We start from the raw sequence: 56,585 nt of genomic DNA on the forward strand, positions 1-56,585 counted from the left end.
TAAGGGACTCAAGGTCGAATGGATGATATCGCGCCAGCTTCTCCGGTGTCATCCTGTTGTCAAGAGAATTCCGTTTTACGCGAGAAGACAGGCACTAGGCGGCCCGGACTTGAACATGGGCGAAGACATCTTGCCTCATTCGTTCTCCATCAAACGCTTGCTTCTTCGTGCAGATGGTAAACAACACCTTGAGCAGTTTGCCGCACAACACCACGATCGATTGTTTTTTGGACAGTGGATTCACCGCCCGGGTCGTGTAATACTTGTGCAACTCGCGAAACGCCTCATTATGGCGGATCAGGGGGATCATCGTCCGAAACAGAACCGAACGCAGCCGTTTTCGTCCCCGTTTCGAGATCCGTTTTTGCCCTTTGTGCTGGCCGGAGGAGTTCTCCTTGAGCGTCAGGCCCGCGAATTTGATCAGTTGCCGCGGGTCCCGGTAGTGGGCAAAGCTCCCGATCTCGGCCAACAGGTCAACGATCGTGGCATCTCCTAGGCCATCCACCGTTTTCAACCACTGATATTCCACGGTCGTTTGCGCCAATGCCGTCAGTTCCGCATCCAGCGCGGCGATTTCCTCCTCCAATTGGCGATATCGGCGGACGAGCGCGGCGATCTCAAAACGGGCCATCTGCTGTCCTTCCGTCACGCCAATGGAATGGCTCGCGGCCTCAAGCAGCTTCCGGATTTTCGGTTTCTGGGGCGCTTTCAGCCCTTCACTTTGCTGGTAGATCTCCACAAGCTCCTCCACGGTGCGGCCGGTGATCTCCTCCGGAAACGGGGTGAGTTCCAGCACGGCCAGCGCCATGTTCCCTAAGCTGGAGAAGACTGCAGAGAACTCAGGAACATACCGGTCGGTCCAACGGATCATCGCGTTGCGTACGGCTGTATGCTCTTTCATGAACTTCTCCCGCAGCGTGCTCCCGACGCGTAAATCCGCTTCGATGTCGCGAAGGAGCCGAGGGAAGCTAAACCGCCCGTCTTTCGCCAGTCTGGCAATGACCCGTGCGTCTTTGGCATCGTGTTTCGTCGGCAGATTGTCATCGAGCTCTTTCGATCGGCGCACATGCGCAGGATTGACCATGACCAACGGGATCCCTTTTTCCTCAAGGAAATAGGCCAGATTCAACCAGTAGTGCCCGGTCGGCTCGATCGCCACGATGACCTTGGTTTTCCCAAACTCGTTCATCGCTTGTCGAATGCGCTGATCCAGCTGCTCAAAGCCTGGTTTCGACTGGATGACGGGAAACGATTTCTGGAGCACGCGTCCCCGGGCATCAACGAAGCAGGCGTAGTGCTTTCGTTTGGCGATGTCCATCCCTACCACGAGTGTTTCATCCTTGACTTGATCGATCTTGTGATTTTGTGTACAATTCATCTGAAGTCCTCCTTGGCATGAATTCAGGGTCCATTGGTTGGTTGACACCCCTGCATCATACCAAGAGGGCTTTTTTTGTTCAAGTCCTCGGAAAAGCTTCTAACAGGAATGCTCCTAGAAGGCTGGTAAAAAACATTGGTTTCCTTTGGTCGATGAATAAAAGTGTGCAGTGTTGCAAGGCTTTTCTATTTGAGAAACGATGCTAGGAAGCGGTGTGCACGATTTCATCCCCCTCCTAGGTACACGCCCGAAATATGCCAAAATGCCTCTCGTCCCTTTGGTATCAAGGGATGAGAGGCATTTTGTTTGCCTAGTCACTGTCAAACTCGGGTAAATGGCACGGATTTGAATGCTCGTGATGTAGAAACTCCTTTGCTTTCCTTGGGTGTCAACGATTCATTCGACAATGGACACAAAAAATCCTCCCGATTTTTGCCGGAAGGGTGTGAAATGTGAGTAAAGCCCCAGCATCGAAGTACTGGGGCCAAAACACATGGATCCCCCGTTGCCGGGGTGAAATGGCCTGCGACGCGGCAGGCAACTTATCATTAGGTTTATGATGATCTTACTGATAATATGCAAAGAGAGGAACCATTTAGGTTCCTCTCTGTTGCAAAAACAAACGAATCCACGTTTTTTACGTGTGAAATGGTCTGTGACGAGACAGACAACTTATTTCGTATTCTAAGTATAGAAAAAACTTAGGTAAATGTCAATACATTGTAAATACGTTACAGGTCAAATACCCATTTTACACGGTTCATAATCTTATTTAAGTCGTTGTTATCTATATTGCCGATATGTTGCTTTAACCGCACTTTGTTGACGGTGGTTAATTCTTCCAATTTTACTGCTGAAGTCTGCGCTAAAAACGGATAGACTTCTTTTTTGAGAAAATAATGCGTCGCAAGCCTTGGCACTATCTTTGTTTTTCCTTTTCGATCCGTAATGATTTTGGTTTTTAATTTTGTAGTCAAAGGGGCCACTTTAACACTGCCGGATGTACGATTAATTCTGTCGTTGGAAATGATAAGAACTGGTCGTTCTCCGTTTTGCTCTGTACCGATATTTTCCCCAAGTTCGCAGATGAAAATGGCTCCTCGTATGATCGGGCGTTTCATTTGCGTTTGTTCATTCTCAATCCATTCGTTTGCTAAAGCAATCTTCTTTGGATGCCATTCATCTAGTTTTGCTTTTTTATCCACTTTTTTTAAGCGTAATCGCTCGCGTTGAATTGTATCCGATTCCATTTCCCCCCACCTCTCCCTCGTTTTATCCATCACGATCATGATTGTATCACATCATGTCTTAAAAGTTCAGCAACGGAGAATGGTCTTTAAGATCCGAGATGAGGGAAGTCTATGCCCCATTTAAATGAAACTGCCCCCAAAGGTCGGTTTAACCACCTTTTGGGGACAGCCTCTTCTGAATTTAAAACCACGGGAACCATTTCTCAAACCAGCTTTTCCCGTCTTCTTTTTTCTTCTTTTTCTTTTCTAGATGGTCGGTGCAATAGTCAGTCGGTTCGGTGCCGATGAGATAGTACGTTTTTCGCTTCACCGGACAAGCGTCGGTGGCCAGCTTGCCGTTTTGCGGGTCGATGTCGACGCCGATGACTCCTTTCGTAGGTTTGAATGACCGTTTTGGTTCATCGGCGAGCCCTTCTTCCATAAAGTGAACCCAGATTTGTTTGGCGTATTGTTTTTCGTCAAAGCGATCTAGTGGCTCGCCGCGGTCGTAGCCGGTCCAGACGCCGGCGACCAGTTGTGGGGCGAACCCGATCATCCAACTGTCCGTTTTTGTCGTTCCCGATTTGCCGGCGTAGGGTCGTGTAATGTCATCGGCGATCGACTGTCCAGTGACGGTGGTGTAGCCGTTTAACTTTGGATCGAACATCCCGGTCATTAAATGGGCCGTCACAAACGCCGCGTCGCGGTCGAGCACTTGCCGGCTTGCCGGCTGGTGCTCGTAGATCACGTTGCCGGCGCTGTCGACTACTTTTTTAATGAACACCGGGTCGTTTCGTTTGCCGTAGTTGGCGATGATGCTGTAGGCGGCGACCATGTCGATCACCTTCACTGGCGAAGTGCCGAGCGCCAATGACGGCACGGCTTTTAGCTTGCTCGTGATGCCGAGCGTCTTCGCTGTGTCAACGAGTTTGTCGGCTCCGATAAATTGCAGCGTCTTGACCGCAAAGACGTTGTCGGATACAGCGAGCGCCTGGGCGAGGGTAATTGGGCCGTTCGCATAATAGTCATTGTAGTTATGAGGCGTGTACCTCGCCCGGCCGTCATCAAACGTAAACGTCGTCAGTTCGCTGCGCAGCTGGGTCGATGGCGTAAATCCTTGCTCGATCGCCGCGTAATACAAAAATGGTTTGAACGTCGACCCCGGCTGGCGTTCCGCCTGCACCGCCCGGTTGAACGGGCTCTCTTGATAGTTTCGCCCGCCGATGAGCGCTTTTACTTCTCCGGTTCGCGGATCCATGGCGACCAGCGCCGCCTGAATGGCCGAGTTTGGGTTGATGATGCGCGCGATTTGCTCCTCGGCAATTCGTTGCAGACGCGGATCGAGCGTCGTATAGACGCGCAGCCCCCCAAGCTCGATCGTCCGCTCGTCAAGGCCAAGCTTCGTGCGCAGCTGCTGCTTGACGACATCTTGAAAATACGGGGCGATCGGCTGCTCGCGTTCATGATGCCGAACGTAGACGAGTTTGTCGCGGTAGGCCTGCTCCGCTTCTTGGCGGCTGATGTAGCCGGCTTCCGCCATGGAGAGAAGGACGATTTTTTGCCGCGCTTTCGCTCGCTGTTCATTGACGAACGGGGAGTAGTAATACGGCCCTTTCGGAATGCCGGCTAGCATGGCCGCTTCGCTGAGCGTCAGCTCGCTCGCGTGCTTGCCGAAATAGTAGCGGGCTGCTGCTTCGATGCCGTAAGCTCCGTGTCCGTAATAAATCGTATTTAAGTAGCCTTCCAAGATTTTGTCTTTGCTGTAGTTGGTTTCAAGGCGGATCGTATAAAGCGCCTCTTGGATTTTTCGCGACCACGTTTTTTCATGCGTCAAAAACAAGTTGCGCGCATACTGCTGTGTGATCGTGCTCGCGCCCTCGACTTTCGCCATCGCCCGCACGTTGGCGATGACAGCGGCGGCGATCCGTTTAAAGTCAAAGCCGTGGTGGCTGTAAAACTTTCGGTCTTCCACCGCGATCGTTGCTTCAATGGCGTGCGGCGAGATGTCATTGAGACGAACCCAGTAACGCTTCTGCCCGTGGTCGCTTTCCCCGATTTTGCTGCCGTCATCGGCATAAAACAATGTCGTCTGCGGCACAGCGACCGGCGGTGCTCCTGCCATTTTGGCAAACAAAATAAAGCCCCCGAGAGCAGCGAAAGCAAAAACGGCGAGGAACACGGTGATAAAGACGGCGGCGCGCACATATTTCCACGTGCCGCGAAAACGGCTGCTCGGGATCGGTTCCATTGCCCATCCCCCCAACGGTTTCAGCGGTGCTTGACGCAGGCGCCTGTTTGATAGGGAGGCGCTTTCCGCTTTTCTTACTAGTATGAAAAAAATTTTGTTATTTTAAACTCGTTCCCCTTGCATTTTTGCTAGATTGCTCTATACTTTTTCATGTTTAGTTTTTTGTTGGCAAGGGAAACTTGATAGTAAGCAAACGCTCGGAGAAAGGATGTTACCGAATGGAACTATGGTTTACGGAAAAACAGACGGAACATTTCGGCATCACGGCACGCATCATCCGCACTTTACATACAGAGCAAACGCCGTTTCAAAAGCTCGATATGGTCGAAACGGCGGAGTTTGGCAACATGCTCATTCTAGACGGCATGGTCATGACGACGCAAAAAGATGAATTTGTCTACCATGAGATGGTCGCCCATGTGCCGCTGTTTACCCACCCGCATCCGGAAAACGTGCTGGTCGTCGGCGGCGGCGACGGCGGCGTCATCCGTGAAGTGCTGAAGCATCCAAGCGTCAAAAAGGCGACGCTTGTTGAAATCGACGGCAAGGTGATCGAATGCTCGAAAAAATATTTGCCGGAAATCGCTGGCCAACTTGACGATCCGCGCGTCGAAGTGAAAGTCGATGACGGGTTTATGCATATCGCGAAAAGCGAAAATGAGTATGACGTCATTATGGTTGACTCGACAGAACCGGTCGGTCCGGCGGTCAACTTGTTCACAAAAGGGTTTTACGCTGGCATTGCCAAGGCATTGAAAGAAGACGGCATTTTCGTTGCCCAAACGGACAACCCGTGGTTTAAAGCGGATTTGATTCGCACCGTTTACCGTGATGTAAAGGAGATTTTCCCGGTTACGCGTCTATATACGGCGAACATTCCGACCTATCCGAGCGGGCTCTGGACGTTTACGCTCGGCTCGAAAAAATACGACCCGCTCGCGGTGAGCGATGACCGTTTCCATGACATTGAGACGAACTATTACACGAAAGAGCTGCACAAAGCGTGTTTTGTCTTGCCGAAATTTGTCGCCGATTTAACGAAGTAAGGGGGCGCAGGCGATGCGATTTGATGAAGCCTATTCGGGCAACGTGTTTATCGGCAGCCATCCGAATTTTGAAGAAAGCGAAGCCGTCATTTACGGGATGCCGATGGACTGGACGGTCAGCTACCGGCCCGGCTCGCGGTTCGGCCCGGCTCGCATCCGCGAAGTATCGATCGGGCTTGAGGAATACAGCCCGTATTTGGACCGTGAACTCAAGGACGTTCGCTACTTTGACGCCGGTGATATCCCGCTGCCGTTTGGCAATGCGGCGCGCAGTTTGGAGCTGATTGAACAGTTTGTCAGAAGAGTGCTCGATGCTGGAAAATTTCCGCTCGGCCTTGGCGGTGAACACCTTGTCTCTTGGCCGGTGATCAAAGCGGTGTACGACTATTATCCGGATGTCGCCGTCATTCATATGGACGCGCATACCGACCTGCGCGAACATTACGAAGGCGAGCCGCTGTCGCACGCGACGCCGATCCGCAAGGTCGCTGACTTGATCGGCCCGACGAATGTCTTTTCGTTCGGCATCCGTTCCGGCATGAAAGAAGAGTTTGAATGGGCGAAAGAAAACGGCATGTACATCGCCAAGTTTGAGGTGCTTGAACCGCTCCGTTCCGTGCTGCCGAAGCTCGCCGGCCGCCCGGTGTATGTGACGATCGACATCGATGTGCTTGATCCCGCTCATGCCCCAGGCACGGGAACGGTCGATGCCGGTGGGATTACATCGAAAGAACTATTAGCCGCCATCCACGAGATCGCCCGCTCCGACGTCCGCGTCGTCGGCGCCGATTTGGTGGAAGTCGCACCCATTTACGACCATTCGGAACAAACCGCCAATACAGCGAGCAAGCTTGTGCGGGAAATGCTGCTGGGTTGGGTGGCCAAGTGAATAGAGAAAAAAGCGCCTAAATCGCCAGCGGGCGAGGGCGCTTTTTTTGTGTGCAGGAGAAAGGTTGCTGGAATATGAGCGTTCCATATTGAATCAGGCGGGACAGTTCTTTATACTTATTGTTATGACTGGGTTCGCAAAGGTGTGTTCAGCAAATATGAACGAAACAAACCGGATTCCGGTGCGGCTTCGTCAAGTGGCCGTCATCCGCGACGGTGCGCACCAAGAGACGATCGCGCTTGAAGTGGACGGCATGTATTACATAAAGGGGACAACCGTGTATTTGCAGTTTGTCGAGGAAAACGAACTCGGACGGGTGAACAACATTGTGAAAATCGCGCCTGACGAAGTGACCGTTCTCCGTTCTGGGGCGGTTGAGATGCGGCAAACGTTCCGCTGCCAGCAGGAAATGCCGGGCCATTACCAAACGGTGTTTGGACGGTGGGGGCTGGCGACAAAAACGGAGGCGATCGAGTTCCGATATGACGAAAGACGGAAACAAGGGCAGCTCTTTCTCTCGTATGAGCTGATGCTAGAGCACGAGCGGAGCGGGCGCCATACGTTGACGCTAACATTTAAGGGGGTATAGGCCGATGAACATTGTCGGACAGATGAAAGACAAGCTGAAAGAGGAAATTCGCAAGGCGGCGGTCAAAGCCGGTCTGGCAGCTGCCGAAGAGCTGCCGGACGTGCTCTTGGAGGTGCCGCGCGACAAGGCGCATGGCGACTACTCAACGAACATCGCCATGCAGCTTGCGCGCATCGCGAAAAAGCCGCCGCGGGCGATCGCCGAAGCCATCGTCGGGCAGCTTGACCGCGAGCGGGTGTCGGTTGAGCGCATCGAGGTAGCAGGGCCGGGATTTATCAACTTTTATATGGACAACCGCTATTTGACGGCGGTCGTGCCAGCGATTTTGCAGGCGGGGCAAGCGTATGGGGAGTCGAACGTCGGCAACGGGGAAAAAGTGCAAGTCGAGTTCGTCTCCGCCAATCCGACCGGCGATTTGCATTTAGGCCATGCCCGCGGCGCGGCGGTCGGTGATTCGCTTTGTAACATTTTAGCGAAAGCCGGGTTCGATGTGACGCGCGAATATTACATCAATGACGGCGGCAAGCAAATTTACAACTTGGCGAAATCGGTCGAAGCCCGTTATTTTCAGGCGCTCGGTGTCGATATGCCGCTGCCGGAGGACGGCTATTACGGCGACGATATCGTCGAAATCGGCAAACAGCTTGCGGCTGAATACGGCGACCGGTTTGTCGAAGTGGGGGAAGACGAGCGGCTTGCCTTTTTCCGCGACTACGGGCTCCGCTATGAGCTTGAGAAAATCAAGAAAGACTTGGCCGACTTCCGCGTGCCGTTTGACGTTTGGTATTCGGAAACATCGCTTTATGAAAGCGGCAAAATCGACGAGGCGCTCGCCACGCTGCGTGAGCGCGGCTACATTTACGAACAGGACGGGGCGACATGGTTCCGTTCGACGGCGTTTGGGGACGACAAAGACCGCGTGTTGATTAAACAGGACGGTACGTATACGTACTTGCTCCCAGACATCGCCTACCATCAAGACAAGCTGCGGCGCGGGTTCCAAAAGCTCATCAACATTTGGGGAGCGGACCATCACGGCTACATTCCGCGCATGAAAGCGGCGATCGCCGCGCTCGGCTATGACCCGGAGGCGCTCGAAGTCGAAGTCATTCAAATGGTGAATCTATATCAAAACGGCGAGCGCGTCAAAATGAGCAAGCGCACCGGCAAGGCGGTGACGATGCGCGAGCTGATGGAAGAGGTCGGTGTCGATGCCGTTCGCTATTTCTTTGCCATGCGCTCGGGCGATACGCATTTGGATTTTGACATGGATTTGGCCGTGTCGCAGTCGAATGAAAACCCGGTTTACTACGTCCAATACGCGCACGCCCGCGTTTCCAGCATTCTTCGCCAAGCGGAGGAACAACACCTTTCCTACGATGGCGATGTAGCTCTTCATCATCTTGTTGGGACGGAAAAAGAGGTCGAGCTGCTCAAAGTGCTCGGAGATTTCCCCGATGTCGTCGCCGAGGCGGCGCTCAAGCGGATGCCGCACCGCGTCACCGCCTATGCGTTTGAGTTGGCATCGGCGCTTCACAGCTTTTACAATGCGGAGAAAGTGCTTGACCTAGATCATATCGAAAAAACGAAAGCCCGCCTCGCGCTTGTCAAGGCGGTGCAAATCACGCTGCAAAACGCGTTGACGCTGATCGGCGTTTCAGCGCCCGAGCAGATGTAATCATCGAGGGGGAGCGACTACCCCCTCTTTCGTTTGGGCATTCTAAGGAAAAATGACAGCGGAGGATGCAACCGATGAAAGAAATCGTATTATCGCTTGTCACTGGCATGGTGGTCGGGTTTTTGTTTACGCTGTTCCGTCTGCCGATTCCGGCTCCCCCAGCGTTGGCCGGCATCGCCGGCATCGTCGGGGTGTATCTCGGCATGCGGCTGTTTCAATGGCTGGCGATATTTTGGCGATTCTAACCGGACCATCGCCCCGTTCGGCGTGACATCAACGGCGTTATACGCCGGGCCGGATGGGGCGCATTCGTTTTGAGTGGATTACAGCCAAGCGGAGATCAGCTGGGAAATCGATTGTTTGCCGCGGTCAAGGAGCGAACGCCTTTCCAAAAAGGCGAGCGTCAGCGGTTCGGAGCGCGTCAAGTCGCGTTTGAACGCCTGTTTGACGAGATGAGTGAACGCCCGATCAAACACGTAGCAGTTGATTTCGCTGTTGAAAAACAAGCTGCGGCGGTCAAAATTGGCGGTGCCGATGTCGCACCATTCATCGTCAATGATAAGCGCTTTGGCGTGGTAAAATCCTTGGTAAAAACGGTAGACGTGCGCACCGGCCTCAAGCAGCCGGGCAAAGTACGGATAGGCGGCCTCCCTGACAAACAAATGATCGGCTTTCAGCGGTACGAGCACGGTGACGCGCACCCCGCGCTCGAGCGCCTTCATCAGCTCGTGAAACAGCGGCCGGCTTGGAATGAAGTACGGGCTGCCGATCATAATTTCCTTCTTGGCGCGGCGGATGGCCTCGATGTATTGTTCTTCGAGCGCCGAGCCATCGGTGGCGATCAATTGGTGGCGAACGGCGCCGGCAGGAAGTGCCGGGAAATAGCGGCTGTTGTCAGGGACCGTTCGGCCCGTCGCTTCTTCCCAGTCGTGCAAAAACTGCTTTTGCAAGTCGCAAACCCCTTCGCCGCTCATTTTGATGTGATAGTCCCGCCATTCGCCGAAGTTGGCGTCTTTCCCGCTATATTCGCGCCCGATGTTAAAGCCGCCGATATAGCCGACCCGTCCGTCGATGATAGTGATTTTGCGGTGGTTGCGGCGGTTGAGGCGATAAATGAGAAACGGAAAGCACGGCGGGCGCGCGTAGGCAAACTCCACTCCGCTTTTGGCAAGCGAACGAACGAGCGCCCTTGGAAGCCCAAGGCCACCGACCCAGTCGACCAGCACCCGCACTTTCACTCCTTCAGCCGCTTTTTTCTTCAAAAGTTGGAAAAACGGCGCGGTCATTTCGTCGTTTTTGATGATGTAAAACAAGATGTGAATATGGTCGCGGGCGCGGCCCAGCTCGGCAAAATAATCGGAAAATAAATGGTTTCCGTTGACAAACAGCGAAAGATCGCTTCGTCGCTGCGGATAGACGACGTTTTTGCGCCTGTTTCGAAAGACGAGTTGTCCGAGCTTGTCATCGAGGTAGATGAGAGCGAATAAAATAACGATGAAACTAGCGATGACGGTAATGACGTCCATGATGTCTCCTCCTGTGGCCCTTCAGTATTTATTAATGTGCCCGGAAAAACGTCAAAATAGCAAAGGGGAACGATGGAATGGCGCGAGCGCCCGTCCAAGCGGCTTCGGCTCCCGCCGCCCGCTATTCATCGAGGGAAGTCGGCTTTGAAAAACGCAAAAAATCTATTGACTGAATGCTCATTCATTATGTACAATAGACGTAAAGCAAATTCTGAAAATTTCCTTTGTTATGGAAAACACAATGGAAGCGGGGGAAGGGGAGAAAAGATGAACGCTTTGTCGTTGGTGAACTGGCTCGCGTTTTTGTTTGTAACCGCTTACGCCATCTATTTGTTCGCCTATGTCGTCAAAACGCGGGCGATGTACATTCAGCTTGGCAAAAAAGTCGAGTTTGACCAAAAGGTGAACGAGCGGCTGCGCAACATTTGGATCAACGTGTTCGGTCAGAAAAAGCTGCTCAAGGACAAGAAAAGCGGACTCATTCACGTCGTCTTTTTCTACGGCTTTATTCTCGTCCAGTTTGGCGCGATCGATTTTATCATCAAAGGGCTCGCGCCCGGAGCGCATTTGCCGCTCGGGCCGCTGTATCCGGGGTTTACGTTTTTCCAAGAAATCGTCACGTTGCTCATTTTAATCGCCGTGCTCGCTGCCTTTTACCGCCGCTACATTGAAAAGCTCGTCCGCTTAAAGCGCGATTTTAAAGCCGGACTTGTGCTTCTTTTTATCGGGGGACTCATGTTGTCCGTTTTGTTCGGCAACGGGATGAGCATGATTTGGCACGGGGAAGAGGCGACATGGAGCGAGCCGGTTGCCTCGCTCATTGCCGGTGCGTTTTCCTGGGTCGGCGAAACGGGGGCCGCGGTGCTGTTTTTTGTTGCTTGGTGGGTGCATTTGTTGATTTTGCTGACGTTCCTCGTGTACGTCCCGCAATCAAAGCACGCCCATTTGATCGCGGCGCCTATCAACGTCTTTTTCAGCCGGCTGACGCGACCGAAGCTTTCGCCGATCAACTTTGAAGACGAAAGTCAGGAATCGTTTGGCGTCGGCAAAATTGAAGATTTTACGCAAAAGCAGTTGATCGACTTGTACGCCTGTGTCGAGTGCGGCCGCTGCACGAGCATGTGTCCGGCGACCGGCACCGGGAAAATGTTGTCGCCGATGGATTTGATTTTGAAGTTGCGCGACCATTTGACGGAAAAAGGAGCGGTCGTCACGTCGCGGGCGCCGTGGGTGCCGACGTTCGCTTTCAAAAACACAAGAGGCAACCAGCTCGCGTTCGCCGCTGCGTCGGAGCAGGCCGCTACGATCGAAATGCCGAGCTTGATCGGCGATGTCATCACCGAGGAAGAAATTTGGGCCTGTACGACGTGCCGCAACTGTGAAGACCAATGCCCGGTCATGAACGAACACGTCGACAAAATCATCGATTTGCGCCGCTACCTTGTCTTGACGGAAGGGCGGATGAATCCGGATGCGCAGCGGGCGATGACGAACATTGAGCGCCAAGGCAATCCGTGGGGCTTGAACCGAAAAGAGCGGGAAAACTGGCGCGAGCTGCGCGATGATGTGCATGCGCCGACCGTCAAAGAAGCGGCGAAAGCGGGAGAGGAAATCGAGTACTTGTTCTGGGTCGGCTCGATGGGGTCGTATGACAGCCGGAGCCAAAAAATCGCCCTCGCTTTTGCCAAACTGCTGAACGAAGCGGGCGTCAAGTTTGCGATTTTAGGCAACAAGGAGAAAAACTCGGGCGATACGCCGCGCCGGTTAGGGAATGAATTTTTGTTCCAAGAGCTGGCAACCAACAATATCGCCGAGTTTGAAAAAGCGGGCGTCAAGAAAATCGTGACGATCGACCCGCACGCCTACAATACGTTCAAAAACGAATATCCGGATTTCGGGCTTGAGGCGGAAGTGTACCACCATACCGAACTGCTCGCCAAGCTCATCGAAGAAGGCCGCCTTGTGCCGAAATATCCGGTGAATGAACGCATTACGTTCCATGACTCGTGCTACTTAGGGCGCTACAATGACGTCTATGACGCACCGCGGAAAATTTTGCGCGCCATTCCGGGCGTCGAGCTTGTTGAGATGGAGCGCAACCGCGAGCGCGGCATGTGCTGCGGCGCCGGCGGCGGCCTCATGTGGATGGAGGAGACGACCGGCAACCGGATCAACGTCGCCCGCACGGAGCAAGCGCTCGCTGTCAACCCGACCGTCATCAGCTCCGGCTGTCCGTACTGCTTGACGATGCTGTCGGACGGCACGAAGGCGAAAGAAGTCGAAGACCGCGTCTTTACGTACGATGTCGCTGAACTGTTGGCGAAATCGGTGTTCGGCGAGGAAAAAGAAGAAGTCGCGTCATAAAAATAGTTGCCAAGACAATTTCTATTTTTTAAAATAGTAAGTATAATGAAAGAGGAGGTGTCGGTGACGCACCTTCTCTTTTGCGCCGCTATCGAGCGAGCGTTCAGTCTGCATTTTTGTAATCGCTTTCTTACTTGATCAAAGGGGGAGAGGAATGATGGGAAGAACCGTGATTGTTAGCGGGGTGCGCACCCCGTTTGGAAAGTTGGGCGGCGCGCTTCAGGCGCTGTCAGCCCCGGAGCTTGGCGGCATTGCTGTGAAAGAAGCGCTGGCTCGCGCCAACGTGAGCGCGGAACAAGTGGATCACGTCATTTTGGGCACGGTTTTGCAAGGGGGGCAAGGACAGCTCCCGTCGCGGCAGGCGATGCGTCATGCCGGCATCCCGTGGCACGTGCGCACCGAGACGGTGAACAAAGTGTGCGCGTCCGGCATGCGCGCCGTCACGCTCGCCGATCAGTTCATCCGCTTAGGCGATGCCGATGTTGTCGTCGCCGGCGGGATGGAGTCGATGAGCAACGCGCCGTACGTGTTGCCGAAAGCGCGCTGGGGGCTGCGGATGGGCGACAGCACGGTCAAAGATTTGATGGTATACGATGGCCTCACATGCAGCTTCACCGGCGTCCATATGGGCGTCTACGGCGGGAATACGGCGCGTGAGCTCGGCATCACCAGAGAGGCGCAAGACGAGTGGGCGTACCGCAGCCATAGGCGCGCCATCGCTGCCATCGAAGCCGGTCGGCTTGGGGAAGAAATCGTTCCGGTGACGATTCCGCAGCGCAAAGGGGAGCCGCTTGTCGTCGAACGCGACGAGGCGCCGCGCAAGGATACATCGCTAGAAGCATTGGCGAAACTGCCGCCGGTGTTTGACCCACAAGGAACTATCACCGCCGGCAACGCCCCGGGCGTCAACGACGGCGCCGCCGCGCTCGTGTTGATGAGCGAAGAGCGCGCTGTCCGCGAGGGGCTCGAGCCGCTGGCGATGGTCGTTGCCCACACCGCCATCGCCGTTGAAGCGAAAGATTTCCCGAAGACGCCGGGGCTTGTGATCAACGAGCTGCTCCGCAAAACAGGAAAAACGGTCGATGACATCGCCTTGTTTGAAGTGAACGAAGCGTTTGCCGCTGTCGCATTGGCGGCCATTCAAATCGCCGGTCTTGACCCGGAAAAGGTGAACGTCAACGGCGGCGCGGTTGCCCTTGGCCATCCGATCGGCGCGAGCGGTGCGCGCATCATCCTCACGCTCATTCATGAGCTGAAACGCCGCGGCGGCGGCCTCGGCATTGCGGCCATCTGCAGCGGCGGCGGCCAAGGCGATGCCATCTTGGTTGAGGTATAAGAGGAGTCAAGGGCGCGTCTTACCTGTAGCCTTGCGGGGGCATGGCTGTCGCTGCCTGTCCTCGCACGACAGCCCGCCGCCAAGACGCGTGTCGCCGGCTGTCGCCAAGATGCAGGAAGTGACTTGTTGCGATCCTGTCCCTTGGTGACGCGGCGCGAAACGGAACGTGTCGCCGCCCCGCCCTTGGGCGATGGCGCCAAAACGGCGGAGAACGCGGCATGGTGCCGGCCGCGCGTCCATGAACCGGAGCGGTCTCCAGAACAACGTCACGGCGCAAGATGGAGCCGTGCACCCCGTCGAGCCGCTGCGGGAAGGAATCGGTGTGCCGGCGCGATGCTTCTCGCTGCCGGCCCCGCCTCATTGGCGACGCGAAGCTGGCGGATGTGATGCGCGTTCATTTTTCGGAAACGTTCCGTGGACAGCACATGATCTTCCCTCCAACCGGGGATGAAAATGACAGCTTGGTGACGGGGTTTTCAAAGAAACGTTCCATGGGCAACGGTTTCTCCTCCACCCGAGGATGAAAGTCTCGCGTCAGTTCGGCATTTTCACGAAATACACATAGACAGGGGGATAGGAACATGGACGTCAAAACGATCATGGTCGTCGGCGCCGGACAGATGGGCTCGGGCATCGCCCAAGTGTGCGCCGTCGCCGGTTATGAGGTGCTGCTCTATGATATTAGCAGCGCTCAATTGGATAAAGGAATGGCCAATATTCAAAAACTCCTTGCCCGTCAAGTGGAAAAAGGGAAAATGGCCGCCGAGGACAAGGACGCAGCGCTTTCCCGGCTTGTCCGCTCGACGGATCTGCATGACGCTGAGAAGGCGGATCTCGTCATTGAAGCAGTCGTTGAAAACATGGACGTGAAAACGAAGCTGTTTGCCGAACTCGATGCAATCGCCCGCCCGGAAACGATTTTGGCGTCGAACACGTCGTCGCTGCCGATTACGGAAATCGCCGCCGCGACGAAGCGGCCGGAGAAAGTGATTGGCATGCACTTTATGAACCCGGTGCCGGTGATGAAGCTCGTCGAAATTATCCGCGGCTTGGCGACGGCCGATGACGTGTATGAGACGATTGAAGCGGTCACCCGGACGCTCGGCAAAGTGCCGGTCGAAGTGAACGACTTCCCCGGCTTTATTTCCAACCGCGTCCTCATGCCGATGATCAACGAAGCGATTTACGCCTTGTACGAAGGGGTGGCGACCAAAGAGGCGATCGACGAAGTGATGAAACTGGGCATGAACCATCCGATGGGGCCGCTCACGCTCGCTGATTTTATCGGATTGGATACGTGCTTATACATTATGGAAACGCTGCATGAAGGGTTCGGCGATGACAAGTACCGCCCGTGCCCGCTGCTGCGCAAATACGTCAAGGCGGGTTGGCTGGGCCGCAAAACGGGCCGCGGATTTTACACGTACGAGTAAGCAGCTCGGGGCAACGGTGACGAGCAATATGACAAAGGGGGATGTCCCGTGCAATTTCGGTTGACGGAAGAACAAGAAATGATGCGGCAAATGGTGCGCGAGTTCGCGGCGGCAGAGATCGCCCCGTTTGTCGAGCGCATGGAACAAGGGGAGTTTCCGCGCCCGATTTTATCGAAAATGGCCGAACTCGGCCTGATGGGCATCACTGTCCCGGAGCAGTATGGCGGCGCGGGCATGGATTTTATTTCGTACATCATCGCCATTCATGAAATTTCCAAAGTGAGCCCGACGGTCGGTGTCATTTTATCGGTGCACACGTCAGTCGGCACAAACCCGATTTTGTATTTCGGCACGGAAGACCAGAAACGAAAATACGTGACGAAACTGGCTCGCGGCGACTATTTAGGGGCGTTTTGTCTCACCGAACCGAGCGCCGGCTCGGATGCGAAAAGCGTAAAAACGAGAGCGGTGCGCCGCGGCGATCATTATATCCTGAACGGTTCAAAAATATTTATCACCAATGGGGGGGAGGCGGACACATACATCGTGTTCGCCCGCACGAATCCGGAGGAAAGCGGCAGCCGCGGCATTTCCGCGTTTATCGTTGAAAAAGGAACGCCGGGGATGGCGATCGGCAAAGATGAAAAGAAAATGGGGCTGCACGGCTCGCGGACGGTAACCATCACGTTTGAAGACGCTGAAGTGCCGGCGGAAAACTTGCTCGGTCAAGAAGGGGAAGGATTTACAATCGCGATGGCCAACCTTGATGTCGGCCGGATCGGCATCGCCGCCCAAGCGCTCGGCATCGCGGAAGCCGCGATCGAACATGCGGCGGAGTACGCAAAAGGACGAATCCAATTCGGCAAACCGATCGCCGAGCAGCAAGGCATTGCCTTTAAGCTTGCCGATATGGCGACGGCGGCGGAAGCGGCGAAATGGCTCGTCTACCGCGCCGCTTGGCTGCGCGCCCAAGGCTTGCCGTGCGGAAAAGAGGCGGCGATGGCGAAGCTTTTCGCTTCACAAACGGCGATGGACAATGCCATCGAGGCGGTGCAAATTTTCGGCGGCAACGGCTACACGAAAGACTATCCCGTCGAGCGGCTGTTCCGCGATGCGAAAATTACACAAATTTACGAAGGAACGAGCGAGATCCAGCGCATCGTCATCAGCAAACACCTGACCAAGCCATAACGACCGCCGGGGGACGAGGATTTGGCATAGATTCAGAAACGGGGGAATGAAACGATGAACTTTCAATTGAGCGAAGAACATGAAATGCTGCGAAAAATGGTGCGCGAATTTGCCGAAAACGAAGTGGCGCCAACCGCCGCTGAGCGTGACGAAGAGGAGCGGTTTGACCGCGGCATTTTCAACAAAATGGCTGAACTCGGTTTAACAGGCATTCCGTGGCCGGAAGAATACGGCGGCATCGGTAGCGATTATTTGGCCTATGTCATCGCCGTTGAGGAGCTGTCGCGCGTCTGCGCCTCGACCGGGGTGACGCTTTCCGCCCATATTTCGCTCGCCAGCTGGCCGATTTACAAGTTCGGCACGGAAGAGCAAAAGCAGAAGTATTTGCGCGCTTTGGCGACCGGAGAAAAACTCGGGGCATACGGACTATCCGAGCCGGGGGCGGGGTCGGATGTCGCCTCGATGAAAACGCGCGCCATCAAAGACGGCGACCATTACGTGATAAACGGGTCGAAAGTGTGGATCACGAACGGGGGTGAGGCGGAAATTTACGTCGTCTTTGCTGTCACCGATCCGGAAAAACGGCATAAAGGGATCAGCGCTTTTATCGTTGAAAAAGGGACACCGGGCTTTTCGATCGGCAAAAAAGAAAAGAAACTCGGCATCCGTTCATCGCCGACGACGGAACTCATTTTTGAAGACTGCCGCATCCCGAAAGAAAACTTGCTTGGCCAAGAGGGAGAAGGGTTTAAAATCGCCATGATGACGTTAGACGGCGGCCGCAACGGCATCGCCGCCCAAGCGGTCGGCATCGCTCAAGGAGCGCTCGATGCCGCCATTGACTACGCGAAACAGCGCGTCCAGTTCGGCAAGCCGATCGCCGAGCAGCAAGGCGTCGCCTTTAAGCTCGCCGACATGGCCACCGCCATTGAAGCCGCACGGCTTTTGACATACCAAGCGGCATGGCTCGAGTCAAACGGTTTGCCGTACGGCAAAGCATCGGCGATGGCGAAACTGTTTGCCGGCGACACGGCGATGAAAGTGACGGTCGAAGCAGTGCAAATTTTCGGTGGCAACGGCTATACGAAAGACTATCCGGTTGAGCGGTTTATGCGTGACGCGAAAATTACGCAAATTTACGAAGGAACGCAAGAAATCCAGCGCCTTGTCATTTCGCGCATGTTGACGCGCGGTTAAACGCCGCGCGGCGGCCGACTTTAGGCGGGGCGCCGCCCCGCCGTCAACAAGAACGGGGCAAGAGGAGTCGCGCAGGTAACCGAACCAAGACGATCTGAGTAGGTAGGTCGACAGAGAACGGGGGAGAGGAGTCGCGAATGAAAAAACGGGAAGTGATCGCATCGGTCAAAGATGAAAAGCTTGTCAAAAAGCGGCGCAACGAAATGATCAAGGGCGCCATTTCTTTGATTAAACAAAAAGGGTTTCACCAAACGACAACGAGAGAGATTGCCAAGGCATCGGGGTTCAGCATCGGCACGCTCTATGAGTACATCCGCAAAAAAGAAGACGTCCTCTACTTGGTGTGCGACCGCATTTACGATGAGGTGCGGGAGCGGACGGAGCAAGATATCGGCGCCCATCATGGCACGATTGAAGGGCTGTGGCGGGCCATCGCTCATTATTTTCGGGTTGTCGATGAGCTTGACGATGAAGTGTTGGTCATGTATCAAGAAGTGAAAGCGCTAAGCAAAGAGTCGCTCCCGTATGTGCTTAATAAAGAGCTGGAGATGACGGCCATTTTCGAGCGGATTTTGCGCACATGTGTGGAAAGCGGGGCGTTGGCGCTTTCCGAGAGCGAGGTTCGCCTTTTTGCTCACAATATCATCGTGCTTGGGCAAATGTGGGCGTTCCGTCGCTGGGCGCTGCGAAAAATGTATACGCTCGATGAATATATTGAATGGCAGACGGAGTTTTTGCTGAAGGGGATTATGGAGAAACAGCGGGTATAACAAAGGGGGAGAGACGATGGCGCACATTTATCGTTTAAAACATTCCGTTCGTTTGGTGACAGCATCAAGTTTGTTTGACGGTCATGATGCTACCATCAATATTATGCGTCGACTTTTGCAGGCGAGCGGAGCTGAAGTCATTCATTTAGGCCACAATCGCTCCGTCGAGGAAATTGTTAACGCAGCCATTCAGGAAGATGTCCAAGGGATTGCTGTTTCCTCATACCAAGGTGGTCATATGGAATTTTTTAAGTATATGTATGATTTGCTGCAAGAAAAAGGTGCCCCTCATATTCGCATTTACGGTGGTGGAGGCGGCGTCATCATTCCACGTGAAATCAAAGAATTGCATGAGTACGGGATTGCTCATATTTTTTCGCCGGAAGATGGCAGGAACCTCGGTTTGCAAGGCATGGTTAACCTTATACTGGAAGGATGCGACTTTCCGACCGTGACAGCGCTGACTGATGAACTCGAGCGGCTCCCGTCCGGCGATGTGCAGGCGGTCGCCCGGCTGATTACGCTGTGCGAATATCGCGCTGAGGCGGATCACAGCGAAGCGGCTGCGGCGGCGGAAGCGGCCTTAGCGCAAGTCAAAACCATGGAAAAGCGCGTCCCTGTGCTCGGCATTACCGGCACGGGCGGGGCGGGGAAAAGCTCGCTCACCGATGAGCTCGTCCGCCGTTTTTTAAATGAAATCCCCGCTATCAAAATCGCGATCTTATCCGTCGATCCGACGAAGCAAAAAACGGGCGGGGCGCTGTTGGGCGACCGCATCCGGATGAATGCGATCAACTCGCCGCGCGTTTATATGCGCAGCCTAGCTACTCGTCGGTCTCGTTCTGAGCTGTCGCCGGCGATTCGCGATGCGATTTCCGTCGTCAAAGCGGCCGGATTTGATCTTGTCATCATTGAAACGAGCGGGATCGGCCAAGGCGACGCCGCCATTACCGACGTGTGCGACGTGTCGATGTACGTCATGACAAGCGAGTTCGGCGCCCCGACGCAGTTGGAGAAAATCGACATGATCGATTATGCGGATTTGATCGTCGTTAACAAGTTTGAGCGCAAAGGGTCGGAAGATGCAAAACGGCAAGTGCAAAAGCAATATCAGCGCAGCCATCAACTGTTTGACCGCGACGTTTCGGAAATGCCGGTGTACGGCACGATCGCCAGCCAGTTTAACGATCCGGGCACGAATACGCTCTTTGTCGCGCTCATTGACACGATTAACCGGAAAACAGAGACGAACTGGAAGACCAGCATGAAAACGGTCGCCAACGTCGAAAAGCATAATGTCATCATTCCGAACGAACGCCGCTACTATTTGCGTGAAATCGCGGAGACGGTCCGCTCGTACCACCGTCGCGCCGAGCAGCAAGTCGAAGTGGCAAGACGCCTGTTTCAAGTGGAAGGGGCCATCGAAGCGGCGAAAGAACGGGGCGAAGCGGAAGACGTCATCCGCCCGCTCGAGGCGCTGAAAGCCGATTATGAGGCCAAGTTGACGCCGGAATCGAAACACATTTTGGCGACGTGGGAAGAAACGAAAGCGAAATATGCGGCCAAACAATTTGTCACGAAAGTGCGCGACAAAGAAATTGTCACCGAACTGACGACGAAAACGTTGTCCGGCTTGGACATTCCGAAAGTCGTCTTGCCGAAATTCAAAGACTACGGGGAAATTTTGCGCTGGGTGTATAAAGAAAACGTCCCGGGTTCGTTTCCGTACACGGCCGGCGTCTTTCCGTTCAAGCGCCAAGGCGAAGATCCGAAACGGCAATTTGCCGGCGAAGGGACGCCGGAGCGCACGAACCGCCGCTTCCATTACTTGTGCAAAGAAGACAAGGCGAAGCGGCTCAGCACGGCGTTTGACTCGGTGACGCTCTACGGCGAAGACCCGGACTACCGGCCGGACATTTTCGGCAAAGTCGGGGAAAGCGGCGTCAGTGTCTGTACGCTTGATGATATGAAAAAACTGTACAAAGGGTTTGATTTGTGCGATCCGCTTACCTCGGTATCGATGACGATCAACGGCCCGGCTCCGATTTTGCTGGCGATGTTTATGAATACGGCGATCGACCAGCAAGTCGAGAAAAAAGAAGCCGAGCTCGGCCGCCCGCTTACGCCAGAGGAGTACGAACAAGTGAAGGAATGGACGCTGCAAACGGTGCGCGGCACGGTGCAAGCCGATATTTTGAAGGAAGATCAAGGGCAAAACACGTGCATTTTTTCCACCGACTTTGCCTTGAAGATGATGGGCGACATTCAAGAATATTTCATTCAGCACCGCGTCCGCAACTATTACTCGGTGTCGATTTCCGGCTACCATATCGCCGAGGCGGGGGCGAACCCGATCACGCAGCTGGCGTTTACGCTTGCCAACGGCTTTACGTACGTCGAGTATTACTTGAGCCGCGGCATGCACATTGACGATTTCGCGCCGAACTTGTCATTTTTCTTCAGCAACGGCCTTGATCCGGAATACTCGGTCATCGGCCGCGTGGCGCGCCGCATTTGGGCGGTTGCGATGCGCGACAAATACGGGGCGAATGAACGAAGCCAAAAATTGAAATACCATATCCAAACGTCCGGCCGTTCGCTGCACGCGCAGGAGATTGACTTCAACGACATTCGCACGACCTTGCAGGCGCTGTTGGCGATTTATGACAACTGCAACTCGCTGCATACGAACGCCTATGATGAAGCGATCACCACACCGACCGAAGAGTCGGTCCGTCGGGCGATGGCGATCCAACTCATTATCACGAAAGAATTCGGCTTAGCGAAAAACGAAAACCCGCTGCAAGGCTCATTCATTATTGAGGAGCTCACCGACTTGGTCGAAGAGGCGGTGTTGCAAGAGTTTGAACGGCTCAACGACCGCGGCGGCGTGCTCGGAGCGATGGAAATGCAGTATCAGCGCGGCAAAATCCAAGACGAATCCCTTTACTATGAAACGAAGAAACATAGCGGCGAACTGCCGATCATCGGCGTCAACACGTTCTTGAACCCGAATCCGCCGTCGGAAGAGGAGCTGAACAACATCCAGCTCGCCCGGGCGACGTATGAAGAAAAAGAGACGCAAATCCGCAACTTGCGCGAATTCCAAGAGCGGAACAAAGACAAAGCCGGCCCAGCGCTCGAGCGCTTAAAACAAGTGGCCGTGAGCGGCGGCAACATTTTCGAGGAATTGATGGAAACGGTGAAAGTCGCCAGCCTTGGACAAATCACCCGCGCCTTGTACGAAGTCGGCGGACAATATCGACGGAATATGTAATTCCAGCGCGTTTCACCGTGTTCCGCTTTCGTTGGGCGCCCTCGATCACGACCCGTTGCACTTTAGGTCTTAGAACGATCGGCAGCAGCTGTTGGCGTACCGGCCGGGAGCGAAACGGGCAGAACGCGGATGGGGCCAAGACGAATGAGATTCGTAAGGAAAAAGCGAAGCGGTGTGACCAAACAGACGCGGACGCAACGAATATGTCAGAAGGAGGGCCGCCCTCGCCGCACGGTGGCCCTCTTTCGCTTTTTTCGGCAAATGGGTAGCATAAACCCCGACAATTTGTTTATAATGAATGGTATGTATTCCACACTTGCATTCATTGGTTTTATTATATAGAAGGGGAGTGCTGAATTTGAGCCTGCAGCAGCAATACTCGCCAGAGGAATTGCAGGAAATGTCGTTCGTCGAATTGGCGAACCTCATTTTGCTTGACAAGCGGGAGGCGCTGCCATTCGATCAGCTCGTCCGCGAGGTGGCGGCGTTGGTCGGCCGATCAGAGGAAGAGATGGCGGAGCGGCTTGCCCAATATTATACGGATTTAAATATCGACGGACGGTTTATTTGCGTCGGGGAGAACGCTTGGGGACTGCGCGCATGGTATCCGTTCGATCAGACGGAGGACGAGACAGTGACGATCGTCAAGCCGAAGAAGAAGAAAAAAGCGCTTGGTGATGAATACGATGACTACGATGGGTTGCTTGACGAAGAAGTTCTCGATTACGACGATTTGGATGAATACGAGGACGAAGAGCTGGAGCTCGATGAGGATGAGCTGCTCGAGGATGAAGAGTTTGACCTTGATGAAGATGTCGGGTTTGACGATGACATTCTCGGCGACGAAGAGTTTGAGCTCGACGATGAGCCGCTCGATGAAGAGCTCGATCTCGAAGAGACAGAAGAAGACGAATAATCGCTTGACTTTGCCGGACGAAGCCGGTACAATGTGTGTTGGGCTCTTGAAAACGCACGGATGGATCGCTCCCTTACGGATGTAAGCGGAGCGTTTTTTATTTGCAGCTTTCGCAAACACTGAAACTGTCATGGTAATTTCGGCAAGGGGGAAGACAAAATGACGAAGTACATTTTTGTGACCGGCGGCGTCGTTTCCTCGCTCGGAAAAGGGATCACGGCGGCATCGCTCGGGCGGCTGTTGAAAAACCGCGGCCTGAACGTGACGATCCAAAAGTTTGACCCGTACATCAACGTCGACCCAGGGACGATGAGCCCGTACCAGCACGGTGAGGTGTTCGTCACCGACGACGGTGCGGAGACAGACTTGGATTTAGGGCATTATGAACGGTTTATCGATATTAATTTGAACAAATATAGCAACGTCACGACCGGGAAAATTTATTCCGCCGTCATCCGCAAAGAGCGGCGCGGCGACTACCTAGGCGGCACGGTGCAAGTCATTCCGCACATTACCAACGAGATCAAAGAACGCGTTTTCCGTGCCGGACGAGAAACGAACGCGGATGTCGTCATTACGGAAATCGGCGGCACGGTCGGCGACATCGAATCGCTCCCGTTTTTAGAGGCGATTCGCCAGATCAAAAGCGACGTCGGCCGCGAAAACGTCATGTACATCCACTGCACGCTCGTGCCGTACATCAAGGCGGCCGGGGAAATGAAAACGAAGCCGACGCAGCATAGCGTCAAAGAATTGCGCAGCCTCGGCATCCAGCCGAACGTCATCGTCGTGCGCACGGAAATGCCGATGCCGCAAGAAATGAAAGACAAAATCGCCCTCTTTTGCGACATCGATCCAAAAGCGGTCATTGAAGCGCGCGATGCCGACACGCTGTATGCGGTGCCGCTCATGCTGCAGGAGCAAAAGCTCGACCAAATCGTGTGCGAACATTTGCGCCTCAACTGCCGTGAAGCGGACATGACCGAATGGAAAGCGCTCGTGGAGAAAGTGCGCAACTTATCGAAAACGACGAAAATCGCCCTCGTCGGCAAATACGTCGAGCTTCCGGACGCCTATATTTCGGTTGTTGAGGCGCTCCGTCATGCGGGGTATGCGTTTGACACCGACATCGATATTCAGTGGATCAATGCCGAGCATGTGACGCGGGACAATGTGGCCGATCTGTTGAAAGAAGCGGACGGCATTTTAGTTCCGGGTGGGTTTGGCGATCGCGGGGTTGAAGGGAAAATGGAGGCGATTCGCTACGCCCGCGAGCAGCGCGTGCCGTTTTTCGGCATTTGCTTAGGAATGCAGCTCGCGTCGATCGAATTTGCCCGGAATGTCGTCGGCCTCTCCGGCGCTCATTCCTCCGAATTTGATGCCAACACGCCGCATCCGATCATCGACTTGCTTCCGGAACAAAAAGATGTCGAGGACATGGGCGGCACGCTCCGGCTCGGCTTGTATCCATGCAAGCTGCAGGAAGGTACGCTTGCTTATGCGGCTTACGGCGACAAGGTCGTTTACGAGCGCCATCGCCATCGGTATGAGTTCAATAATCAATACCGTTCGATCATGGAAGAGCACGGGTTTGTTTTCTCCGGCACGAGCCCGGACGGCCGGTTGGTCGAGGTGATCGAGCTGAAAGACCATCCTTGGTTCGTCGCTGCGCAGTTTCACCCGGAGTTCACCTCGCGCCCGACGCGGCCGCAGCCGCTGTTCCGCGAGTTTGTCAGAGCGTCGCTGAAACAATGACGAAAACGGAGCTGTCCCAAAAAGCCACCGAACAGCTTTTTGGGTTCAGCTCCCTTTCTTTTTTAAGCACGATGCCCGTTGACTTAGGTGCGGCTTCTCTTCCTTTTTCCTTCAGCCGACAGGAGAGCGCACATTTTGGATGGCGAGCGTTATTCATATTCCGATAAAATTTCATCGAGCAACACGCGCAGCCCGTAGTAGACGAAGGAAGCGGTGATGATCGTCGGCATGCCGATGCGGCGGCCGTCTTCGGTTGGCACGAGCGGACGGGAAAGTTTGCTGTCGATAAAGACGGTAGCTATATCGGCCAGTCCGGGGTCATCCTTGACGAGCGCCGCGACGGCCACTGCATCGACGCCGTGTGCCTGCAGCTGTTCGACGAGGCGAATGGCCTCACAATCATTGGAAAAGCGAGCGAAGAGAAGCGCGCGATCCGTTTCCCGCCAATCACTGGTTGCCGTCGGTTCCATCCGTTTGGCTTTCGGCAACGGATCAGGGCCAAGAAGCGCGGTGGCGGCGACCGCATCGAGTTCACCGCTGCCATACAGCCAAATGCGTCCATCGCCGATAGCGGCCTGGGCGAGCAGACGCGCCCCGTCTTCGATGGCCGGTTCCTCGTCAGCCGCGATTTTTTGCAGCAGTCCGATCGTTTGGGTCGTCAAAATTTTCATTGTTCGGCCTCCTTTCGCCGTTATTATACAAAACATGCAAATGTCAAGAAAAGCAGGCAGGAAATACGTTCGGGAAATGCGAAAGATTAATAGAAAGAACAAAAGAATAGAGGTGCATAGCGGTGGAAAGCAAAATCTTAATTGTTGATGACCAATACGGCATCCGCATTTTGTTAAACGAAGTGTTTCAGCGGGAAGGATATGCGACCTATCAGGCCGCCAACGGCATGCAGGCGCTCGAAATCGCTCGCAAGCATCGCCCCGATTTAGTGCTTTTGGACATGAAAATTCCCGGCATGGATGGCATTGAGATTTTAAAGCGGCTCAAAGACATCGACCCTGATATGAAAGTGATCATCATGACCGCCTATGGCGAGCTGGATATGATTCAAGAAACGAAAGAGCTCGGAGCGCTGATGCATTTTGCCAAGCCGTTTGACATCGATGATTTGCGCGCGGCGGTCAAAAAATGCTTGGCGCTGTAAAGAGAGGCTTCGCGGGCTGCCAGCTGCCGGGCTCCGAATGGAAATGTTGCTGTTTTGCCGGCAAGTTGGTATGCTTATAACGTAGATGCCCTTTGCGCCTGCCGGTTCACGTTCCGCTTGGGTGGCAAGGGCGATGATCAGCGAAGGAGGATAGAACCATGCCGTTAGTATCAATGAAGGAGATGCTCAACGACGCGCTGCGCGGCAAATACGCGGTCGGCCAGTTCAACATTAACAACTTGGAATGGACGCAAGCCATTCTAGCGGCGGCCGAAGAAGAAAAATCGCCGGTCATTCTCGGCGTTTCCGAAGGAGCGGCCCGCTACATGAGCGGGTTTAAAACGGTCGTCAACATGGTGAAAGGCTTGATGGAAGACATGAACATCACGGTTCCGGTCGCCATTCACCTAGACCATGGCTCGAGTTTTGAAAAATGCAAAGCAGCCATCGACGCTGGATTCACCTCGGTCATGATTGACGCCTCTCATCATCCGTTTGAGGAAAACGTCCGCATCACCTCGCAAGTCGTCGAATATGCCCATGCGCGCGGCGTTTCGGTTGAAGCCGAGCTCGGCATCGTCGGCGGGCAGGAAGATGATGTCGTCGGCGAAGGGATTATTTACGCCGACCCGAAAGAATGTGAAGAGCTTGTCAAACGGACGGGCATCGACTGTCTCGCTCCGGCTCTCGGCTCGGTGCATGGCCCGTACAAAGGGGAACCGAAGCTCGGATTTGCCGAAATGGAACAAATCCGCGACCTGACCGGCGTCCCGCTCGTGCTCCACGGCGGCACCGGCATTCCGACCGAACAAATTCAGCGCGCCATTTCCCTTGGCACATCGAAAATCAACGTCAATACCGAAAACCAAATGGCGTTCACGAAAGTCGTCCGCGAGCTGCTCGCTAGCGACCCGAACGTTTACGACCCGCGCAAAATCATCGGTCCGGGTCGCGATGCCATCAAAGCGACGGTCATTGGCAAAATGCGCGAGTTCGGTTCGTCTGGCAAAGCGGCGCAATAACCTTGTCCAACCGGCGGGTTCGCCCGCCGCTTGGACTGGCCTGCTTGTTTTCGTCTCATCATGAACGAAGGAGGGTCCGCCATGAAATTTTTCATTGATACGGCCAATTTGGAAGAAATTAAACATGCTCATGAACTTGGGATTTTGGCTGGGGTGACGACCAATCCGAGCCTTGTGGCGAAGGAAAACGTGTCATTCCACGAGCGGCTCCGCGAAATTACATCGATCGTTTCCGGTTCGGTCAGCGCCGAAGTCATCTCGACCGATGCGGGCGGCATGATCGAAGAGGGCGAGGAGTTGGCCAAAATCGCCCCGAACATCACGATTAAAGTGCCGATGACGCCGGAAGGGCTAAAGGCGGTGAAAACATTCAGCGAAAAAGGCATCAAAACGAACGTTACGCTCGTGTTTACCGCCAACCAAGCGCTGCTGGCTGCGCGCGCTGGCGCCACCTACGTCTCGCCGTTTCTCGGTCGCCTCGACGACATCGGCCACAACGGCTTGGAGCTCATTTCCACCATCGCTGACATTTTCAACATTCACGGCATTGAGACGGAGATCATCGCCGCTTCGATTCGCCATCCGCACCATGTGACAGAAGCCGCGCTGCGCGGAGCGCATATCGCCACCGTGCCGTACAAAGTGCTGATGCAGCTGTTCCACCATCCGCTGACCGATCAAGGGATCGAGAAGTTTCTTGCCGACTGGAATCGGAAACAATAACAGGAAAGCCCTTCGGTTTCTCGGTGAAGCGGGCCCGCCTTTTTTTGTCTTGCGCTGGGCGTTCGGCCCGCGGCGCTGCATTCTCGGCCTGCAAAGGAAGCCAACTTCTGTGCAAAGAAGGGAGACGACGATGGATAAAATCAAAATCATCGGCGGGGAGCGGCTGCGCGGGACGATCAAAGTGAGCGGCGCGAAAAACAGCGCCGTCGCCTTGATTCCGGCCGCGATTTTGGCCGAGTCGCCGGTGACGATCGAGGGATTGCCGGATATTTCCGATGTGCGCATTTTAGGAAGCTTAATCGAAGAAATCGGCGGGGCGTTTTCATTTGACGGCAAAGAGGCGGTTATCGACCCGACGGATATGGTGTCCATGCCGCTCCCCAACGGGAAAGTAAAAAAACTGCGCGCCTCGTACTATTTGATGGGAGCGATGCTCGGCCGCTTCAAAAAAGCGGTTGTCGGCTTGCCGGGCGGCTGCCACCTTGGACCGCGCCCGATCGATCAACATATTAAAGGGTTTGAGGCGCTCGGCGCCACGGTGACGAACGAGCAGGGCGCGATTTATTTGCGCGCCGAGGAGCTGCGCGGGGCCCGCATTTTTTTGGACGTCGTCAGCGTCGGGGCAACGATCAACATCATGCTGGCGGCGGTGCGCGCCAAAGGGCGGACGATCATTGAAAATGCGGCGAAAGAGCCGGAAATCATCGATGTGGCGACATTGCTGTCGAACATGGGCGCGAAAATCAAAGGAGCCGGCACCGATGTCATTCGCATTGACGGCGTCGAAAAATTATCGGGCTGCCGACACGCCATCATTCCGGACCGGATCGAAGCCGGAACGTATATGATTGCCGCTGCGGCCACTGGCGGCGAGGTCATCGTTGATAACGTCATCCCTCAGCACGTTGAGTCGCTGACGGCGAAATTGCGCGAAATGGGCGTGCGCGTCGAGACGGGCGAAGATCAGATTTTGGTCGCCGGCACCGAGGTTTTGAAAGCGGTTGACGTCAAGACGCTCGTCTATCCAGGGTTTCCGACCGATTTGCAGCAGCCGTTTACCGCATTGCTGACAAAGGCGAACGGGACAAGCGTCGTCACCGATACGATTTACAGCGCCCGCTTCAAGCATATCGACGAGTTGCGGCGCATGAACGCCAACGTCAAAGTCGAAGGCCGCTCGGCCATTGTCACCGGCCCGGTCAAGCTGCAAGGGGCAAAGGTGAAAGCGAGCGATTTGCGCGCCGGGGCAGCGCTTGTCATCGCCGGGATGATGGCGGAGGGGATGACGGAAATCACTGGCGTTGAGCATATCGACCGCGGCTACAGCGGCTTGGTGGAAAAACTGTCCGACATCGGCGCTGTCATTTGGCGCGAAAAAATGACTGATGAAGAAGTGGAACAAGTGAAAAACGCGTAACACCAAGGGCAAAGGGGAAGGGGAGAACAACGATGGAGCGAAGCTTGTCAATGGAACTCGTGCGCGTCACCGAGGCGGCGGCGCTGGCCGCCGCTCGCTGGATGGGGCGCGGGAAAAAAAATGAAGCCGACGAGGCGGCGACATCGGCCATGCGCGACGTATTTGACACCGTGCCGATGAAAGGGACGGTCGTCATCGGGGAAGGAGAAATGGACGAGGCGCCGATGTTGTACATCGGGGAAAAACTTGGCAACGGCTACGGTCCGCGTGTTGATGTCGCGGTTGACCCATTGGAAGGGACAAACATCGTCGCCTCAGGGGGATGGAACGCCTTGGCGGTCGTCGCCGTCGCTGATCACGGTCATCTGCTTCACGCCCCGGACATGTACATGGAAAAAATCGCGGTCGGCCCGGAAGCGGTCGGGATGATCGACATCGAAGCGCCGATCATTGACAATTTAAAAGCAGTAGCGAAAGCGAAAAATAAAGACATTGAAGACGTCGTTGCCGTTGTTCTCAATCGCCCGCGCCACGAGCGTCTCATCCACGAGCTGCGCGAGGCCGGCGCCCGCATCAAGCTCATCAATGACGGTGACGTCGCTGCTGCCATCAATACGGCGTTTGACCATACCGGCGTCGATATTTTGTTCGGCTCCGGCGGCGCGCCGGAAGGGGTGCTTGCGGCCGTCGCGCTGAAATGCCTTGGCGGCGAGCTGCAAGGGAAACTGCTGCCGCAAAATGATGCCGAACTTGAGCGGTGCAAACAAATGGGGATCGACGTCAACAAAGTGCTGCGCATGGACGACCTCGTGAAAGGGGACGACGCGATTTTTGCCGCCACCGGTGTCACCGACGGGGAACTGCTGCGCGGCGTGCAGCTGAAGGGAGCATACGGCCTCACCCACTCGGTCGTCATGCGCGCCAAGTCGGGCACCGTTCGCTTCATCGAAGGGCGGCATAGCTTGAAGAAAAAGCCGAATTTGGTCATTAAGTGACCTGCCTTCCATCTCGGCTTGACGGCGGCGCCGGCCCCTCGCGCCGCGCCCCGCCGAAAAAAACAAAAAAAGATTGATTAAAAGGGAGAAAAAGGGGTAAAATAGTCGTGTTGCCTGTGCAAAAATAAGCTCTGCCATTCTACTTTCCTTTTATTCAGCCTTCATTATCTTCGAAACGAATGATCCCTTCGCCCGTGGAAATTGATGATCGATATATCCGAATGCGCACGATGGGAGAATAGGAAACTTTGCAAAGCGTGGTGTCGAGATGGAACTAACGTTAGCGGCCTTAGAAAACATGAAATTAAAAGAGCTGTATGAGCTCGCCAAACAGTACAAAATATCATACTATAGCAAGTTGACGAAAAAAGAGCTTATTTTTGCCATTTTGAAAGCGCGTGCCGAACAAGACGGCCTCTCTTTCATGGAAGGCGTTCTCGAAATCATACCGTCCGAAGGGTTTGGCTTTTTGCGGCCTGTCGGTTATTCCCCGAGCTCGGAAGACATTTACATTTCCGCTTCCCAGATTCGCCGTTTTGATTTGCGCAACGGGGATAAAGTGTCTGGAAAAGTGCGACCACCAAAGGAAAATGAGCGCTACTTCGGCTTGCTTCACGTCGAGGCGGTCAACGGCGAGGATCCAGAGATCGCCAAGGAACGCGTTCACTTTCCGGCGCTGACCCCGTTATATCCAAACCGGCAAATGAAATTGGAGACGACCCCGGACAAGCTGTCGACCCGCATCATTGATTTGATCGCCCCGGTCGGTTTTGGCCAGCGCGGATTGATCGTCGCGCCGCCCAAAGCTGGGAAAACGATGCTGCTAAAGGAAATTGCCAACAGCATCACGACCAATCATCCGGATGTCGAACTCATCGTTCTCCTCATTGATGAACGGCCGGAAGAGGTGACCGACATTGAGCGGTCGGTGCAAGGCGAAGTGGTTAGCTCGACGTTTGACGAAGTGCCGGAAAACCATATCCGCGTGGCGGAGCTCGTTTTGGAGCGGGCGATGCGGCTAGTCGAACATAAGCGCGATGTCGTGATTTTGATGGACAGCATCACGCGCCTCGCCCGGGCGTACAACCTCGTCATTCCGCCGAGCGGCCGCACGCTGTCGGGCGGGATTGATCCGGCGGCGTTTCACCGGCCGAAGCGGTTTTTCGGCGCGGCGCGCAACATTGAGGAAGGCGGCAGCCTCACGATTTTGGCAACGGCTCTCATCGACACCGGATCGCGCATGGACGATGTCATTTACGAAGAGTTTAAAGGCACCGGCAACATGGAGCTGCACCTCGATCGGTCGCTCGCCGAGCGCCGCATTTTCCCGGCGATCGACATTCGCCGCTCGGGAACGCGCAAAGAGGAGCTGCTCATTCCGAAAGAGCATTTGGACAAATTGTGGGCGATCCGCAAAACGATGGCTGATTCGCCGGACTTTATTGAGCGGTTTTTGAACAAGCTGCGCCGCACAAAGTCCAACGAAGAGTTTTTCGCCTTGCTCGATCAAGAGTGGAAAAACGGAGGTCCACTCCGCATTTAAGGAGGCCCAACACAAGCGGGCGGCGCGGTCAGGACGAGGTCTGGCTCTTGGTTGGCGCCGGCGCGTTTCGCCTCGCTCCGTTGCCGCCGCGGCTCAGCGGGGTTTCCTGTATTTGTCGGGATTTGCCCGTTGCAAAACCTCAGAAAAGCTGTTATAATCTTGTCATGTGTGTTTCGATTGGGCCATCACAAGGTTGTACGTAAAACGGTCTTTGTCGGCCGCGGGCGTCTGTGGATGCGCTCCGGCCGTTCTGAACGCAGCGCTTCCCCGGCTAGGCGGAAGCGCCCCACGAATGAATCACTCTGTTTCGACGAGATCCAGGGCGGAAGGAGATGAAAACGATGAAACAAGGGATCCATCCAGCGTACAAAAAAGTCATCGTCCGCTGCGCATGCGGCAACGAATTCGAAAGCGGTTCGGTCAAAGACGAACTGCGCGTGGAGATTTGCTCGGAGTGCCATCCGTTCTTCACGGGCAAACAAAAATTCGTCACCGCCGCGGGCCGCGTGGACAAATTCAATAAAAAATACGGCCTTCAATAACAAGGACGAGCGAAAGCAGGCAAGCGGACACTTGCCTGCTTTTTCGTGAGAACGGATGCCGGCGCTTGTTGCTCGCGTTTGCTTCGGCGCCCGTCTAGATGATAGTGTGGTGTGAAAGGAGAGGCCTCCATGTATGTGATGACACAGTCCGGCTGGCTGGAAGTCATTTGCGGCAGCATGTTCTCCGGCAAGTCGGAAGAATTGATTCGCCGCGTTCGCCGCGCCCAGTTCGCCAGGCAGGAAGTGAAAGTATTCAAGCCAACGATGGACAACCGTTACAGCGATGATGCGGTCGTTTCGCACAACGGCAATTCGGTGATCGCCATTCCGGTCGCGACGCCGGAGGAAATGTTCCGCTACATTACCGCCGCGACCGATGTGGTCGCCATTGACGAAGTGCAATTTTTTTCCGATGACATCATCGATGTCGTGCAAACGCTCGCCGACCGCGGGTATCGCGTCATCGCCGCTGGGCTCGACCAAGATTTCCGCGGCGAGCCGTTCGGGCCGGTGCCGACGCTGATGGCGATCGCGGAATCGGTGACGAAATTGCAGGCAGTATGCACCGTCTGCGGCTCCCCGGCCAGCCGGACGCAGCGGTTGATTAACGGTGTCCCGGCCTCTTATGATGATCCCGTCATTCTTGTCGGCGCCAGCGAAGCGTATGAGCCGCGCTGCCGCCATCACCATGAAGTGCCGGGCAAACCGCCCAAACGCCCCCACTCCTTGGCTGAGCATGCCGGTGAGTGAGAAGGAAAAGTTTCATGGGCAGCGCGGTCTGCCCTCTACTCGGGGATGAAAATCGGCTTCAGTTCAGCATTTTCGTGGAAAAGTTTCATGGGCAGCGCGGTCTGCCCTCCACTCGGGGATGAAAATCGGCTTCAGTTCAGCATTTTCGTGGAAAAGTTTCATGGGCAGTGTGATCTGCCCTCCACCAGAGGATGAAAATCCGCGTCAGTTCGGCATTTTCACGGGAAACGAAGCGGTGCTGTCAAGCCGGCGCATGCCGGGGCCATAGCGGGCGCAGATCGCGGCAAGAGCGGCCGGCGCGCCTTGGCTGTCGGCCGGTGAACAAGCGGGCGAATGATGGAAGAAATATTGCCGTCGGTCATGGACATCCTAACAGCAAGGAGGCGAAATCAATGAAACGCATTGGGCTGTTAGGATGTGCTTTGCTTCTTTCCGCTTGTTCGCTGCGTCCGGATCATCCGTCGTATCGCCAGCAAAGCGAGGACAAAAACGGCGCGCGCCTCATGACGGAGGAGCGGCCGAACATCGACGCGGATCGCGACCTGTACAACCGTTTTGATGACCCGGAGAAAACGCGGCAAAACCCGAATTTCATCAGTCTAACGGAAGGAAGCGAAAACCAGCGCGCCGATCTGCGCAAGGCGGTGCAACTGATTGAACGTCATACCGACGACCGCGTCGATTCTATTTGGTTTCATGGCAGCAATCTGTATGTAACGGTCGATGCGCCGGATACGCTGTCCGCTAAAGAGCGACAGCACGAAGCGCGCCGCATCGACCAGCTGTTGACCAAAGCGATTCCAACATACGAAATCATCGTCCGCGTCAACTGACAGCTCCCGCTTGCCGAAGGCGGGGGTTTTTGTTTGGCCGCGTTTCGTGGTATAATCTAAAATTAGACTGTGTGCAAAAACAGAGGTGAATCATGTGTTTGACCGGTTGGAAGCTGTCGAACAACGGTACGAAAAATTGAATGAGCTGCTGATGGACCCCGACGTCATCAACGATCCGAAAAAGTTGCGCGATTATTCGAAAGAACAAGCCGATTTGGAGGAAACGGTGCAAACATACCGGGAATACAAGTCGGTTCGCGAGCAGCTCTTGGAAGCGAAAGCGATGCTCGAAGAAAAGCTGGAACCCGAGCTGCGCGAGATGGTGAAAGAGGAAATTGCTGAGCTCGAAGAACGGGAAGAGGCGCTCGTTGACAAGCTGAAAGTACTGCTTTTGCCGAAAGACCCGAACGATGAGAAAAACGTCATCATGGAAATCCGCGCCGCCGCCGGTGGCGAAGAGGCGGCGCTGTTTGCCGGCGACTTGTACCGGATGTATACGCGCTATGCGGAATCGCAAGGGTGGAAGACGGAAGTGATCGAAGCGAGCCCGACCGGCCTCGGCGGCTATAAAGAAATCATTTTTATGATCAACGGCAAAGGGGTGTATTCCAAGCTGAAGTTTGAAAACGGCGCCCATCGCGTCCAGCGCGTCCCGGAAACGGAATCAGGCGGGCGCATCCATACGTCAACGGCAACGGTCGCCTGCCTGCCGGAGATGGAAGACATCGAAGTCGAAATCAACGAAAAAGACATTCGCGTCGACACGTTTGCCTCCAGCGGACCCGGCGGGCAAAGCGTCAACACGACGATGTCGGCCGTGCGCCTCACCCATATTCCGACCGGCATTGTCGTCACGTGCCAAGACGAAAAATCGCAAATCAAAAACAAAGAAAAAGCGATGAAAGTGTTGCGCGCCCGCATTTATGACAAATACCAGCAAGAAGCGCGCGCTGAATACGACCAAACGCGCAAGCAAGCGGTCGGCACCGGCGACCGTTCCGAGCGCATCCGCACGTACAACTTTCCGCAAAACCGCGTTACCGACCATCGCATCGGGCTGACGATCCAAAAGCTCGACCAAGTGCTCGATGGGCATTTGGATGAAATCATTGAGGCTCTTATTTTGGATGACCAAGCGAAAAAATTGGAGCAAGCGAACGATGCGTCGTAACGTGCATGAAGTCCTCGCTTGGGCTTCTTCTTTTTTGCGCGCCTACGGAAAAGAGGAGCGGGCGGCGGAGTGGCTATTGTGCCACCATTTGCGCACCGATCGGGCCGGGCTGTTCGCCCGTTGGCGCGAGCCGGTCGCGGAAGCGGTGTACGAGCGGTTCGCGGCCGATGTGCGCCGCCATGCCGTAGACCATGTACCGGTTCAATATTTGATCGGCCACGAACGGTTTTACGGACGGCCGTTCCTTGTGAACCGCCATGTGCTCATTCCGCGCCCGGAAACGGAAGAGTTGGTGCTTGGCGTCCTTGAGCGCGTGGCGCGCCTATTTGCCGGCCGCGAGCGGATCGATGTCGTCGATGTTGGTACCGGAAGCGGAGCGATCGCGGTGACGTTGGCGCTCGAGAACAAGGCGTTGTCGGTGACCGCCACCGATATTTCCGAAGCGGCGCTCGCCATTGCCGGGGAAAATGCCCGGCGGCTCGGGGCGAACGTTTCGTTTTTGCGCGGCGACTTGTTGCAGCCGCTCATCGAACAAGGGCGAACCGTCGATGTGGTCGTTTCGAATCCGCCGTACATTGCCGAGACGGACGCCGCTATGCTTTCCCCGGTGGTGAGAGACTACGAACCGCACACGGCCCTTTTCGGCGGCCGCGACGGCTTGGATTTTTACCGCCGCTTTGCCCGCGAGCTGCCATTGGTGTTGAAAGAAACGGCGCTTGCGGCTTTTGAGATTGGCGCCGGGCAAGGGGAGGCGGTGGCCGCCCTGTTGGCGACGGCGTTTCCGGAGGCGCGGGTCGAAGTGGCCTTTGATTTGAACGGCAAGGATCGAATGGTTTATATGACAAGAAAAAATTAGATTCATAGGTTTAAAACAAAGCGGCACCGTCCACAATGAATGATGAAAGGACGGTGCCAATCATGCGGATAAAAGGAAATGCGATAGCCGTATGTTTATATATGATTCTATTAGCGACAGGTGTGCTCGTTCATCTGTATGGCCAGCAGACGAACGCCGGGGCGAACGCGGCGGTCGTCATTCCCAATGACGCGATCCGCCTGCGCATTTTGGCGAACAGCGATGCCGCGCAAGACCAGGAGCTGAAACGGAAAGTGCGCGATGCGGTCAACGCGCAAATCAACGGGTGGGTGGCCGAATTGACATCGCTGGCCGAAGCGAAGCGCGTCATTCGCTCCCATTTGCCGGACATTGAACAAACCGTCGCTCGCGTCCTTCGTGATGAACGAAGCCACCAGCCGTACAAAGTGGAGTTTCGGCCGGTTCGTTTTCCGACGAAAGTGTATGGCGATTACGTATACCCAGCCGGCACGTACGAGGCGGTCTTGATTACCCTTGGGGAGGGAAAAGGGGCGAACTGGTGGTGCGTCCTGTTTCCGCCGCTTTGCTTCCTTGATTTTTCCAACGGTGATGCCGTTATGATGATGGCGAGCCAGACGCCGAATCACGGGCCGGGCCAGCCGAACGGCGAGGATGAGACGGTTCGGGAAGAAAAGGTGGAGCCGCGCGGACGGGAAACGGTTAGTTCAGCCAAGGAGGCGGCCGGGGGAGCGAGTCAAGCTGGGTCAAACGGCGACGCAGGTTCCGTTCAAACCGATGATGGCGAGGAGCGAAAGTCTTCCTTGGCTGTAACCGAGGCGGAGCAACCGGTCGAAGTGAGATTTTTCTTCAAAGAATGGTTCGACCGCCTCGTTCCGTAAAAGCGGTCACGGCCGGTGAGCGAAGAGGGGAAGAGCGTTTGAAAAGCGTTGCGGCGGCCGTGGCCTCCACCCTAGCCAGCGTTAGGTTGGGCACGCTGATGGCAGTTGTCCACATAGTTATCCACAAAAACAACAAACTTATTCACATTTTGTGTATAACTTTTAAGAAAAGCCGGGAAGGGGATCTGGCAAGGAACGAAAATCGGCTTGATTTCAAAACGAACGACGGCGATGAAGAAGGTGAAACCGATTGAAAACGCGTGTTTGGGTTGTGGATAATATTGTTGATAAACAACAGTCTTATCCACAAATACGGGAAGCGGCCGAGTGGCTGCGAGTAGGAGAGGTTGTCGCGTTTCCGACTGAAACGGTGTACGGACTAGGGGCCGATGCAGCGAATACGGAGGCGGTGGAAAAAATTTTTGCCGCCAAAGGCCGGCCGAGTGACAATCCGCTCATCGTTCACGTCGCGACGATGGCGCAGGCGGAGTCCGTAGTGGCGGCGATTCCGCCGCTGGCTAGGACATTGATGGAGCGGTTTTGGCCGGGCCCGCTCACGCTCGTGTTGCCGAAACGGAAAGGAGCCGTGTCCGAGCGCGTGACTGCCGGGCTTCCGACTGTGGCGGTGCGCATGCCCGCGCATCCGTTGGCGCTCGCCTTGATCGAGGAAAGCGGGTTGGCGCTCGCCGCTCCGAGCGCCAACCGTTCCGGCCGGCCGAGCCCGACGACGGCGGCCCATGTGCTCGCCGATTTAAACGGGCGCATTGCCGGGGTGATGGACGGCGGACCTACCGGCATCGGCGTCGAATCGACGGTGCTTGACTGCAGCCAGACAGTGCCGACGATTTTACGCCCCGGCGGAGTGACGAAAGAAGCGCTCATGGAGGTGATCGGTCATGTGGCTGAAGCGGCTGGTCAAGAACATGAGCCGGGGGCACCGAAAGCGCCGGGGATGAAATACACGCACTATGCACCGAAAGCGCCGCTTTGGATCGTTGCCGGTTCGCCAGCGTTTTTGCAGCGGCTCGTTGAGGAAAGCCGGGCGGAAGGAAAAGCGGTCGGGGTGTTGACGACCGAAGAACACCGCGGACAGTATGCGGCCGATATCGTCATTTCGTGCGGGACGCGCCGGGCGCTTGAGACGGTCGCCCGTCAATTATATGATGCGCTGCGTCGGTTTGATGACGCGAATGTGGACCTGGTTTACAGCGAGGCGTTTCCAGAAGAAGGAATCGGCGTCGCCTTGATGAACCGGTTGCGCAAAGCTGCCGGGGGGCGTGTCATCCATGAACAACACGAGTGAAGTTCATTTCCTTTCAAAAAAGTCATCGGGATTTTCCGGTCATCCATGAACAACAGGAGTGAAGTTCAACGGGTGCATGCGAACATCGATCGTTCGAACAGAGGTGTCATCCATGAGCAACCGGAGTGAAGCGGAAGCCGGTTCGTCTTGGCGCTCCGCCTCTCCAACCAGCCGAGTTTGGGGGGAACGAGCGAGTCGCGGCTTTTGAGGAGATCAAGGCGAAACTCGAACGACTAAAACGATTTTTTAAATCATGAGGCGCGGGGTTCCCGTTTCGCGTTCCGCTTCGGCGACAACGACGTCGGGAAGCCGCGTGTCGGGCAGCAACGCAGTCGGAATGAGAAACAGGCTGCTGGTGGGAGACGCTATATAGGAAAACGGTCGTGGGGGCTTCATCGCATTGGTGAGGCGCCCTTGTTTTTTGGCGTTAGCGCGATTGCTGCACCGGAATGACGCCCGCATGAAAGCTTCCTGGCATTGGGGGAGGTCCCTTTTAGCTCCCGCCCTATGTCTAAACCGTTTTGCGCGCGCATATGCTAGCAGTAAGGCCAGTCCGGGAGGGGAGAAACATGGGCGCGCTAGTCGGAGAAATGATGGCGCTGTCGATGATGGCGTTCGCACTGGGAATGGACGCATTTTCGGTCGCCTTGGGGATGGGGATGCTGCGTCTTCGGCTTCGGCAAATCTTTTACATCGGCCTGACGGTCGGCTTGTTTCACATTGTCATGCCGCTTGTCGGCATGGCCGTCGGCCGCCTGTTGTCGCGTGAATTAGGAAGCTTTGCGACGTATACGGGAGGCGCGCTGCTGTTATGGCTCGGCGGACAAATGATTGTCACCTCGTTTCGGCACGAGGGCGGCTCACCGCTGTTTCCGCGCGGGGCAGGGCTGCTTTTTTTTGCTTTTACCGTCAGTTTGGACAGTTTTTCGGTCGGGTTGAGCCTCGGCATTTTCGGGGCGCGGACGATGGCAACAATTTTCCTGTTCGGCTTGTTTAGCATGGGATTGACGTGGATGGGCCTGATTGTCGGTCGCCGCGTTCAGCAATGGCTTGGCGCATACAGCGAGGCGCTGGGCGGCAGCATTCTGCTGGCGTTTGGGTTCAAGCTGTTGTTCTGGTGACCGGCCTAGAAGGGCGGTGAAAAACCGCTGATTCCTTTCATCAATGGGAGAATGAGCGGAAAAGCAGGACCGATGTAACAAGGTTTTTCTAATTGAGAAATGACATGGTAAAGCGGTATCCACGATTAAATCACCAGCCCCCTAGGAGGCTGGTGAAAAACGGTTGTTTCTCTTGAGCAGTGGGGGAATGTTTGAGAGGCGCTCCTGATGCGACGAGGCTTATCCATTTGAGAAACAGGTTTGATCAGCGGCTTGCCCTCTTAAATCACCAGCCTTCTAGGAGGGACGCTTGTCAACCGCGATTTTGCCGTCCCGACGGAACGTTGCCCACCGGTTTTCGGGCGGGCGTTTTTCACCTCAGGCGGGGAAAAAACGGACTGCCTGCTTTTTTTTGCCCTTTTGCCTATGATATATTGATGATAAGTGATGGAAGGGGAAGAGGTGATGGCATGTCGTATCGCATTTTATTTGTCTGTACAGGGAACACGTGCCGGAGCCCGATGGCCGCGGCGCTTTTGGCCAACAAGCGGCTGCCCGGCGTCGAGGTCAAGTCAGCCGGTGTATTTGCCGCCGAAGGGAGCGAAGCGTCCGATCAGGCGAAGATGGCGTTGAGGGAAAAAGGCATTGAAGCGGAGCACCGCTCTTCATTGCTGAAAAAAGAGCACATTGATTGGGCGACCCATGTGCTGACGATGACATCCGGCCATAAGGAGATGATCATTCAACGTTTTCCAGAGGCGAAAGACAAAACGTTTACATTGAAGCAATTCGCGGCGGGAACGGACGGAGACATCGCCGATCCGTTCGGCGGGCCGCTCGAAGCGTATCGGGCAGCGCGCGATGAGCTGGAGGCGCTCATTGACCGCTTGGCGGAAAAATTGCGGACAGAGCTGTGAAAGGACGACGGATAAGGGGGAGAACGATGGGGAAGACGCAGCGCCGGTTTAGTTTGCGCTTGAAGCTCGTCATATTTGTGACGCTGTTGGCGCTTATCACTTATTCGACAAGTGCTCTGTATTTGTATGTGTTGTATGACTGGTGGTTTTCCGCCTTCAACAAAGGGGCGTTCACCATCGTCATTTTAGCGCTCGGCATTGCTTGGTCCGGAGCGCTCGCCTATTTTGCCGCCGGCTGGATCACCAAACCGCTGCAGCAGCTTGAGGAAGCCGCAGTGAAAGCGGCGAGCGGGCGCATCGAAGAAGACGTGCCACTGCCTTCGGCCAACGATGAAATCCGCTCGCTCGCTGTCGCCTTCAACCGAATGCTTGATCACTTGCGCGCCGTCATCGTCAACATTGAAACCCATGCGGCGCGGACGAATGAAAAGACGGCGGAAATGAAGCAGGCGTCTGAAGCGGCGGCCGGCCGCGCTCGGGAGATTGCGGCGACGATGGATGAGATTTCCAAAGGGGCTTCCGCATCGGCCGAGGCGGTTCAAGAAGCGGCGGAGGCGGCTGAAGATGTGCTTGCCATTGCCTTGAAGGTGAAAGACACCGCTGAACGGGCGGAGCGATCCGTGCAAGGGATGACGGAGACGCTCAAGGCGAGCCGTGAGCAGACCCATTCCCTCATCAGCGGCATTGAGCAGCTGGCCAACGATCAAGAGCTGTCGCGGGCAGCGGTCAAGCAGCTTGAAAAACACGCGAAACAAATCAGCCACATTACGTTGCTTGTCGCCGATATGGCCGAACAGACGAACTTGCTGGCGCTCAACGCGTCCATCGAGGCGGCCCGCGCCGGCGAACACGGGCGGGGATTCGCCGTTGTCGCCGAGGAAGTGCGCAAGTTGGCTGATGAAAGCGCGGCGGCGGTGAAACAAATTGCCGAATTGGTGAATACGATCCAAACCGAGGTTGCCCGGGTCGTCGTGCAAATGGACGAGCAAGCCGCCGCGGCGTCGGCCGAAGCGGCGAAAGGGAAACAGACGAATGAGGCGATCGCCGCTATGGCATCATCGGCCGGCGAAGTGATCCGCGCCGTTCATGACATCGCCGAGCTGGCGAAAAACCAAATGAGCCACATGGAGCGAGTGGCGGCGCAGACGCAAGAGGTGGCGGCGATCGCCGAGGAGACGTCCGCCGGAGCGCTTGAAGTGACGGCGGCCACTGAGGCGCAGACCGCGGCGGTCAGCGATGTGCATCAACTGGCAGGCGAGCTCGTGGAACAGGCGGAACAGCTGCAGGATGCGATCACCCGGTTCCGCGCTCGTTAGGCATGCTTGGCAGCAACGTGCGTGAACGAAAACAACCGATGTCTTTGGCCGCCTAATCGCCGGCAATGGAGGGTTTCGCCAAAAGCCTGTCCGGGAAACGGCGGCCCTTGCCATTCCCGCGGCGACGGCCGATCCCATGAACAGAAAGGAGAACGACGATGAAAGTTGCCATTGCTTCCGATCACGGCGGAATCCGCATCCGTGAGGAAATTAAAACGCTGTTGGATGAAATGGGAATTGAGTATACAGATTTTGGCTGCGACTGTGAGACGTCTGTCGACTACCCGGATTACGCGCTTCCGGTCGCTGAAAAGGTAGCGCGCGGTGAGTTTGACCGCGGCATTTTAATTTGTGGCACAGGTATCGGCATGACGATCGCCGCGAACAAAGTGAAAGGCGTGCGCTGCGCCCTTTGTCATGATGTATACAGCGCCAAATTGACGCGCATGCATAACGACAGCAACATCCTCGCGATGGGTGAGCGCGTCATCGGCCCGGGCTTGGCGCGCGAAATCGCCAAGGCGTGGCTGGAAACTGAATTTGAAGGTGGGCGCCATGCGCGGCGGATCGGTAAAATCGCTGAGTATGAAGACCGTCAAGGAGGGAAATAGCGTGGAGGCACAGCTTGCCAAATGGCAGCGACAATGGCAAGCGGTTTTGCGGGCGTTTCGCGAGCAGGTGCCGCTTGGGCGCGGCGATCTCGTAGTCATTGGCTGCAGCACAAGCGAGGTGTTGGGGGAACGAATCGGAACGGCGGGATCGATGGACGTCGCCGCTATGCTGTTTGCCGAACTGGAGGCATGGCGGCGCGACACCGGCATTGCCCTCGCTTTCCAATGTTGTGAACATTTAAACCGCGCCCTTGTCGTCGAGCGCGAAACGGCCAAAACGCACGGTTTGGAGATCGTCTCGGTCGTTCCGGTCCCTAAGGCGGGCGGCGCGATGGCGACTTACGCTTATCGGCAGTTCGCCGATCCCGTTGTCGTTGAGACCATTCGCGCCGATGCCGGCATCGACATCGGCCATACGCTGATTGGCATGCATTTGAAGCCGGTAGCGGTTCCCGTTCGGGTGCCAATCAAGCATGTCGGTTCGGCGTGCGTGACGTTGGCGAAAACGCGGCCGAAGCTGATCGGCGGCGCGCGGGCTGTCTACTCGTTGGAAAATCCGAACGATTCATGTTCTTTTTAGACCTTTTATTCACTTTTCCTTTGGATTTGCCGAGCGAAAGCTGATAAAATAAAAACGAATATTCATTGCGCATAAGGGGGAGCTAGTGATGAATCACTTGCCACAGCAAGATCCGCAAGTATTCGCCGCCATCGAACAGGAGCGGAAGCGGCAGCACACCAAAATCGAATTGATCGCGTCCGAAAATTTCGTCAGCCGCGCGGTGATGGAAGCGCAAGGGTCGGTGCTGACGAACAAATACGCCGAAGGCTATCCGGGCCGCCGTTATTATGGCGGTTGTGAATACGTGGACATCGTCGAAGAGCTAGCGCGCGAGCGGGCGAAGCAGCTGTTCGGGGCGGAGCACGCGAACGTTCAGCCGCACTCCGGAGCGCAGGCGAACATGGCCGTCTATTTCACCGTCCTCGAGCCCGGCGACACCGTGCTTGGCATGAACTTGTCGCACGGCGGCCATCTGACCCACGGCAGTCCGGTCAATTTCAGCGGCATCCAGTACAACTTTGTCGAATACGGTGTCGATCCGGAAACGCATGTCATCGACTATGACGATGTGCGCGAGAAAGCGCGCCTTCATCGGCCGAAGTTGATTGTCGCCGGCGCCAGCGCTTACCCGCGCGTCATCGACTTCGCCAAGTTCCGCGCGATTGCCGATGAAGTCGGTGCGTATTTAATGGTGGATATGGCTCATATTGCCGGTCTTGTTGCGGCAGGTGTTCACCCGAATCCGGTGCCGTACGCCCATTTTGTGACGACGACGACCCACAAAACGCTGCGCGGCCCGCGCGGAGGAATGATTTTATGCCAAGAGCAGTTCGCCAAACAGATCGACAAAGCGATTTTCCCCGGCATCCAAGGCGGCCCGCTCATGCATGTGATTGCCGCCAAAGCCGTCGCGCTTGGTGAAGCGCTGCAAGATGACTTTAAGGTGTATGCGAAACGCGTGGTAGAAAACGCCAAGCGGCTCGCTTCCGCTTTGCAAACGGAAGGGTTTACTCTCATTTCCGGAGGCACGGACAACCATTTGCTGCTTGTTGACTTGCGCCCGCAGCAGCTGACCGGGAAAACGGCGGAAAAAGTGCTCGATGAAGTCGGGATTACCGTCAACAAAAACACGATTCCGTACGATCCGGAAAGCCCGTTTGTCACGAGCGGCATCCGCATCGGCACGGCCGCCGTCACCACACGCGGCTTCGGCTTGGAAGAGATGGATGAAATCGCCGCCATTATCGGGCTCGCCCTGAAAAACAGCGACAGCGAACAGGCGCTTGGAGAAGCGCGTCAACGCGTGGCGGCGCTGACGGAAAAATTTCCGCTTTACCAAGACTAGCGGCGAAGGCCGCGGACGGGTCCTTCGGTTTCCGAAGACCGGCCGTGGGCACGACGGTGCACAACCCGCGTCCATCTGTTGGGACGCGGGCGTTTTCTTGTGCGGACAGCGGTGAACGACCGGGGCAAGCCGGCGCTCCGCGACCGTTGCCGCGCCGCGGCTGGCGAGCGCTTTCGCCAGTTGAACAGGCGCCGATTTTTCAGTAGAATGTATAGAAGTGTACCGCATACATACGGAAGAGGAGATGACCCATGGGAAAAGTGTACGTATTTGATCATCCGCTCATTCAGCACAAGCTCACGTACATTCGCGACAAACATACAGGGACGAAAGAGTTTCGCGAATTGGTGGATGAAGTGGCGACGTTGATGGCGTTTGAAATTACCCGCGACCTTCCGCTTGAGGAAGTGGAGATTGAAACTCCCGTCAGCAAGGCGAAAGCGAAGGTGATCGCTGGCAAAAAACTCGGCGTCATCCCGATTTTGCGCGCCGGCATCGGCATGGTGGACGGCATCTTGAAGCTCATCCCCGCAGCGAAGGTCGGCCATATCGGTCTGTACCGCGATCCGGAAACGCTCAAGCCGGTGGAATATTACGTTAAGCTGCCAAGCGATGTGGAAGAACGCGATTTTATCATCGTCGATCCGATGCTCGCAACCGGCGGTTCGGCAGTGGCGGCGATCGACGCGCTCAAGAAGCGAGGGGCGAAAAGCATTAAATTCATGTGCCTAATCGCGGCGCCGGAAGGAGTGAACGCGGTGGAAACGGCGCATCCGGATGTTGACATTTACATCGCTGCCCTCGATGAGCGGCTGAACGACCACGGTTATATCGTTCCCGGCCTCGGCGACGCCGGCGACCGGCTGTTCGGGACGAAATAAGGCTCTTAAGCGCCCCGCCGCGGAGCGGGGATTTGTTCGCGGTGAAAATGGTAAGCGTTTTCCCCGACCATCCGACCATCGCAAAGAGGCCAAAAATAAAATATACCATTATACAAGACAATTGTGAGAAAAAGATGAGAAATTGTCACAAATTATTAATATTTGCCCTGTGGAAACAAGGTTTTATGTGGGAACACATTGACATTGACCAAGCGGTATTGTATTCTTTACAAGGGGTAGATTGAGAAGGTTTTCATGTTGCAGTTAAAGGGTGTGCAGACCTATGTCCCCAAATCGGCGTCACCCCCTTCAAGCGATGGCGTTGATGTCGGCGATTGTGTCCCAATTGGTTGGTTGCGTCGTCATCGGCGTGTTTGGTGGCCGATGGCTCGATGGCAAGTTAGGCACGGAGCCGATCTTTCTGATCGCCGGTCTCTTGCTTGGCCTTGCAGCTGGTGTTTATGCCATGCTGCGGTTTATCAACCAATATTTCTCTGAGGAGTAAAGGAATGGATCATTTTCGAGCAATGCGCTTGCGGCATGTCAAGTACATATTGTATTTGCTCGCGATCTATACGCTTGGATTTGGATGGACGCCGTACAAAACCACCTTTCTGAGCTTGATTCTCGGCACGTCAATCGGTCTTCTGATCATCTGGAATTTAAGCTGGAAAATCGAAAAATTTGGGCAAGCGGTGACAGCGCGCAAGAAAGTGCGCACATTGGGCACGTTGACGCGGTTTTCGCTCGCTGCGTTGGCCGCCGTCATCGCATGGGCCTATCCACGCTATTTCGCCCCCGTGCCGACGATAGTGGGATTAATGACATCCTATCTTGTCATTGTAATAGATTTCCTCTTTCACAAATGGAAACATGACAAGCCGCATGAAAGCGAGGTGAATGATGATGGAGCATAAAGCGCCGCTTGTCAAATTTTTAGGCCTTACCTTTAATTTATCCGATATGTTGATGATCACGATCACCAGCTTGATCGTCTTCATCATTGCTGTGGCGGCTACTCGCTCGCTCCAATTGCGCCCGACCGGAATGCAAAACTTTATTGAGTGGGTGTTTGACTTTGTCAGGGGCATCATCAACAGCACGATGGACTGGCAAACCGGCGGCCGCTTTTTGACGTTGGGCGTGACGCTCATCATGTACGTCTTTGTGGCCAACATGCTCGGACTGCCGTTCTCCGTCCATGTGAACGGCGAGCTTTGGTGGAAATCACCGACCGCTGATGCGACCGTTACGTTGACGCTAGCCGTCATGGTCGTTGCCCTGACCCACTATTACGGTGTCAAAATGAAGGGAGCGGCCGAGTACGTTCGCGATTTTACCCGTCCGGTCGGCTGGTTGTTCCCGCTGAAAATCATCGAAGAGTTTGCCAACACGCTGACGCTCGGTTTGCGTCTTTTCGGGAACATTTACGCCGGGGAAATTTTGCTTGGCTTGCTGGCAAGCCTCGGCACGAACTATGGGGTGCTCGGGGCGGTGGGCGCGGCCATTCCGATGATGGTATGGCAAGCGTTCAGCATCTTTGTCGGCTGTATTCAAGCGTTTATTTTTACGATGTTAACAATGGTTTATATGGCGCATAAAGTCAGCCATGACCATTAATCTCCAGAATCATTTTACTACTGAAATTATAAGGAGGATATGTAGACATGAGTTTAGGTGTGCTTGCAGCTGCAATTGCGGTAGGTTTGGGAGCGTTGGGTGCCGGTATCGGCAACGGTTTGATCGTTAGCCGTACCATCGAAGGAATCGCGCGTCAACCGGAACTGCGTCCGGTTTTGCAAACGACGATGTTCATCGGGGTGGCCTTGGTTGAGGCGCTTCCGATCATCGGTGTCGTCTTCTCGTTCATTTACTTAGGTCGATAAGAAATTGGATGATGGAAAGTGATGGCGAAGTTCGTGTCAACGACCACCTTCGCCATTCCTTTATGTGCGATGTTGTACGATCGCGCCAGTGCGGCAGCTGTCGAAAGGAGTGAAACGCGGTGTTGTGGAACGCGAATGCATGGGTGCTCGGCGAAGCGGCGCATGGCATCAGCGGCGGCACGATCATTTACCAATTGCTGATGTTTATTATTTTGCTTGCTTTATTGCGCAAATTCGCTTGGCAGCCGTTAATGAATATCATGAAACAGCGCGAGGAGCATATTGCCAACGAAATCGATCAAGCGGAAAAACATCGCCAAGAGGCGGAAAAACTGCTTGAAGAACAGCGTGAACTGATGAAGCAATCGCGCCAAGAGGCGCAAGCGCTCATTGAAAACGCACGCAAGCTCGCTGAAGAGCAGAAGGAACAAATCGTCGCCTCGGCTCGCGCCGAAGCGGAACGGGTAAAAGAAGCGGCGAAGCAAGAGATCGAGCGCGAAAAAGAACAGGCGATGGCTGCGCTTCGCGAACAAGTGGCTTCCTTGTCTGTCTTCATCGCCTCGAAAGTGATTGAAAAAGAGCTGACGGAGCAAGATCAACGCAAGCTGATCGAAGCGTATCTCAAAGACGTCCAAGAGGCAGGAGAAGCGCGATGAACAACGAAACGATCGCCAAACGGTACGCAGCCGCCCTGTTTCAAATCGCGCTCGAACAAGGGCAGCTTGACCGAATCGAGGAGGATATTAGCGCCGTGCGCCAAGCGTTGGCGGAAAACGGCGAGTTTTTATCGCTTCTTTCGCATCCGAAGCTTTCGCTAGAGAAGAAAAAAGCGTTTGTCCGCGAAGCGTTCGCCGGCGTGTCCACTCCGGTGCAAAACACGCTTCTCCTTCTTCTAGAGCGCCATCGCTTCGGCCTTGTGCCTGAGCTGGCGAAACAGTTTCTCGCCCTCGTCGACGATGCGCGCGGCATCGCCAAGGCGGTCGCCTATTCGGCACGACCATTGACGGATGAGGAACTGCGGGCGCTCTCTGACGTTTTTGCGAAAAAAGTCGGAAAACAGACGCTTCACATCGAAAATATCGTTGACCCGGAATTGATCGGCGGCGTCAAGCTGCGCATCGGCAACCGCATTTACGACGGCAGTGTCAGCGGACAGCTTGAACGGATCCGGCGGCAGTTGATCGGCTAACATTTGGAGATAGGGGTGAAAGGCATGAGCATTCGAGCGGAGGAAATCAGCGCGCTCATTAAGCAGCAGATTGAAAACTACGAATCGCAAATTCAGGTGAGCGACGTCGGCACCGTCATCCAAATCGGTGACGGGATCGCCCGCGCTCATGGGCTCGATAATGTCATGTCCGGCGAGCTCGTTGAGTTTGCCAACGGCGTCATGGGCATGGCGCTCAACTTGGAAGAAAACAACGTCGGTATCGTTATTTTAGGACCGTACACGGGCATTAAAGAAGGGGACGAAGTGCGCCGTACCGGACGGATCATGGAAGTGCCGGTCGGAGAGGCGCTCATCGGCCGCGTGGTCAACCCGCTCGGCCAGCCGGTTGACGGTTTGGGTCCGGTGGAAACGACCGAAACGCGCCCGATCGAAAGCCCGGCGCCGGGCGTTATGGACCGGAGATCGGTGCATGAGCCGCTGCAAACCGGGATCAAAGCGATCGACGCGCTCGTGCCGATCGGCCGCGGCCAGCGCGAGCTCATCATCGGCGACCGGCAAACGGGGAAAACGTCTGTCGCGATTGATACGATCATCAACCAAAAAGATCAAAACATGATTTGTATTTATGTCGCCATCGGGCAAAAGGAATCGACGGTCCGGACGGTTGTCGAAACGCTCCGCAAACACGGCGCGCTCGACTATACGATCGTCGTCACCGCTTCGGCGTCGCAGCCGGCTCCGCTTTTGTTCTTGGCGCCGTATGCCGGCGTATCGATGGGCGAGTATTTCATGTACAAAGGCCAACACGTGCTCGTGGTCTATGACGATTTGTCGAAACAAGCGGCGGCGTACCGCGAATTGTCGCTCCTGCTTCGCCGTCCGCCGGGCCGTGAAGCGTATCCGGGGGATATTTTCTACTTGCACTCCCGTCTGCTTGAGCGCGCAGCGAAATTGAGCGATGCGAAAGGTGCCGGTTCGTTGACCGCGCTTCCGTTCGTTGAAACGCAAGCGGGCGACATTTCGGCGTACATTCCGACGAACGTTATCTCGATTACGGACGGGCAAATTTTCTTGCAATCGGACTTGTTCTTCTCCGGCGTCCGCCCGGCGATTAACGCAGGGCTGTCCGTCTCGCGCGTCGGTGGGGCCGCGCAAATCAAAGCGATGAAAAAAGTATCGGGGACGCTCCGTCTCGACTTGGCGGCGTATCGCGAATTAGAGGCGTTCGCCCAATTCGGCTCCGACCTCGATAAAGCGACGCAGGCGAAACTCGCCCGCGGGGCGCGCACGGTGGAAGTGCTGAAACAAGACTTGCACCAACCGATTCCGGTCGAGAAACAAGTGTTGATCATCTATGCGTTGACGCGCGGCTTTTTGGATGACATTCCGGTTGAAGATGTGCGCCGTTTTGAAAAAGAGTTTTACTTGTGGCTCGATCAAAACGGCCAGCACTTGCTTGAACACATCCGCACGACGAAAGACCTTCCGAACGAGGAAGATATCAACAAAGCGATCGAAGCGTTCAAGAAAACGTTTGTCGTTTCCCAATAAGGCGATGGGGGCTGCTTTGCCCCCTTGCGCCTGTAGATCCCGTGCAGCAAAAAGGTGGTGAAACCTTTGGCGTCGTTACGCGATATTAAAACGCGCATCAATGCGACGAGAAAAACGAGCCAAATTACGAAAGCGATGGAAATGGTCTCGACGTCGAAATTGAACCGCGCGGAGCAAAATGCGAAATCGTTCGTTCCTTATATGGAGAAAATGCAAGAGGTCGTAGCCAATGTGGCGCTCGGGGCCGGCGGCGCATCGCACCCGATGCTCGTTTCGCGCCCGGTGAAAAAAACGGGCTATCTCGTCATTACATCCGATCGCGGTCTCGCGGGGGCGTACAACAGCAACGTGTTGCGTCTCGTCTATCAAACGATTCAACAGCGCCACGCTTCTCCCGATGAATATGCCATCATTGTCATCGGTCGCGTCGGGTTGAGCTTTTTCCGCAAACGGAATATGCCGGTCATTCTCGACATCACCCGCCTGCCGGATCAGCCTTCGTTTGCCGACATCAAAGAGATTGCCAGCAAAACGGTCGGCTTGTTCGCCGATGGCACCTTTGACGAACTGTATATGTACTACAACCATTACGTCAGTGCGATCCAGCAAGAGGTGACGGAACGAAAGCTGCTCCCGCTCACCGATTTGGCGGAAAACAAACAGCGCACGGTGTACGAATTCGAGCCGTCGCAAGAGGAAATTTTGGACGTGTTGCTGCCGCAGTATGCGGAGAGCTTGATTTACGGCGCGTTGCTTGATGCGAAAGCGAGCGAGCATGCCGCCCGGATGACGGCGATGAAGAACGCGACTGACAACGCGAACGAGCTCATTCGCACGCTGACGCTTTCCTACAACCGTGCTCGCCAAGCAGCGATCACGCAAGAAATTACGGAAATTGTCGCCGGAGCAAACGCCTTGCAATAGCGGACTAGCAAGTTAGGAGGGAAAACGATGACAAGAGGACGCGTTATCCAAGTCATGGGTCCGGTTGTAGACGTCAAGTTCGAAAACGGCCACTTGCCGGCGATCTACAACGCCCTGAAAATTCAACATCAAGCGCGCAATGAAAACGAAGTCGACATCGACTTGACATTGGAAGTCGCCTTGCACCTTGGCGATGATACCGTACGGACGATCGCGATGGCGTCCACAGACGGCCTCATCCGCGGCATGGAAGTCATCGACACCGGCGCGCCGATTTCGGTGCCGGTCGGCGAAGTGACGCTTGGCCGCGTGTTCAACGTGTTGGGTGAACCGATTGATTTGGAAGGCGACATTCCGGCTGACGCCCGCCGCGACCCGATTCACCGGCCGGCGCCCAAATTCGAAGAGCTGGCGACCGAAGTCGAAATTTTGGAAACGGGCATTAAAGTCGTTGACTTGTTAGCCCCGTATATTAAAGGTGGAAAAATCGGTTTGTTCGGCGGCGCTGGCGTCGGAAAAACGGTCTTGATCCAAGAGCTGATCCACAACATCGCTCAAGAGCACGGCGGGATTTCCGTTTTCGCTGGCGTCGGCGAACGGACGCGCGAAGGAAACGACTTGTACCATGAAATGAAAGATTCCGGCGTCATCAGCAAAACGGCCATGGTGTTCGGGCAGATGAACGAGCCGCCGGGCGCGCGGATGCGCGTGGCGTTGACCGGCTTGACGATGGCCGAATACTTCCGCGATGAGCAAGGCCAGGACGTACTGCTGTTTATCGACAACATCTTCCGTTTCACGCAGGCCGGTTCCGAAGTGTCGGCGCTGTTGGGGCGCATGCCGTCAGCCGTTGGTTACCAACCGACATTGGCGACGGAGATGGGCCAATTGCAGGAGCGGATCACCTCGACGGCGAAAGGCTCGATCACCTCGATTCAGGCGATTTACGTTCCGGCCGACGACTATACGGACCCGGCCCCGGCGACGACGTTCGCGCACTTGGATGCGACGACGAACCTTGAGCGGAAGCTCACTGAGATGGGGATTTATCCGGCCGTTGACCCGCTTGCGTCGACCTCGCGGGCATTGGCGCCGGAAATCGTCGGCGAGGAGCACTACCAAGTCGCTCGCCAAGTGCAGCAAACACTGCAACGGTATAAAGAGCTGCAAGACATCATTGCGATCCTAGGGATGGATGAGCTGTCCGATGAGGACAAACTTGTCGTCCATCGCGCCCGCCGCATTCAGTTTTTCTTGTCGCAAAACTTCCACGTGGCGGAACAATTCACGGGCCAACCGGGTTCGTACGTGCCGGTGAAGGAAACCGTACGCGGCTTCAAAGAAATTTTGGAAGGCAAATATGACCACCTTCCGGAAGAGGCGTTCCGCTTAGTCGGCCGCATTGAAGAAGTGGTGGAAAAAGCGAAAGCGATGGGTGTCGAAGTGTGACCCGGGATAGGGGGGTTGGACAATGAAAACGATCCATGTGAGCGTCGTCACTCCTGATGGCCCGGTATACGAGGACGATGTCGAGATGGTCAGCGTCAAGGCGAAAAGCGGCGAGCTCGGCATTCTGCCCGGCCACATTCCGCTTGTCGCCCCGCTGGAGATCAGCGCGGCGCGGCTGAAAAAAGGCGGAAAAACGCAATATATCGCCGTGAGCGGCGGCTTTTTGGAAGTTCGGCCGGACAAAGTGACGATTTTGGCCCAAGCGGCTGAACGGGCCGAAGACATTGACGTTCTGCGCGCCCAAGCGGCGAAAGAGCGGGCGGAGCGCCGCCTGCAAAGCCAGCAGGATGACATCGACTTCAAGCGGGCTGAACTGGCGTTAAAACGCGCCTTGAACCGTTTGAATGTCGCGGAAATGAAGTAAAAGCAGGGGAATGAGGATTCCCCTGCTTTTTTGCTTTTCTTCGCCACTAGCGGCGGAAATTGGCTAGCGGCAGCGCATCCCGCAGCTTGTAATGTTGTTGCGGCGATCCTCTGAAGTTTTGCTGACACGTCTGGATATAAATGTTATAATGGAATCGAGGGAATTATTGAAAAATTTCATCATTATTATCATACGTATGTAGTAAACCAGGAAGGGGGCGAGCTCGTTGAGCAACATCTATGCCAATAGTTATGCCATCGTTTTCGTCTTCCTTTGTCTTGGGGTGTTGCTTCCGGTTGGAGCGCTTACGCTTGGACGCTGGCTGCGGCCGCACGTGCCGAGTGAGGCAAAGGAGACCACTTATGAAAGCGGTAACAATCCGTTCCACGATTCCCGCATCCAGTTTCAAGTCCGCTATTACTTGTTTGCCTTGTTGTTTGTCATTTTCGATGTTGAGACGGTGTTTTTCTATCCATGGGCGGTCGTCTACGATCAACTCGGCTTATTTGCTTTGGTGGAAATGGTTCTGTTCATCACGTTGCTTGCCCTTGGCCTTATTTATGCTTGGAAAAAGAAGGTGTTACGATGGATGTGAAATGGGATGGCTTTTCATTGGCGGAGATGGAGGAGGTCAAGCGGAGCGTGTTTTTGACGACGCTCGAGCAGCTAAAAGGATGGGCGCGGAGCAACTCGCTTTGGCCTCTCACGTTCGGACTGGCCTGTTGTGCCATTGAGATGATGGCGGTGGGTGGAGCTCACTACGATCTTGATCGGTTCGGCTCGTTTTTTCGGGCCTCTCCGCGACAGTCGGACGTCATGATCGTCTCGGGCACGGTGACGAAAAAAATGGCCCCCCTTTTGCGGCGGCTGTATGATCAAATGCCCGAGCCGAAATGGGTGATCGCCATGGGGTCATGCGCGACAGCCGGCGGACCGTATGTCAAGTCGTACAGCGTTGTCACAGGGGTCGACCAGATCGTTCCCGTCGACGTGTACATACCAGGCTGTCCACCCAACCCCGCGGCGCTCATTTACGGCATTCATAAATTGAAAGAAAAAATTCGCTTGGAAGCCAAAACAGGGAAGAAGGTGCTGTAACCAATGGACGAGGAAAAAGATTTGGTCCAGCGAAAAAAGGAAGCGGCCGAGCGGGCGAAACAATTGGCGCGTGAACGGCTCGCCGCCAAGCGGGCCGCCGAACAGGCCCAGCCAGCCGCTGAACAAGGCCGGCGGCCAACGAATGAGACGAATGCGGACGCCGTTCCGTCCCCCGGCCCCATAAAAGAAGCGCCGAGAACGGAACCGCCGGCTTCCGCAGAAGATCTCGCTTCCGCAAAAAAACGAGCCGCTGAAGAAGCGCGGGCGAAGGCGGCGGAACTGCGAAGGCAGCGTGAGGCGGCAGCGATGGGAGCGCCGAGTGGTGACGACCTTGAGGCGGCGAAACGGAAAGCAGCGGAAGAAGCGCGGGCGAGGGCGGCCGAGCTGCGAAGGCAGCGTGAGGCAGCGAACGATGGTGCGGCGGACGAGGACCTGGAACTCGCGAAGAAAAAGGCGGCCGCGGCGGCCAAGGCGAAGGCTGCGGCGACAGCGCGGGCGGCCGCGATGGCGAAGCAGCAAGGCGATGCGTCTAAAGACGATGAGTTGGCGAAACAAAAAGCGGCCGCGGCGGCGAAAGCGCGAGCGGCCGCCATGGCGAAGCAACAAGGTGACGTCGCCGATGACGCAGCGAAACAAAAGGCGGCGGCCGCCGCCCGGGCGAAGGCGAAAGCCGCTGACGCTGACGGAGGGACGGAACAGCCGTCCTCCCCGTCGCCGAACGATCCGCTGCTTGAAAAATGTGTCCGCATCATTCGTGAGCATCTTGGTCGCGATGTGCTTGAAGACGCGTATATCAACCGGCTGGCGAAAGATGTGCCGACGCTTGTCGTAAAAAAAGAGGCGTACTACAAAGTCGCTGAGTTGTTGAAAAGCCATGAACAGCTCCGCTTTGACTATTTATCCGAGCTGCACGGCACCGATTACAAGACGCATATGGAAGTGTACGTCCACTTGTACTCGTACTCAAATCGGCAGCCGGTGGCGCTGAAAGTGAAAATCGAGCGCGACAACCCGGAAATTGATTCGCTCGTCCCGCTTTGGCCGGGGGCGAACTGGCCGGAGTGCGAGGCGTATGATTTGCTTGGCATCCGATTCCGCGGCCACCCGAACTTGATCCGCATCTTCCTAGGCGAGCAATGGGTCGGTCATCCGCTGCGCAAAGATTACGAGCCGTACGATGCGGAGGTGTGAGCGATGCTGCGCACAGAAGAAATGATTTTAAACGTCGGCCCCCAACATCCCAGCACCCATGGCGTGTTCCGCCTCATTTTAAAAATCGATGGCGAGATCATTCAAGAGGCGACGCCAGTCATCGGTTACTTGCACCGCGGGACGGAGAAGATCGCCGAAGGGCTGCAATACACGCAAATCATCCCGTATACCGACCGGATGGACTACTTGTCGGCGATGACGAACAACTATGTGCTTTGCCATGCGGTCGAAACGATGATGGGCATTGAAGTGCCGGAACGGGCCGAGTATTTGCGCGTTCTTGCGATGGAGCTCGGTCGGGTTGCCAGCCACCTCGTCTGGTGGGGGACGTATTTGCTTGACCTCGGCGCGACAAGCCCGTTTTTGTACGCATTCCGCGAGCGCGAAATGATTATTAATCTATTAAATGAGCTGTCCGGGGCGCGGCTGACGTTCAACTATATGCGCATTGGCGGCGTCAAGTGGGACGCGCCGGACGGCTGGATCGACAAGGTGAAACAGTTCGTTCCGTACATGCGCGAGAAACTCGCCGGCTACCATGAGCTTGTCACCGGCAACGAGATTTTCCGTGAACGTGTCACCGGTGTCGGGCGGTATACGAAAGAAGAAGCGATCAGCTATTCGTTAAGCGGCGTCAACTTGCGGTCGACCGGCGTGAAATGGGATTTGCGCAAAGATGAGCCGTATTCCGTGTATGACCGGTTTGACTTCGATGTTCCGGTGCGCGAAGGCGGCGACTGTCTAGCCCGCTATGAATGCCGAATGGCGGAAATCGAACAGTCGCTTCGCATCATCGAGCAGGCGTGCGAGCAATTTCCACCTGAGGGGCCGATCATGGGAAAAGTGCCCCGCATCATTAAGGCGCCGCCCGGCGAGACGTTCGTCCGCATCGAAGCGCCGCGCGGTGAAATCGGCTGCTATATTGCGAGCGACGGCAAAAAAGAGCCGTACCGCCTGAAATTTCGCCGCCCATCGTTTTATAACTTGCAAATACTCCCGAAGCTGCTCAAAGGGGAAAACTTGGCCAATGTCATCGCCATTCTCGGTTCGATTGACATTGTGCTCGGGGAGGTCGACGGATGATGGAGCAATGGCTTGAATCCGCCCCAAGCTGGTCGAACATCGCCCTCTTTTTCGGGCTTGGAGCGCTGCTGTTGGCGGTCGTGCTCGCCTTTGTCACCTACAGCATTTTGGCGGAGCGGAAAGTGATGGGGTTTATGCAAGGGCGTATCGGCCCGAATCAAGTCGGCGGCCGTTTCGGGCTTTTACAAACTGTCGCCGATGTGTTGAAGCTGCTTTTGAAAGAGGATACGATCCCGAAAGCGGCCGACCGCCCGCTGTATGTGCTGGCCCCGGTGATTGCGTTTGCGCCGTCGTTTATGGTGTTGGCGGTCGTGCCGTTTACCGATGTGTTCCGGTTCGCTGATCTCGGCGTTGGCCTTTTGTATTACATTGCCGTTTCCGGATTAACGATCGTCGGCGTCATCACCGGGGGCTGGGCATCCAACAACAAATATGCGCTGCTTGGCGGGATGCGGGCAGCGGCGCAAATGATTTCATACGAAATTCCGCTCGTCATGTCGGCGCTTGGCGTCGTGCTTTTGGCCGGAAGCATGAATTTGGTCGACATCGTCAACGCGCAACAAGACGTCTGGTTCCTTTTCGCCCAGCCGTTGGCGTTTTTGATTTTCCTCATCGCCGCGGTGGCTGAGTTGAACCGGACGCCGTTTGACTTGCCGGAGGCGGAGTCCGAGCTGGTCGCCGGCTTTCATGTGGAATATTCCGGATTTCGCTGGGCGTTTTTTATGCTTGCTGAGTATGTGTACATGTTTGCGATGGCCGCCTTGATCACAGTTTTGTTCCTCGGCGGCTGGCATCCGGTCGCCTTTCTCGGCTGGATTCCCGGAGCGGTTTGGTTTGCTTTGAAGTTTTGTGCGGTTGTGTTCGTCTTCATTTGGTTTCGCGCCACGTTCCCTCGCGTGCGCGCCGACCAGCTAATGGAGTTCGCCTGGAAAGTGTTGCTTCCGCTTTCGCTCGCCAACATTGTGCTGACGGCGGTGGTGAAGGCATGGTTTTTCTAGAAGATTGGCGAAAAATCGCTGCTTGCCTTGATCGATGATGGAACACGTGAACATAGAAGCTGAT

58 protein-coding genes are annotated in these 56,585 nt (G+C 55.4%); 51 read left to right on the top strand and 7 right to left on the bottom strand.

Annotation, left to right across the window (positions count from 1 at the left end; genetic code table 11):
* Nucleotides 1-94 precede the first annotated feature (94 nt).
* From B4113_RS11670 to B4113_RS11680, 3 genes are all read right to left on the bottom strand, one after another.
* The gene (locus tag B4113_RS11670; protein WP_061912528.1) at nt 95-1,378 is read right to left on the bottom strand and encodes an IS110 family transposase; all 1,284 of its coding nucleotides are present in this window, start codon (nt 1,376-1,378) and stop codon (nt 95-97) included.
* A 731-nt stretch (nt 1,379-2,109) separates the two neighbouring features.
* A complete protein-coding gene (locus tag B4113_RS11675) occupies nt 2,110-2,628 on the bottom strand; it encodes a type II toxin-antitoxin system PemK/MazF family toxin (RefSeq protein WP_033844735.1) in 519 nt (172 codons plus the stop codon).
* Nucleotides 2,629-2,809: 181 nt separating this feature from the next.
* Nucleotides 2,810-4,855 carry a transglycosylase domain-containing protein gene (locus B4113_RS11680; protein ID WP_033842850.1) on the bottom strand — a complete coding sequence of 682 codons (2,046 nt, stop codon included), beginning with the start codon at nt 4,853-4,855 and terminating at the stop codon, nt 2,810-2,812.
* A 218-nt stretch (nt 4,856-5,073) separates the two neighbouring features.
* On the opposite strand from B4113_RS11680, the gene speE reads away from it, so the two are divergent.
* The 5 genes from speE (at nt 5,074) to B4113_RS11705 (ending at nt 9,302) form a co-directional block, all read left to right on the top strand.
* Nucleotides 5,074-5,901 (top strand): polyamine aminopropyltransferase, encoded by an 828-nt coding sequence (gene speE, locus B4113_RS11685; protein ID WP_033021876.1) that lies wholly within the window; start codon nt 5,074-5,076, stop codon nt 5,899-5,901.
* A gap of 13 nt (nt 5,902-5,914) precedes the next feature.
* Nucleotides 5,915-6,790 (top strand): agmatinase, encoded by an 876-nt coding sequence (speB, locus tag B4113_RS11690; protein ID WP_031406593.1) that lies wholly within the window; start codon nt 5,915-5,917, stop codon nt 6,788-6,790.
* Between the two features lie 157 nt (nt 6,791-6,947).
* Nucleotides 6,948-7,379: a DUF1934 domain-containing protein gene (locus B4113_RS11695; RefSeq protein ID WP_033842852.1), complete on the top strand. Its 432-nt coding sequence runs from the start codon at nt 6,948-6,950 to the stop codon at nt 7,377-7,379.
* Between the two features lie 4 nt (nt 7,380-7,383).
* Complete coding sequence (gene argS / locus B4113_RS11700) at nt 7,384-9,057, top strand: arginine--tRNA ligase (RefSeq protein ID WP_033842853.1); 1,674 nt, start codon at nt 7,384-7,386, stop codon at nt 9,055-9,057.
* 74 nt (nt 9,058-9,131) lie between these two features.
* On the top strand, nt 9,132-9,302 hold the full coding sequence (locus B4113_RS11705) for a XapX domain-containing protein (protein WP_033844736.1): 171 nt from the start codon (nt 9,132-9,134) through the stop codon (nt 9,300-9,302).
* Between the two features lie 78 nt (nt 9,303-9,380).
* Here the strand turns inward: B4113_RS11705 and cls are convergent, their stop codons facing one another.
* Nucleotides 9,381-10,583, bottom strand: coding sequence for a cardiolipin synthase (cls, locus tag B4113_RS11710; RefSeq protein ID WP_033842854.1), 1,203 nt, complete (start codon nt 10,581-10,583; stop codon nt 9,381-9,383).
* 267 nt (nt 10,584-10,850) lie between these two features.
* Here cls and B4113_RS11715 point away from each other — a divergent pair, with 267 nt between their 5' ends.
* Nucleotides 10,851-12,947, top strand: coding sequence for a (Fe-S)-binding protein (locus tag B4113_RS11715; protein ID WP_033842855.1), 2,097 nt, complete (start codon nt 10,851-10,853; stop codon nt 12,945-12,947).
* Between the two features lie 157 nt (nt 12,948-13,104).
* Nucleotides 13,105-14,283, top strand: a complete 1,179-nt coding sequence (locus tag B4113_RS11720; RefSeq protein WP_033021890.1) for an acetyl-CoA C-acetyltransferase — start codon at nt 13,105-13,107, stop codon at nt 14,281-14,283.
* 6 nt (nt 14,284-14,289) lie between these two features.
* Here B4113_RS11720 and B4113_RS19575 read toward each other — a convergent pair whose 3' ends face one another.
* A complete protein-coding gene (locus B4113_RS19575) occupies nt 14,290-14,523 on the bottom strand; it encodes a hypothetical protein (RefSeq protein WP_153017152.1) in 234 nt (77 codons plus the stop codon).
* Between the two features lie 341 nt (nt 14,524-14,864).
* On the opposite strand from B4113_RS19575, the gene B4113_RS11730 reads away from it, so the two are divergent.
* The 7 genes from B4113_RS11730 to B4113_RS11765 all read left to right on the top strand — a co-directional run bounded on the left by B4113_RS11730 (nt 14,865) and on the right by B4113_RS11765 (nt 24,822).
* On the top strand, nt 14,865-15,716 hold the full coding sequence (locus B4113_RS11730; RefSeq protein ID WP_033021894.1) for a 3-hydroxybutyryl-CoA dehydrogenase: 852 nt from the start codon (nt 14,865-14,867) through the stop codon (nt 15,714-15,716).
* A gap of 48 nt (nt 15,717-15,764) precedes the next feature.
* Nucleotides 15,765-16,907: an acyl-CoA dehydrogenase gene (locus B4113_RS11735; protein ID WP_033021895.1), complete on the top strand. Its 1,143-nt coding sequence runs from the start codon at nt 15,765-15,767 to the stop codon at nt 16,905-16,907.
* 54 nt (nt 16,908-16,961) lie between these two features.
* Complete coding sequence (locus tag B4113_RS11740; protein WP_033021899.1) at nt 16,962-18,104, top strand: acyl-CoA dehydrogenase; 1,143 nt, start codon at nt 16,962-16,964, stop codon at nt 18,102-18,104.
* Between the two features lie 137 nt (nt 18,105-18,241).
* On the top strand, nt 18,242-18,874 hold the full coding sequence (locus tag B4113_RS11745) for a TetR/AcrR family transcriptional regulator (protein WP_033021900.1): 633 nt from the start codon (nt 18,242-18,244) through the stop codon (nt 18,872-18,874).
* Between the two features lie 16 nt (nt 18,875-18,890).
* The gene (gene icmF / locus B4113_RS11750) at nt 18,891-22,151 is read left to right on the top strand and encodes a fused isobutyryl-CoA mutase/GTPase IcmF (RefSeq protein ID WP_033021907.1); all 3,261 of its coding nucleotides are present in this window, start codon (nt 18,891-18,893) and stop codon (nt 22,149-22,151) included.
* 358 nt (nt 22,152-22,509) lie between these two features.
* A complete protein-coding gene (rpoE, locus tag B4113_RS11760; RefSeq protein WP_033021910.1) occupies nt 22,510-23,067 on the top strand; it encodes a DNA-directed RNA polymerase subunit delta in 558 nt (185 codons plus the stop codon).
* A 159-nt stretch (nt 23,068-23,226) separates the two neighbouring features.
* Nucleotides 23,227-24,822 (top strand): CTP synthase, encoded by a 1,596-nt coding sequence (locus B4113_RS11765; protein ID WP_033021911.1) that lies wholly within the window; start codon nt 23,227-23,229, stop codon nt 24,820-24,822.
* A 149-nt stretch (nt 24,823-24,971) separates the two neighbouring features.
* Here the strand turns inward: B4113_RS11765 and B4113_RS11770 are convergent, their stop codons facing one another.
* Complete coding sequence (locus tag B4113_RS11770; RefSeq protein ID WP_033021913.1) at nt 24,972-25,493, bottom strand: DUF2529 domain-containing protein; 522 nt, start codon at nt 25,491-25,493, stop codon at nt 24,972-24,974.
* Between the two features lie 122 nt (nt 25,494-25,615).
* On the opposite strand from B4113_RS11770, the gene B4113_RS11775 reads away from it, so the two are divergent.
* From B4113_RS11775 to B4113_RS11840, 14 genes are all read left to right on the top strand, one after another.
* Nucleotides 25,616-25,978, top strand: coding sequence for a response regulator (locus B4113_RS11775; protein ID WP_033021918.1), 363 nt, complete (start codon nt 25,616-25,618; stop codon nt 25,976-25,978).
* A 158-nt stretch (nt 25,979-26,136) separates the two neighbouring features.
* Complete coding sequence (locus B4113_RS11780; RefSeq protein WP_033021920.1) at nt 26,137-27,000, top strand: class II fructose-bisphosphate aldolase; 864 nt, start codon at nt 26,137-26,139, stop codon at nt 26,998-27,000.
* A gap of 81 nt (nt 27,001-27,081) precedes the next feature.
* Nucleotides 27,082-27,723 carry a fructose-6-phosphate aldolase gene (gene fsa / locus B4113_RS11785; RefSeq protein WP_061912529.1) on the top strand — a complete coding sequence of 214 codons (642 nt, stop codon included), beginning with the start codon at nt 27,082-27,084 and terminating at the stop codon, nt 27,721-27,723.
* Nucleotides 27,724-27,853: 130 nt separating this feature from the next.
* Nucleotides 27,854-29,140, top strand: a complete 1,287-nt coding sequence (locus B4113_RS11790) for a UDP-N-acetylglucosamine 1-carboxyvinyltransferase (protein ID WP_033020533.1) — start codon at nt 27,854-27,856, stop codon at nt 29,138-29,140.
* A gap of 32 nt (nt 29,141-29,172) precedes the next feature.
* Nucleotides 29,173-30,135, top strand: coding sequence for a class II fructose-bisphosphatase (gene glpX, locus B4113_RS11795; RefSeq protein ID WP_033020531.1), 963 nt, complete (start codon nt 29,173-29,175; stop codon nt 30,133-30,135).
* 268 nt (nt 30,136-30,403) lie between these two features.
* Nucleotides 30,404-31,678 carry a transcription termination factor Rho gene (gene rho, locus B4113_RS11800; RefSeq protein ID WP_033020530.1) on the top strand — a complete coding sequence of 425 codons (1,275 nt, stop codon included), beginning with the start codon at nt 30,404-30,406 and terminating at the stop codon, nt 31,676-31,678.
* Between the two features lie 341 nt (nt 31,679-32,019).
* Nucleotides 32,020-32,220: a 50S ribosomal protein L31 gene (gene rpmE, locus B4113_RS11805; protein ID WP_033020529.1), complete on the top strand. Its 201-nt coding sequence runs from the start codon at nt 32,020-32,022 to the stop codon at nt 32,218-32,220.
* Between the two features lie 129 nt (nt 32,221-32,349).
* Nucleotides 32,350-32,970 carry a thymidine kinase gene (locus tag B4113_RS11810; RefSeq protein ID WP_033020528.1) on the top strand — a complete coding sequence of 207 codons (621 nt, stop codon included), beginning with the start codon at nt 32,350-32,352 and terminating at the stop codon, nt 32,968-32,970.
* A gap of 392 nt (nt 32,971-33,362) precedes the next feature.
* Entirely contained in the window at nt 33,363-33,803 is a 441-nt protein-coding gene (locus B4113_RS11815) for a hypothetical protein (protein ID WP_033842861.1), read from the top strand.
* A 94-nt stretch (nt 33,804-33,897) separates the two neighbouring features.
* Complete coding sequence (prfA, locus tag B4113_RS11820; protein WP_033020524.1) at nt 33,898-34,974, top strand: peptide chain release factor 1; 1,077 nt, start codon at nt 33,898-33,900, stop codon at nt 34,972-34,974.
* On the top strand, nt 34,964-35,830 hold the full coding sequence (gene prmC / locus B4113_RS11825; RefSeq protein ID WP_033020523.1) for a peptide chain release factor N(5)-glutamine methyltransferase: 867 nt from the start codon (nt 34,964-34,966) through the stop codon (nt 35,828-35,830). The genes prfA and prmC overlap by 11 nt, the downstream gene beginning before the upstream one ends.
* 35 nt (nt 35,831-35,865) lie before the next feature.
* Nucleotides 35,866-36,690: a stage II sporulation protein R gene (gene spoIIR, locus B4113_RS11830; RefSeq protein ID WP_051985084.1), complete on the top strand. Its 825-nt coding sequence runs from the start codon at nt 35,866-35,868 to the stop codon at nt 36,688-36,690.
* A gap of 38 nt (nt 36,691-36,728) precedes the next feature.
* Entirely contained in the window at nt 36,729-36,944 is a 216-nt protein-coding gene (locus tag B4113_RS11835; protein WP_033020521.1) for a hypothetical protein, read from the top strand.
* On the top strand, nt 36,941-37,993 hold the full coding sequence (locus B4113_RS11840; protein WP_061912530.1) for an L-threonylcarbamoyladenylate synthase: 1,053 nt from the start codon (nt 36,941-36,943) through the stop codon (nt 37,991-37,993). The genes B4113_RS11835 and B4113_RS11840 overlap by 4 nt, the downstream gene beginning before the upstream one ends.
* A gap of 246 nt (nt 37,994-38,239) precedes the next feature.
* On the opposite strand, the gene B4113_RS11845 is transcribed toward B4113_RS11840, so the two are convergent.
* Nucleotides 38,240-38,455, bottom strand: coding sequence for a hypothetical protein (locus B4113_RS11845; RefSeq protein WP_033020518.1), 216 nt, complete (start codon nt 38,453-38,455; stop codon nt 38,240-38,242).
* A gap of 107 nt (nt 38,456-38,562) precedes the next feature.
* On the opposite strand from B4113_RS11845, the gene B4113_RS11850 reads away from it, so the two are divergent.
* The 23 genes from B4113_RS11850 (at nt 38,563) to nuoH (ending at nt 56,521) form a co-directional block, all read left to right on the top strand.
* Entirely contained in the window at nt 38,563-39,114 is a 552-nt protein-coding gene (locus B4113_RS11850) for a manganese efflux pump MntP family protein (RefSeq protein WP_033020515.1), read from the top strand.
* Nucleotides 39,115-39,563: 449 nt separating this feature from the next.
* On the top strand, nt 39,564-40,010 hold the full coding sequence (locus B4113_RS11855) for a low molecular weight protein arginine phosphatase (protein WP_061912531.1): 447 nt from the start codon (nt 39,564-39,566) through the stop codon (nt 40,008-40,010).
* Between the two features lie 26 nt (nt 40,011-40,036).
* Nucleotides 40,037-41,326, top strand: coding sequence for a methyl-accepting chemotaxis protein (locus tag B4113_RS11860; protein WP_033842867.1), 1,290 nt, complete (start codon nt 40,037-40,039; stop codon nt 41,324-41,326).
* Nucleotides 41,327-41,484: 158 nt separating this feature from the next.
* The gene (gene rpiB, locus B4113_RS11865; protein WP_033842868.1) at nt 41,485-41,937 is read left to right on the top strand and encodes a ribose 5-phosphate isomerase B; all 453 of its coding nucleotides are present in this window, start codon (nt 41,485-41,487) and stop codon (nt 41,935-41,937) included.
* The gene (locus B4113_RS11870; RefSeq protein ID WP_369802260.1) at nt 41,912-42,517 is read left to right on the top strand and encodes a TIGR01440 family protein; all 606 of its coding nucleotides are present in this window, start codon (nt 41,912-41,914) and stop codon (nt 42,515-42,517) included. Before rpiB ends, B4113_RS11870 begins: the two co-directional genes overlap by 26 nt.
* An 88-nt stretch (nt 42,518-42,605) precedes the next feature.
* Nucleotides 42,606-43,844 (top strand): serine hydroxymethyltransferase, encoded by a 1,239-nt coding sequence (glyA, locus tag B4113_RS11875; protein ID WP_033842870.1) that lies wholly within the window; start codon nt 42,606-42,608, stop codon nt 43,842-43,844.
* Between the two features lie 44 nt (nt 43,845-43,888).
* The gene (locus B4113_RS19900) at nt 43,889-44,050 is read left to right on the top strand and encodes a hypothetical protein (protein WP_160331375.1); all 162 of its coding nucleotides are present in this window, start codon (nt 43,889-43,891) and stop codon (nt 44,048-44,050) included.
* A 45-nt stretch (nt 44,051-44,095) separates the two neighbouring features.
* Complete coding sequence (upp, locus tag B4113_RS11880; protein WP_033020503.1) at nt 44,096-44,725, top strand: uracil phosphoribosyltransferase; 630 nt, start codon at nt 44,096-44,098, stop codon at nt 44,723-44,725.
* A gap of 283 nt (nt 44,726-45,008) precedes the next feature.
* Nucleotides 45,009-45,230 carry an AtpZ/AtpI family protein gene (locus B4113_RS11890; protein WP_033842872.1) on the top strand — a complete coding sequence of 74 codons (222 nt, stop codon included), beginning with the start codon at nt 45,009-45,011 and terminating at the stop codon, nt 45,228-45,230.
* 4 nt (nt 45,231-45,234) lie between these two features.
* Nucleotides 45,235-45,642 carry an ATP synthase subunit I gene (locus tag B4113_RS11895; protein WP_051962586.1) on the top strand — a complete coding sequence of 136 codons (408 nt, stop codon included), beginning with the start codon at nt 45,235-45,237 and terminating at the stop codon, nt 45,640-45,642.
* Entirely contained in the window at nt 45,632-46,345 is a 714-nt protein-coding gene (gene atpB, locus B4113_RS11900; RefSeq protein WP_033020498.1) for a F0F1 ATP synthase subunit A, read from the top strand. The genes B4113_RS11895 and atpB overlap by 11 nt, the downstream gene beginning before the upstream one ends.
* Nucleotides 46,346-46,392: 47 nt before the next feature.
* Nucleotides 46,393-46,611: a F0F1 ATP synthase subunit C gene (gene atpE, locus B4113_RS11905; RefSeq protein WP_011232830.1), complete on the top strand. Its 219-nt coding sequence runs from the start codon at nt 46,393-46,395 to the stop codon at nt 46,609-46,611.
* Nucleotides 46,612-46,733: 122 nt separating this feature from the next.
* Nucleotides 46,734-47,267, top strand: a complete 534-nt coding sequence (locus B4113_RS11910; protein WP_200878282.1) for a F0F1 ATP synthase subunit B — start codon at nt 46,734-46,736, stop codon at nt 47,265-47,267.
* Nucleotides 47,264-47,800, top strand: a complete 537-nt coding sequence (locus B4113_RS11915; protein ID WP_033020492.1) for a F0F1 ATP synthase subunit delta — start codon at nt 47,264-47,266, stop codon at nt 47,798-47,800. Before B4113_RS11910 ends, B4113_RS11915 begins: the two co-directional genes overlap by 4 nt.
* Before the next feature lie 24 nt (nt 47,801-47,824).
* Nucleotides 47,825-49,333, top strand: a complete 1,509-nt coding sequence (gene atpA, locus B4113_RS11920; protein ID WP_033842875.1) for a F0F1 ATP synthase subunit alpha — start codon at nt 47,825-47,827, stop codon at nt 49,331-49,333.
* 66 nt (nt 49,334-49,399) lie between these two features.
* Nucleotides 49,400-50,257 carry an ATP synthase F1 subunit gamma gene (gene atpG / locus B4113_RS11925; protein ID WP_033020489.1) on the top strand — a complete coding sequence of 286 codons (858 nt, stop codon included), beginning with the start codon at nt 49,400-49,402 and terminating at the stop codon, nt 50,255-50,257.
* Between the two features lie 27 nt (nt 50,258-50,284).
* Nucleotides 50,285-51,706 carry a F0F1 ATP synthase subunit beta gene (atpD, locus tag B4113_RS11930; RefSeq protein ID WP_033020488.1) on the top strand — a complete coding sequence of 474 codons (1,422 nt, stop codon included), beginning with the start codon at nt 50,285-50,287 and terminating at the stop codon, nt 51,704-51,706.
* 22 nt (nt 51,707-51,728) lie between these two features.
* Entirely contained in the window at nt 51,729-52,130 is a 402-nt protein-coding gene (locus B4113_RS11935) for a F0F1 ATP synthase subunit epsilon (protein ID WP_033020486.1), read from the top strand.
* 226 nt (nt 52,131-52,356) lie between these two features.
* A complete protein-coding gene (locus tag B4113_RS11940) occupies nt 52,357-52,725 on the top strand; it encodes an NADH-quinone oxidoreductase subunit A (RefSeq protein WP_033842876.1) in 369 nt (122 codons plus the stop codon).
* The gene (locus tag B4113_RS11945; RefSeq protein ID WP_033842877.1) at nt 52,716-53,228 is read left to right on the top strand and encodes an NADH-quinone oxidoreductase subunit B family protein; all 513 of its coding nucleotides are present in this window, start codon (nt 52,716-52,718) and stop codon (nt 53,226-53,228) included. Before B4113_RS11940 ends, B4113_RS11945 begins: the two co-directional genes overlap by 10 nt.
* 3 nt (nt 53,229-53,231) lie before the next feature.
* Nucleotides 53,232-54,419 carry an NADH-quinone oxidoreductase subunit C gene (locus B4113_RS11950; protein WP_033842878.1) on the top strand — a complete coding sequence of 396 codons (1,188 nt, stop codon included), beginning with the start codon at nt 53,232-53,234 and terminating at the stop codon, nt 54,417-54,419.
* 3 nt (nt 54,420-54,422) lie between these two features.
* Nucleotides 54,423-55,523: an NADH-quinone oxidoreductase subunit D gene (locus tag B4113_RS11955; RefSeq protein ID WP_033842879.1), complete on the top strand. Its 1,101-nt coding sequence runs from the start codon at nt 54,423-54,425 to the stop codon at nt 55,521-55,523.
* Nucleotides 55,520-56,521, top strand: a complete 1,002-nt coding sequence (nuoH, locus tag B4113_RS11960) for an NADH-quinone oxidoreductase subunit NuoH (RefSeq protein WP_033842880.1) — start codon at nt 55,520-55,522, stop codon at nt 56,519-56,521. The genes B4113_RS11955 and nuoH overlap by 4 nt, the downstream gene beginning before the upstream one ends.
* Nucleotides 56,522-56,585: the final 64 nt, after the last annotated feature.

Source organism: Geobacillus sp. B4113_201601 (assembly GCF_001587475.1).
GTDB classification, from domain to species: Bacteria; Bacillota; Bacilli; order Bacillales; family Anoxybacillaceae; genus Geobacillus; species Geobacillus icigianus.

What these genes read in the sequence shown, in the direction of transcription:
- B4113_RS11790 (WP_033020533.1), top strand. Translation starts at nt 27,854, where the DNA reads ATGGATAAAATCAAAATCATCGGCGGGGAGCGGCTGCGCGGGACGATC.
- B4113_RS11720 (WP_033021890.1), top strand. Translation starts at nt 13,105, where the DNA reads ATGGGAAGAACCGTGATTGTTAGCGGGGTGCGCACCCCGTTTGGAAAG.
- B4113_RS11670 (WP_061912528.1), bottom strand. Translation starts at nt 1,378, where the DNA reads ATGAATTGTACACAAAATCACAAGATCGATCAAGTCAAGGATGAAACA.
- B4113_RS11815 (WP_033842861.1), top strand. Translation starts at nt 33,363, where the DNA reads ATGAAACGCATTGGGCTGTTAGGATGTGCTTTGCTTCTTTCCGCTTGT.
- B4113_RS11705 (WP_033844736.1), top strand. Translation starts at nt 9,132, where the DNA reads ATGAAAGAAATCGTATTATCGCTTGTCACTGGCATGGTGGTCGGGTTT.
- B4113_RS11745 (WP_033021900.1), top strand. Translation starts at nt 18,242, where the DNA reads ATGAAAAAACGGGAAGTGATCGCATCGGTCAAAGATGAAAAGCTTGTC.
- B4113_RS11935 (WP_033020486.1), top strand. Translation starts at nt 51,729, where the DNA reads ATGAAAACGATCCATGTGAGCGTCGTCACTCCTGATGGCCCGGTATAC.
- speE (WP_033021876.1), top strand. Translation starts at nt 5,074, where the DNA reads ATGGAACTATGGTTTACGGAAAAACAGACGGAACATTTCGGCATCACG.
- B4113_RS11675 (WP_033844735.1), bottom strand. Translation starts at nt 2,628, where the DNA reads ATGGAATCGGATACAATTCAACGCGAGCGATTACGCTTAAAAAAAGTG.
- atpE (WP_011232830.1), top strand. Translation starts at nt 46,393, where the DNA reads ATGAGTTTAGGTGTGCTTGCAGCTGCAATTGCGGTAGGTTTGGGAGCG.
- B4113_RS11890 (WP_033842872.1), top strand. Translation starts at nt 45,009, where the DNA reads ATGTCCCCAAATCGGCGTCACCCCCTTCAAGCGATGGCGTTGATGTCG.
- B4113_RS11895 (WP_051962586.1), top strand. Translation starts at nt 45,235, where the DNA reads ATGGATCATTTTCGAGCAATGCGCTTGCGGCATGTCAAGTACATATTG.
- B4113_RS11730 (WP_033021894.1), top strand. Translation starts at nt 14,865, where the DNA reads ATGGACGTCAAAACGATCATGGTCGTCGGCGCCGGACAGATGGGCTCG.
- upp (WP_033020503.1), top strand. Translation starts at nt 44,096, where the DNA reads ATGGGAAAAGTGTACGTATTTGATCATCCGCTCATTCAGCACAAGCTC.
- prmC (WP_033020523.1), top strand. Translation starts at nt 34,964, where the DNA reads ATGCGTCGTAACGTGCATGAAGTCCTCGCTTGGGCTTCTTCTTTTTTG.
- B4113_RS11770 (WP_033021913.1), bottom strand. Translation starts at nt 25,493, where the DNA reads ATGAAAATTTTGACGACCCAAACGATCGGACTGCTGCAAAAAATCGCG.
- B4113_RS11915 (WP_033020492.1), top strand. Translation starts at nt 47,264, where the DNA reads ATGAACAACGAAACGATCGCCAAACGGTACGCAGCCGCCCTGTTTCAA.
- B4113_RS11945 (WP_033842877.1), top strand. Translation starts at nt 52,716, where the DNA reads ATGGATGTGAAATGGGATGGCTTTTCATTGGCGGAGATGGAGGAGGTC.
- atpD (WP_033020488.1), top strand. Translation starts at nt 50,285, where the DNA reads ATGACAAGAGGACGCGTTATCCAAGTCATGGGTCCGGTTGTAGACGTC.
- spoIIR (WP_051985084.1), top strand. Translation starts at nt 35,866, where the DNA reads ATGAATGATGAAAGGACGGTGCCAATCATGCGGATAAAAGGAAATGCG.
- B4113_RS11810 (WP_033020528.1), top strand. Translation starts at nt 32,350, where the DNA reads ATGTATGTGATGACACAGTCCGGCTGGCTGGAAGTCATTTGCGGCAGC.
- glpX (WP_033020531.1), top strand. Translation starts at nt 29,173, where the DNA reads ATGGAGCGAAGCTTGTCAATGGAACTCGTGCGCGTCACCGAGGCGGCG.
- B4113_RS11955 (WP_033842879.1), top strand. Translation starts at nt 54,423, where the DNA reads ATGCTGCGCACAGAAGAAATGATTTTAAACGTCGGCCCCCAACATCCC.
- B4113_RS11850 (WP_033020515.1), top strand. Translation starts at nt 38,563, where the DNA reads ATGGGCGCGCTAGTCGGAGAAATGATGGCGCTGTCGATGATGGCGTTC.
- B4113_RS11765 (WP_033021911.1), top strand. Translation starts at nt 23,227, where the DNA reads ATGACGAAGTACATTTTTGTGACCGGCGGCGTCGTTTCCTCGCTCGGA.
- B4113_RS11860 (WP_033842867.1), top strand. Translation starts at nt 40,037, where the DNA reads ATGGGGAAGACGCAGCGCCGGTTTAGTTTGCGCTTGAAGCTCGTCATA.
- atpB (WP_033020498.1), top strand. Translation starts at nt 45,632, where the DNA reads ATGGAGCATAAAGCGCCGCTTGTCAAATTTTTAGGCCTTACCTTTAAT.
- glyA (WP_033842870.1), top strand. Translation starts at nt 42,606, where the DNA reads ATGAATCACTTGCCACAGCAAGATCCGCAAGTATTCGCCGCCATCGAA.
- cls (WP_033842854.1), bottom strand. Translation starts at nt 10,583, where the DNA reads ATGGACGTCATTACCGTCATCGCTAGTTTCATCGTTATTTTATTCGCT.
- B4113_RS19575 (WP_153017152.1), bottom strand. Translation starts at nt 14,523, where the DNA reads ATGGACGCGCGGCCGGCACCATGCCGCGTTCTCCGCCGTTTTGGCGCC.
- B4113_RS11695 (WP_033842852.1), top strand. Translation starts at nt 6,948, where the DNA reads ATGAACGAAACAAACCGGATTCCGGTGCGGCTTCGTCAAGTGGCCGTC.
- B4113_RS11845 (WP_033020518.1), bottom strand. Translation starts at nt 38,455, where the DNA reads ATGCGGGCGTCATTCCGGTGCAGCAATCGCGCTAACGCCAAAAAACAA.
- argS (WP_033842853.1), top strand. Translation starts at nt 7,384, where the DNA reads ATGAACATTGTCGGACAGATGAAAGACAAGCTGAAAGAGGAAATTCGC.
- icmF (WP_033021907.1), top strand. Translation starts at nt 18,891, where the DNA reads ATGGCGCACATTTATCGTTTAAAACATTCCGTTCGTTTGGTGACAGCA.
- B4113_RS11870 (WP_369802260.1), top strand. Translation starts at nt 41,912, where the DNA reads ATGAAGACCGTCAAGGAGGGAAATAGCGTGGAGGCACAGCTTGCCAAA.
- speB (WP_031406593.1), top strand. Translation starts at nt 5,915, where the DNA reads ATGCGATTTGATGAAGCCTATTCGGGCAACGTGTTTATCGGCAGCCAT.
- B4113_RS11680 (WP_033842850.1), bottom strand. Translation starts at nt 4,855, where the DNA reads ATGGAACCGATCCCGAGCAGCCGTTTTCGCGGCACGTGGAAATATGTG.
- fsa (WP_061912529.1), top strand. Translation starts at nt 27,082, where the DNA reads ATGAAATTTTTCATTGATACGGCCAATTTGGAAGAAATTAAACATGCT.
- B4113_RS11715 (WP_033842855.1), top strand. Translation starts at nt 10,851, where the DNA reads ATGAACGCTTTGTCGTTGGTGAACTGGCTCGCGTTTTTGTTTGTAACC.
- rho (WP_033020530.1), top strand. Translation starts at nt 30,404, where the DNA reads ATGGAACTAACGTTAGCGGCCTTAGAAAACATGAAATTAAAAGAGCTG.
- B4113_RS11855 (WP_061912531.1), top strand. Translation starts at nt 39,564, where the DNA reads ATGTCGTATCGCATTTTATTTGTCTGTACAGGGAACACGTGCCGGAGC.
- atpA (WP_033842875.1), top strand. Translation starts at nt 47,825, where the DNA reads ATGAGCATTCGAGCGGAGGAAATCAGCGCGCTCATTAAGCAGCAGATT.
- rpiB (WP_033842868.1), top strand. Translation starts at nt 41,485, where the DNA reads ATGAAAGTTGCCATTGCTTCCGATCACGGCGGAATCCGCATCCGTGAG.
- nuoH (WP_033842880.1), top strand. Translation starts at nt 55,520, where the DNA reads ATGATGGAGCAATGGCTTGAATCCGCCCCAAGCTGGTCGAACATCGCC.
- B4113_RS11950 (WP_033842878.1), top strand. Translation starts at nt 53,232, where the DNA reads ATGGACGAGGAAAAAGATTTGGTCCAGCGAAAAAAGGAAGCGGCCGAG.
- B4113_RS11740 (WP_033021899.1), top strand. Translation starts at nt 16,962, where the DNA reads ATGAACTTTCAATTGAGCGAAGAACATGAAATGCTGCGAAAAATGGTG.
- B4113_RS11780 (WP_033021920.1), top strand. Translation starts at nt 26,137, where the DNA reads ATGCCGTTAGTATCAATGAAGGAGATGCTCAACGACGCGCTGCGCGGC.
- rpmE (WP_033020529.1), top strand. Translation starts at nt 32,020, where the DNA reads ATGAAACAAGGGATCCATCCAGCGTACAAAAAAGTCATCGTCCGCTGC.